42 protein-coding genes, 3 tRNA genes and 2 pseudogenes are annotated in these 55,546 nt (G+C 61.6%); 29 read left to right on the top strand and 18 right to left on the bottom strand.

Translation table 11 applies throughout. The features are described from left to right. The 5 genes and pseudogenes from AC3EA7_RS01135 to AC3EA7_RS01115 all read left to right on the top strand — a co-directional run. A pseudogene (locus tag AC3EA7_RS01135) lies at positions 1-2,065 on the top strand (hypothetical protein); the annotation flags it as partial. A gap of 565 nt (positions 2,066-2,630) precedes the next feature. Beyond that, a complete protein-coding gene (locus AC3EA7_RS01130) occupies positions 2,631-2,984 on the top strand; it encodes a type II toxin-antitoxin system Phd/YefM family antitoxin (protein ID WP_488612182.1) in 354 nt (117 codons plus the stop codon). After that, positions 2,971-3,360, top strand: coding sequence for a type II toxin-antitoxin system VapC family toxin (locus tag AC3EA7_RS01125; protein ID WP_488612181.1), 390 nt, complete (start codon positions 2,971-2,973; stop codon positions 3,358-3,360). The genes AC3EA7_RS01130 and AC3EA7_RS01125 overlap by 14 nt, the downstream gene beginning before the upstream one ends. A gap of 959 nt (positions 3,361-4,319) precedes the next feature. Continuing rightward, on the top strand, positions 4,320-4,784 hold the full coding sequence (locus AC3EA7_RS01120; protein WP_488612180.1) for a hypothetical protein: 465 nt from the start codon (positions 4,320-4,322) through the stop codon (positions 4,782-4,784). Between the two features lie 38 nt (positions 4,785-4,822). Beyond that, complete coding sequence (locus tag AC3EA7_RS01115; RefSeq protein ID WP_488612179.1) at positions 4,823-6,022, top strand: hypothetical protein; 1,200 nt, start codon at positions 4,823-4,825, stop codon at positions 6,020-6,022. A 233-nt stretch (positions 6,023-6,255) separates the two neighbouring features. On the opposite strand, the gene AC3EA7_RS01110 is transcribed toward AC3EA7_RS01115, so the two are convergent. The 3 genes from AC3EA7_RS01110 to fabZ form a co-directional block, all read right to left on the bottom strand. Next, positions 6,256-7,020 carry an SBBP repeat-containing protein gene (locus AC3EA7_RS01110; RefSeq protein WP_488612178.1) on the bottom strand — a complete coding sequence of 255 codons (765 nt, stop codon included), beginning with the start codon at positions 7,018-7,020 and terminating at the stop codon, positions 6,256-6,258. A 406-nt stretch (positions 7,021-7,426) separates the two neighbouring features. Further along, a tRNA-Leu gene (locus tag AC3EA7_RS01105) sits at positions 7,427-7,512 on the bottom strand. A gap of 273 nt (positions 7,513-7,785) precedes the next feature. Next, positions 7,786-8,217: a 3-hydroxyacyl-ACP dehydratase FabZ gene (gene fabZ / locus AC3EA7_RS01100; protein WP_488612177.1), complete on the bottom strand. Its 432-nt coding sequence runs from the start codon at positions 8,215-8,217 to the stop codon at positions 7,786-7,788. 161 nt (positions 8,218-8,378) lie between these two features. Here fabZ and AC3EA7_RS01095 point away from each other — a divergent pair, with 161 nt between their 5' ends. The 9 genes from AC3EA7_RS01095 (at position 8,379) to AC3EA7_RS01055 (ending at position 18,481) form a co-directional block, all read left to right on the top strand. Next, positions 8,379-9,572, top strand: coding sequence for a glycosyltransferase family 4 protein (locus AC3EA7_RS01095; protein ID WP_488612176.1), 1,194 nt, complete (start codon positions 8,379-8,381; stop codon positions 9,570-9,572). A gap of 296 nt (positions 9,573-9,868) precedes the next feature. Then, complete coding sequence (locus tag AC3EA7_RS01090; RefSeq protein WP_488612175.1) at positions 9,869-10,960, top strand: glycosyltransferase; 1,092 nt, start codon at positions 9,869-9,871, stop codon at positions 10,958-10,960. 212 nt (positions 10,961-11,172) lie between these two features. Further along, positions 11,173-12,069, top strand: a complete 897-nt coding sequence (locus AC3EA7_RS01085; RefSeq protein ID WP_488612174.1) for a sortase — start codon at positions 11,173-11,175, stop codon at positions 12,067-12,069. 214 nt (positions 12,070-12,283) lie between these two features. Continuing rightward, the gene (recA, locus tag AC3EA7_RS01080) at positions 12,284-13,345 is read left to right on the top strand and encodes a recombinase RecA (RefSeq protein ID WP_488612173.1); all 1,062 of its coding nucleotides are present in this window, start codon (positions 12,284-12,286) and stop codon (positions 13,343-13,345) included. A 6-nt stretch (positions 13,346-13,351) separates the two neighbouring features. Next, positions 13,352-14,035, top strand: a complete 684-nt coding sequence (locus AC3EA7_RS01075; protein WP_488612172.1) for a regulatory protein RecX — start codon at positions 13,352-13,354, stop codon at positions 14,033-14,035. 19 nt (positions 14,036-14,054) lie between these two features. Next, positions 14,055-14,717 (top strand): MBL fold metallo-hydrolase, encoded by a 663-nt coding sequence (locus AC3EA7_RS01070; protein ID WP_488612171.1) that lies wholly within the window; start codon positions 14,055-14,057, stop codon positions 14,715-14,717. Between the two features lie 214 nt (positions 14,718-14,931). Further along, positions 14,932-16,584 carry a CTP synthase gene (pyrG, locus tag AC3EA7_RS01065; protein WP_488612170.1) on the top strand — a complete coding sequence of 551 codons (1,653 nt, stop codon included), beginning with the start codon at positions 14,932-14,934 and terminating at the stop codon, positions 16,582-16,584. An 86-nt stretch (positions 16,585-16,670) separates the two neighbouring features. Next, the gene (locus AC3EA7_RS01060; protein WP_488612169.1) at positions 16,671-17,003 is read left to right on the top strand and encodes a YccF domain-containing protein; all 333 of its coding nucleotides are present in this window, start codon (positions 16,671-16,673) and stop codon (positions 17,001-17,003) included. Between the two features lie 566 nt (positions 17,004-17,569). Then, positions 17,570-18,481 carry a transglutaminase-like domain-containing protein gene (locus AC3EA7_RS01055; protein ID WP_488612168.1) on the top strand — a complete coding sequence of 304 codons (912 nt, stop codon included), beginning with the start codon at positions 17,570-17,572 and terminating at the stop codon, positions 18,479-18,481. Here the strand turns inward: AC3EA7_RS01055 and AC3EA7_RS01050 are convergent. After that, the gene (locus AC3EA7_RS01050; protein WP_488612167.1) at positions 18,444-21,176 is read right to left on the bottom strand and encodes a phosphoenolpyruvate carboxylase; all 2,733 of its coding nucleotides are present in this window, start codon (positions 21,174-21,176) and stop codon (positions 18,444-18,446) included. The genes AC3EA7_RS01055 and AC3EA7_RS01050 overlap by 38 nt on opposite strands. Beyond that, positions 21,173-22,787: pseudogene (gene malQ, locus AC3EA7_RS01045) on the bottom strand (4-alpha-glucanotransferase). The gene AC3EA7_RS01050 and the pseudogene malQ overlap by 4 nt, the downstream one beginning before the upstream one ends. Positions 22,788-22,966: 179 nt before the next feature. On the opposite strand from malQ, the gene AC3EA7_RS01040 reads away from it, so the two are divergent. From AC3EA7_RS01040 to AC3EA7_RS01015, 6 genes are all read left to right on the top strand, one after another. Next, positions 22,967-23,254, top strand: a complete 288-nt coding sequence (locus AC3EA7_RS01040; protein WP_488612166.1) for a hypothetical protein — start codon at positions 22,967-22,969, stop codon at positions 23,252-23,254. Between the two features lie 40 nt (positions 23,255-23,294). Next, entirely contained in the window at positions 23,295-25,175 is a 1,881-nt protein-coding gene (locus AC3EA7_RS01035) for a hypothetical protein (RefSeq protein ID WP_488612165.1), read from the top strand. A 99-nt stretch (positions 25,176-25,274) separates the two neighbouring features. Beyond that, complete coding sequence (locus AC3EA7_RS01030; protein WP_488612164.1) at positions 25,275-26,516, top strand: cysteine desulfurase-like protein; 1,242 nt, start codon at positions 25,275-25,277, stop codon at positions 26,514-26,516. Positions 26,517-26,670: 154 nt separating this feature from the next. Continuing rightward, a tRNA-Pro gene (locus AC3EA7_RS01025) sits at positions 26,671-26,747 on the top strand. Between the two features lie 362 nt (positions 26,748-27,109). Then, positions 27,110-28,159, top strand: coding sequence for a sigma-70 family RNA polymerase sigma factor (locus tag AC3EA7_RS01020; RefSeq protein ID WP_488612163.1), 1,050 nt, complete (start codon positions 27,110-27,112; stop codon positions 28,157-28,159). A gap of 214 nt (positions 28,160-28,373) precedes the next feature. After that, positions 28,374-30,032 carry an O-antigen ligase family protein gene (locus AC3EA7_RS01015; RefSeq protein ID WP_488612162.1) on the top strand — a complete coding sequence of 553 codons (1,659 nt, stop codon included), beginning with the start codon at positions 28,374-28,376 and terminating at the stop codon, positions 30,030-30,032. A 441-nt stretch (positions 30,033-30,473) separates the two neighbouring features. Here AC3EA7_RS01015 and AC3EA7_RS01010 read toward each other — a convergent pair whose 3' ends face one another. Further along, a complete protein-coding gene (locus tag AC3EA7_RS01010) occupies positions 30,474-30,686 on the bottom strand; it encodes a hypothetical protein (RefSeq protein WP_488612161.1) in 213 nt (70 codons plus the stop codon). A gap of 89 nt (positions 30,687-30,775) precedes the next feature. Beyond that, positions 30,776-32,773 (bottom strand): excinuclease ABC subunit UvrC, encoded by a 1,998-nt coding sequence (gene uvrC / locus AC3EA7_RS01005; RefSeq protein WP_488612160.1) that lies wholly within the window; start codon positions 32,771-32,773, stop codon positions 30,776-30,778. Between the two features lie 114 nt (positions 32,774-32,887). On the opposite strand from uvrC, the gene ilvD reads away from it, so the two are divergent. The 3 genes from ilvD to AC3EA7_RS00990 all read left to right on the top strand — a co-directional run bounded on the left by ilvD (position 32,888) and on the right by AC3EA7_RS00990 (position 37,964). Further along, on the top strand, positions 32,888-34,567 hold the full coding sequence (ilvD, locus tag AC3EA7_RS01000) for a dihydroxy-acid dehydratase (RefSeq protein WP_488612159.1): 1,680 nt from the start codon (positions 32,888-32,890) through the stop codon (positions 34,565-34,567). Between the two features lie 222 nt (positions 34,568-34,789). After that, a complete protein-coding gene (locus AC3EA7_RS00995) occupies positions 34,790-35,281 on the top strand; it encodes a WD40/YVTN/BNR-like repeat-containing protein (RefSeq protein ID WP_488612158.1) in 492 nt (163 codons plus the stop codon). Continuing rightward, complete coding sequence (locus tag AC3EA7_RS00990; RefSeq protein ID WP_488612157.1) at positions 35,214-37,964, top strand: exo-alpha-sialidase; 2,751 nt, start codon at positions 35,214-35,216, stop codon at positions 37,962-37,964. The genes AC3EA7_RS00995 and AC3EA7_RS00990 overlap by 68 nt, the downstream gene beginning before the upstream one ends. Positions 37,965-37,975: 11 nt before the next feature. Here the strand turns inward: AC3EA7_RS00990 and rpiA are convergent, their stop codons facing one another. Genes rpiA through AC3EA7_RS00975 form a run of 3 tightly spaced genes read right to left on the bottom strand, consistent with a single transcriptional unit; the run spans position 37,976 to position 39,651 of the window. After that, the gene (gene rpiA, locus AC3EA7_RS00985) at positions 37,976-38,671 is read right to left on the bottom strand and encodes a ribose-5-phosphate isomerase RpiA (RefSeq protein ID WP_488612156.1); all 696 of its coding nucleotides are present in this window, start codon (positions 38,669-38,671) and stop codon (positions 37,976-37,978) included. Between the two features lie 8 nt (positions 38,672-38,679). Next, entirely contained in the window at positions 38,680-39,054 is a 375-nt protein-coding gene (locus tag AC3EA7_RS00980; protein WP_488612155.1) for a cupredoxin domain-containing protein, read from the bottom strand. A 3-nt stretch (positions 39,055-39,057) separates the two neighbouring features. Then, the gene (locus AC3EA7_RS00975) at positions 39,058-39,651 is read right to left on the bottom strand and encodes an SCO family protein (protein WP_488612154.1); all 594 of its coding nucleotides are present in this window, start codon (positions 39,649-39,651) and stop codon (positions 39,058-39,060) included. A 516-nt stretch (positions 39,652-40,167) separates the two neighbouring features. On the opposite strand from AC3EA7_RS00975, the gene AC3EA7_RS00970 reads away from it, so the two are divergent. Beyond that, on the top strand, positions 40,168-40,542 hold the full coding sequence (locus AC3EA7_RS00970; RefSeq protein ID WP_488612153.1) for a 2Fe-2S iron-sulfur cluster-binding protein: 375 nt from the start codon (positions 40,168-40,170) through the stop codon (positions 40,540-40,542). Positions 40,543-40,662: 120 nt separating this feature from the next. On the opposite strand, the gene AC3EA7_RS00965 is transcribed toward AC3EA7_RS00970, so the two are convergent. From AC3EA7_RS00965 to AC3EA7_RS00955, 3 genes are all read right to left on the bottom strand, one after another. Next, on the bottom strand, positions 40,663-41,109 hold the full coding sequence (locus AC3EA7_RS00965; RefSeq protein WP_488612152.1) for a HEPN domain-containing protein: 447 nt from the start codon (positions 41,107-41,109) through the stop codon (positions 40,663-40,665). Next, entirely contained in the window at positions 41,109-41,597 is a 489-nt protein-coding gene (locus AC3EA7_RS00960) for a nucleotidyltransferase domain-containing protein (protein ID WP_488612151.1), read from the bottom strand. The genes AC3EA7_RS00965 and AC3EA7_RS00960 overlap by 1 nt, the downstream gene beginning before the upstream one ends. Before the next feature lie 75 nt (positions 41,598-41,672). Continuing rightward, on the bottom strand, positions 41,673-44,237 hold the full coding sequence (locus AC3EA7_RS00955) for a DEAD/DEAH box helicase (protein ID WP_488612150.1): 2,565 nt from the start codon (positions 44,235-44,237) through the stop codon (positions 41,673-41,675). A gap of 164 nt (positions 44,238-44,401) precedes the next feature. Between AC3EA7_RS00955 and AC3EA7_RS00950 the strand changes: the two genes are divergently transcribed. Together AC3EA7_RS00950 and AC3EA7_RS00945 are read left to right on the top strand one after the other, a co-directional pair. Continuing rightward, positions 44,402-45,199 carry a hypothetical protein gene (locus AC3EA7_RS00950; protein ID WP_488612149.1) on the top strand — a complete coding sequence of 266 codons (798 nt, stop codon included), beginning with the start codon at positions 44,402-44,404 and terminating at the stop codon, positions 45,197-45,199. Between the two features lie 85 nt (positions 45,200-45,284). After that, positions 45,285-45,941: a pyrimidine 5'-nucleotidase gene (locus AC3EA7_RS00945; protein ID WP_488612148.1), complete on the top strand. Its 657-nt coding sequence runs from the start codon at positions 45,285-45,287 to the stop codon at positions 45,939-45,941. A 45-nt stretch (positions 45,942-45,986) separates the two neighbouring features. Here the strand turns inward: AC3EA7_RS00945 and AC3EA7_RS00940 are convergent, their stop codons facing one another. Then, complete coding sequence (locus AC3EA7_RS00940) at positions 45,987-46,853, bottom strand: prohibitin family protein (RefSeq protein WP_488612147.1); 867 nt, start codon at positions 46,851-46,853, stop codon at positions 45,987-45,989. A 532-nt stretch (positions 46,854-47,385) separates the two neighbouring features. On the opposite strand from AC3EA7_RS00940, the gene AC3EA7_RS00935 reads away from it, so the two are divergent. After that, positions 47,386-49,107, top strand: coding sequence for a choice-of-anchor Q domain-containing protein (locus tag AC3EA7_RS00935; RefSeq protein ID WP_488612146.1), 1,722 nt, complete (start codon positions 47,386-47,388; stop codon positions 49,105-49,107). A gap of 14 nt (positions 49,108-49,121) precedes the next feature. Here AC3EA7_RS00935 and AC3EA7_RS00930 read toward each other — a convergent pair whose 3' ends face one another. Together AC3EA7_RS00930 and AC3EA7_RS00925 are read right to left on the bottom strand one after the other, a co-directional pair. Continuing rightward, complete coding sequence (locus tag AC3EA7_RS00930; protein ID WP_488612145.1) at positions 49,122-49,511, bottom strand: DUF3592 domain-containing protein; 390 nt, start codon at positions 49,509-49,511, stop codon at positions 49,122-49,124. Between the two features lie 15 nt (positions 49,512-49,526). Further along, on the bottom strand, positions 49,527-51,617 hold the full coding sequence (locus AC3EA7_RS00925) for a thioredoxin domain-containing protein (protein WP_488612144.1): 2,091 nt from the start codon (positions 51,615-51,617) through the stop codon (positions 49,527-49,529). Between the two features lie 194 nt (positions 51,618-51,811). Between AC3EA7_RS00925 and AC3EA7_RS00920 the strand changes: the two genes are divergently transcribed. Together AC3EA7_RS00920 and AC3EA7_RS00915 are read left to right on the top strand one after the other, a co-directional pair. Then, positions 51,812-52,291: a hypothetical protein gene (locus tag AC3EA7_RS00920; RefSeq protein ID WP_488612143.1), complete on the top strand. Its 480-nt coding sequence runs from the start codon at positions 51,812-51,814 to the stop codon at positions 52,289-52,291. A gap of 59 nt (positions 52,292-52,350) precedes the next feature. Next, positions 52,351-54,063 carry a proline--tRNA ligase gene (locus AC3EA7_RS00915; RefSeq protein WP_488612142.1) on the top strand — a complete coding sequence of 571 codons (1,713 nt, stop codon included), beginning with the start codon at positions 52,351-52,353 and terminating at the stop codon, positions 54,061-54,063. 223 nt (positions 54,064-54,286) lie between these two features. On the opposite strand, the gene AC3EA7_RS00910 is transcribed toward AC3EA7_RS00915, so the two are convergent. Beyond that, the gene (locus AC3EA7_RS00910) at positions 54,287-55,330 is read right to left on the bottom strand and encodes a methyltransferase domain-containing protein (protein WP_488612141.1); all 1,044 of its coding nucleotides are present in this window, start codon (positions 55,328-55,330) and stop codon (positions 54,287-54,289) included. 76 nt (positions 55,331-55,406) lie between these two features. Then, positions 55,407-55,481, bottom strand: a tRNA-Met gene (locus AC3EA7_RS00905). Between the last annotated feature and the right edge of the window lie 65 nt (positions 55,482-55,546).

Below are 55,546 nucleotides of genomic sequence, written 5' to 3'. Positions count from 1 at the left end.
GCGCGCCGCCGACGTGGCCCGGCAGGTCGGCTTTTTCCACTGGGAGCTGGAGTTTCCCCAGGTGTTTGGGGGCGTGGGGAGTGGGGAGATGGATGATGGAGGGCTGATGGACGTTGACCCCGACCCGCACCTTCCGCCGCCGGGCGAGCAGGCGGGCTTCGCACCCCCCGACCCGCACCCGCCGGGCGGTCCACTGCCGGGCGAACGCCGGGCGCCCGTCGCCCGCAATGACTCCCACCGCACAGGATTTGATGTCGTCCTCGGCAACCCGCCGTGGGAACGGATCAAGTTGCAGGAGCAGGAACACTTCGCTGACGTTCCCGCGATTGCGCGTGCCGCCAACAAAGCCGAACGCGAGCGGCTGATCAGGGCATGGCGCAACGGCGACGCCTGGCAGCGCGCCCGTATCGCCGCGTATGACGCTGCAAAGTATCGCGCCGACGCCGAGAGCCGCTTCATGCGCGCGTCGGGCCGCTTCCCGCTCACCGCCGTGGGTGATGTCAACACCTACGCCCTGTTCGCCGAACTGGCCCGCAGTCTGCTCGCGCCCGGCGGACGCGCGGGGATCATTGTGCCGACCGGCATCGCCACCGACGACAGCACCAAAGCCTTCTTCGGCGATCTCAACGAACGGCGTCAATTGATCAGCCTGTACGACTTCGAGAACCGTGAAGCGATCTTTCCCGGCGTCCACCGCAGCTACAAGTTCAGCCTGCTGACCATTGGCCGCGCCGAGGAACCGGCGCGCTTCGTCTTCTTCGCCACCAGGGTGAGCCACCTGGCCGATGAGCGGCGCGTCTTCACCCCCACCCCTGGCGACCTGGCGCTGATCAACCCCAACACCCGCACCGCACCGGTCTTTCGCACCCGCGCCGACGCCGACCTGACGAAGCGCCTCTACCGCCGCGCGCCGGTGCTGATCAACGAGCGCAGCGGCGAGAATCCGTGGGGCGTGTCGTTTCTGCGTATGTTCGACATGTCCAACGACAGCCGCCTCTTCCACACCGCGCCGGGGGCGGGGCTGCTGCCGTTGTACGAGGCGAAGCTGCTGCACCAGTTCACCCACCGCTGGGCGACGTATGGGGAGGCTTCCGCAGCGCCCCCCTCCCAACCTCCCTCCGCCGGGGGGAGGCGCCAGACGCTCAGCGATCCCGGCGCGCCGCTCGTTGCTGAGCCTGAGCAGACTCCCTCCCCCAGCGGGGGAGGGCTGGGGAGGGGGGGAGAGTCCGCCCGCGAACTCACCCCCGCCGAACTGGCCGACCCGACCGTGACGGTCACGCCGCGCTACTGGGTCGCCGCCGCCGAGGTCGAAGCGCGCCTCGCCGGACGCTGGCAGCGCCGGTGGCTCCTCGGCTTCCGCGACATCACCAACGCCACCAATGAGCGCACCGCGATCTTCAGCCTGCTCCCGCGCGTGGGGGTGGGGCACACAGCGCCACTGATCCTGTTTGCGGCAGAGGTCAATTCAGTTCACATCGCCTGTTTCCTGGCAACAGTCAACAGCCTGGTCTTTGATTTTGCCACACGCCAGAAAGTCGGTGGCACGCACCTGACCTACGCATATCTCAACCAACTCCCCGTCCTCCCTCCGTCAGCCTTCACCCCCGCCGACATCGCTTTCATCGTGCCGCGGGTGCTCGAACTGGTTTACACCGCGTGGGACATGCGGGCCTTTGCAGAAGACGTGCGGGAGGAGAGCGACGAGGCGCTGCGGGCCTTGATCGACGAGCGCTGGCAAGCCAACTACAAAGACACAGAGAGCACAAAGGACTGGCCGCATGAAGAATCCTCGTGTCCGTTGCGCCGTTGTGGTGAATACCAGCTCTCCCCCTTCATCTGGCATGAAGCGCGCCGCGCCGTCGCCCGCGCCGAGCTGGACGCGCGCATCGCGCGACTCTACGGGCTGACACGGGACGAGTTGCGCTACATCCTCGACCCGGCGGACATCTACGGACCCGACTTCCCCGGCGAGACGTTCCGGGTGCTGAAGGAGAAGGAGAGCCGGCAGTACGGCGAATACCGCACGCGGCGGCTGGTGCTCGAAGCGTGGGATCGGGAGGCGTAGGGAGTAGGGAATGGGGAATGGGGAGTAGGGGCAACCCTTGTGGTTGCCCCGCGCCACGCCCCACGCCCCACACCCGCGTCACCCCGCCCCGCGCCACCGCCGGGACGCCCCACGCACCCGCCCCGCGCCATCTGCCACGTGGTTCCGCGCCATCTGCCGCGTGGTCCCGCCCCACCCGCCGCGTGGTCCCGCCCCGCACCACCCCGCCCGGCGACTAAAGTCGCGGGCTCCGGGTGCGAAGCCCGCCTGCGCGGGCTGGATGTGGCAATACCGGATTATGTTCTCAAATCTTGATCTCTTCAGCCCACAAATCGACGGGTTTCGCTCCAGATCACGACTGCACCCCCTCCATCCCTGCCTCGCGCCTCACACCTCTCACCTCACACCTCTCACCTCTCACCTCTCACCTCACACCTCACACCTCTCACCTCTCACCTCTCACCTCTCACCTCTCACCTCTCACCTCTCACCCAAAGGCGTAAAGGCGCAGCGATGCCCGCTCCCCATTCCCCATTCCCTGGTGTACAATATCCTTACAGGTCATAATGACCAGAAAGGGGGTCGTGTGGAGACCATCAATGTTGCCGACGCAAAGGAACGCCTGTCTGAGTTGCTTTCCCGCGTAACGGCCGGCGAGCGTTTTTTGATCCAGCGCCGTGAACGTCCGGTGGCGGTACTAATCGCCGCCGATGAGCTTGAACGGCTGGAACGCAATGCGCGCGTGGCGCAGCGGCTGGCGGCGGCGCTGGGACAGGACGAACAACTCCTGGAAGCGATCGAGCAGGGTGCGGTTCATCCGGCGATGGCCGCCTTCGGTCTCTGGCGCGATGATCCCGACACCGCCAATCTCGTTGAGCGCCTCGCGGCAAACCGCGCAAGCCAGCCAAACCGTCCAGACCGGAACGATGAAGATTCTTGACAGCGACCATTGGATTGCGCTGTTGCGCGGCGCTCTCGACCTGCGTAGGCGGGTTGCCGCCGGTGAGGAACTGGCGATTACTGCAATCAGTGTCGGGGAGTTGGTATACGGCGCTGAACGCTCCGCCCGTCCGGCTGAGAAGCTATTGCAAATTGACATCCTGCTGGCAACCATCACTGTCGTGGCATACGACGAAGAAGCTGCGCACCGCTTCGGGAGGCTGAAAATGGCTCTGGAGCGCCGTGGCGAACGGCTGGCGGATGCTGATCTGCAGATTACTGCAATCGCGTTGACCCGGGGCGTGCCGCTGGTGACTCATAATGGACGTCACTTCGAGCGCGTGCCTGGCCTCGTCCTGGAAGACTGGCTGGTTTAGAACTCCGGCGGTCAGAATCGCCCGGTTCCGCAATCCGGTCTATCGTCGCGGGACGCCCCTGTGGTTGCCCCGCACCACCCCCACGCCAACGTCGGGGCAACCCCCCGTGGTTGCCCCGCGTCACGCCAATGTAGGGGCAACCCTTGTGGTTGCCCCACCCTCGTGGTTGCCCGCGTCACGCCAATGTAGGGGCAACCCTCGTGGTTGCCCCACCCTCGTGGTTGCCCGCGTCACGCCAATGTAGGGGCAACCCTCGTGGTTGCCCCACCCTTGTGGTTGCCCCGCGTCACGCCAATGTAGGGGCAACCCTCGTGGTTGCCCCACCCTTGTGGTTGCCCTGCGTCACGCCAGGTGGGGCAACCCTTGTGGTTGCCCCACCCCACGCCAGCGTAGGGACAACCCTTGTGGTTGCCCCATCCTCGTGGTTGCCCCACCCTCGTGGTTCAAGCAGGTGACATCAGGTAAGTGTTCACGGTTGGGGTAAACGATGCCGCCGGTCGCACAAAAAGCGGACTCAGGGGCAGCCCCTGAAAAGGAGAAGCGGCGGCGGAATGGCCTCAGCAAGCGCCAGCGCACAGCGCCCCGCTGCCCCAGGGCGCAACGAGCGACGGGCTGCAACTGCGCGCCAGCGGGCTACAGCGCCCCGCCGCCCTAGGGCGCAACACATAACGCCTGCGCTCCCAGAAAGAGCGTGAACAGTTACGACGTCAGAGCGCAGCATACGCCGCGTGGCGCTGTCGTCACCAACCCAAGCGCCCACGTGTACGACGTTCATGCGCACACGTAAACGGAGTGTAACCGCCGGTTGCTGAAGCGTTTCGCTGCTTGCTCTCAGGAATATCTGTACTGCGGGGAAGTTCGGCGCGAGCGAGGCGGCAGCCGGACGCTTCTGCAATCGATCGCACCAGCAGGCTGCACCTCTCCGTGGGCGGTCCCCAGCCGTAAATGTTGAAACGGAATTGACCAATGGACGACTTTGTCGGGCGCGCCTGGGTATTCGATGCGCTGACGCACTGGCTGGCTGCACCTGCTGGCGGACGCTGGTTTCTGCTCCAGGGGGTCCTGGCAGCGGTAAAACCGCCATTGCCAACCGGCTGGTCCAGTTCAGTGAGGGTGTAGTTGCTGCCGACTCCTGGCCGCTGTTGGGACCGCGGGCGCTGGCATGTTCCTATTTCTGCCGGGCAGGCAATGATATCACCCTCAACCTGCTGCGTTTCGTCGAAGCGCTCTCCACGGCGCTGGCGCAGCGATATGCGCCATTTGCCGCGGCGCTGCTCAACCTTCAGCAGCGTGAACCGCGCATCACGATCACCCAGACGGTCGGCATGGTGGCAGCCGGCGGCGTGGTGTATGGCGTCAACCAGGTCATCATTACCGATCTTCCCGCGCGACACGCCTTCGATCGGCGGTCCGGCGTCCGTTAGAGCAGCTTTGCGCGCCGGGCTTCGCCGAAACCATCCTGTTGCTCGTCGATTCGCTCGATGAGGCGCTCACCTATCGCGGCGAGACTATTGCGGAATTGATCCACGAGACAACCGATGACCCCGCTGAGTTGCCGGCGCAGGTGCGGCTGATTCTGACCAGTCGCCCCGAGGTGGAGATTGCACACTGGTTTGGAGCGCCGACGCTTGATCTGAATGCCGATCAGCCGCCAGGCGTGGATGATGTGCTTGAATATGCGCTGCACCGCTTCCGGCGTGGCCTGGCATGGGTCGTGGCTCAGACGCGCGAGGACCCGGACTGGCATCGGAAGTACGTCGTTCGTGCAGTTGCGCTCGTCGCGCTCGATGACTACCCCAGTTACCGCGAGATGGCGCTGGGCTGGCTGGCAGCTGCAGCGCTCACCAGCGACCAGGACGAGCAGGCTGATCTGGCATTGCGAACCATCCTGGAGACGTCGATCGACCAGATCGAACTGGCGTTTTCCGGCAATCTGGCAGCCGTGACTCTGGCTCAGCGCGCTGCGCTGCAGAGCCGCACCTTTACCAGTGCTGAGCTGCTGCAGGAACTCCGTCCTGTTGTACTGCCCGCAGTTGCAAATCGCGGCTTATCGTGGCTGGACCCGGGCACGAGGTTGGTACGCAGCGATCCCTGGGCGCACGAGATTCGCCTGCGCATGGCTGCCGCTATCGCACTGCACAGCCAGAATCGCACCAGTGAGGCAGCACAGATCCTGTACGAAGCGCTGATACTGCCGTACCAGGAGACCTATGCCGGTTATCGCGCACCAGCATGTCTTTCCGTCGCCTGTATGTTCATGGCGCTTGGCGATGCGGCTGGCGCTGCAATGGCGATCACCGAAGCGCGCGCTTCGGCGCAGGCGATGCTGGATGGTGTGCTGAGCGCTGAACGATTGGCGCTCGTCGACGCCACGCAGGCATGGCTTGATACAACCGACAGTCATTCGCAGGCGGACATTGACAACGAGTTGCGGCGCATCCCGGCGCTGAGCGATGCGGCGCGCGGGTTGCGGCTGGAATACCTGGCGGCACGGCACGCTGGCGATCAGGATGCGCAGCACCGCCTGGCGCTCGCAGCAATCAGCGATCTCACGGTTGCCGATACGATACTCGCCTGGCTGGCACGCCTGGCGGCGCAACGGGGCGACCTCCGGGGAGCGCGGCTGGAGAGCATGGTAGACGGTGTTCGCATTGCCAGCTAAGGGACGCCCGTCCGCGCAGGCGTTCAGACGCGCCGCCGCCCGGTTGGAGCCTGGCTGAAGCAAGACCCTGACCGCTATTGCTGAAACGCCGGGCGTAGACGACTCGACCGCGTTTAGGGACTGATAACGTCTGCGCTGAGCGCACGAAGCCCCGCTAACGCGGGGCAGGCTGGGCACGCATCCACGCCGGGGCAAGGGCGCGGCAGCGCTCTTCGTGCAATCAGCCCGATGGTTCAGCGGTAGATTGCCGCCTGACTGTTCATGCCTGCCCTCCTTTTCTGCAAGATGCCACGAGACGCGCCAGCGTCCTCTAGCATTGTAACGAACGCCGCATCAAACTCCTCACGACACAGCAACGGTACGGTAAGCAGCCAGCCAACAGAGCAATACGCTTCGTTCGGTTCTGCTCGTCGCCGGAATGAGCACAAGGTGACATAGCGCCACGTGCGCCCATCAGGATCAAGTTTGGCGACGAAAGCGTCGCCATCGCCCTCCGCGAAGGCCAGGGTCTTATCGCGTATGAACGGCGCGCCAGCATAAGCAGGTTGGGCTGCAGCGACCGTCGGCAGGTCGTTCGAGTTCGTTCGCCCGGTGATATAGGTCGCACCGCGCGCGTCGACTGCAATGTCGTACGCGCTCTCTTCACCGGAGCCCACGAGATATGTGAGAAACACCATCCGCCGGCCGTCGGGACTCAGCTTGGCGACAAACACATCTCTCCCTGTGAATGGCGCACCATCAGGGCGCGGTCTGTCCTCAACCTCGCCAGCAATGTACAGGCTGAAGTCGGCGCCTACGGCGAGGGCGTAGGGCTGCATTTCGGGGTATCCGCTGAGGAAGAGACTATATTCCAGCGCAGGCGACGGCGGCTGTGGGGTTGGAGCGCCTGTATTCTCATCTTCGTCAGCGGAGAGCGGCGTGGCCGCCGCCAGCATCAGCGCAGCCAGGATGAGCCGCAGGAGATGAGCCTGGAGAGCTGTCTCCGCTGCTGCTCCCATCGGTCATCCGGCGAGTTCTAGCGCTCCCCCTGTTCCCGACGAGCAAATCCTGGTCTCGCGGCAGCATCTCGAGCGACTCCAGCGTCACATACGCCTCGGCTACGAACGCTTCCCGACCCGCCATCTACGCCAGTCACTCCTGATCATCGAGCATATGCTCGCGCGCCGATCGACGTGAGCCATCAGAACGCCCCGTCTCCTCTTGCTCACTTCAAGGTGGTGCGGTGATGAAACTCGACGCTGTAAGGAATTTCCGAGAGATGCATCCGCCAAGACGCAGCAAATGGCGGTACACAGCCATGGACGGCGGCAGACAATCCGACTTTGGCTCCATGATTGGCTACATGAAACGCCTTCGGGCCGATCCGAATGATCAACCCGAAGGCGTCTTAAGGCGTTCTGATGCTGGTGCCGGAGACGGGACTCGAACCCGTACGGGGTTGCCCCCATCGGTTTTTAAGACCGAAGCGTCTGCCATTCCGCCACTCCGGCGTTGTGTTCATGATCTATCTTAACACACGCAGGCAAGGGGTTTCAACTCTGGGAAGGGGTTAAGGGTTAGGGGTTACCTGCAACCTTCGCACCTTCGCACCTGCAACCTTCGCACCTTCGCACCTTCGCATCTTCAACCCGCAACCGTCACGCTTCCTCCCTTCAAACGTGCGGCGTGCAACAGTTCCACCCTCCGCCCTTCCACCTTCAACCTGTAACCTTCCCACGTGCAACGTCTCCACCTTCAACCTGTAACCTTCCCACGTGCAACGTTCAACGTTCAACGTTCAACGCAAACATCAACTCCCCCTCACATACCACCTGCCCGTTCACGGTCGCAACCCCCGTCCCCTTGCCGATGCCGCGCCGCATTTTGTCGAACCGTACCTCTAGCCGCAGGGTGTCGCCCGGGTAGACCGGTCTGCGGAAGCGCACCCCGTCGATCCCGGCAAAGAACGCGATCTTCCCCCGGTTCTCTGGCAGGCTCAACGCCGCCACCGCGCCGGTCTGCGCCAGCGCCTCAACAATCAACACCCCTGGCATGATCGGATGATCGGGGAAATGTCCCTGAAAGAATGGCTCGTTGATCGTTACCAGTTTTTCGCCTACCGCGCGCTGCCCCGGCTCGAGTTCGAGAATGCGGTCGATCAACAGGAAGGGGTAACGGTGCGGAATGATCGCCATGATCTCCTGAATGTTCAGCATATGCGGCGCCCTTTCAGCCTGCACAACCGTTGCAACCAGCCGCAGTATACCAGAAGCAGCACGATCGGAAGCAGTGTTATGCATAACGGGCAGATGTTCCCCACTCCTTCTTCCCTGTTCCCCACTCCCCACTGCCTACTCCCCACTCATCACTGTGTATAATGCACAACCGGAACGATCGCGTTATTCGCAGCGGCAACAAGGCAACCATGCACCTCGCCATCAATGGCATGTTCTGGTCCCAACCGACCGTCGGCAGCGGGCAGTACCTGCGCATGCTGGTGCATGCCCTGCCCGCCGTTGCGCCCGATGTCCGGCTGACGTTGCTGTTGCCGGCGTATCGCACGGAGGCGGAACCGCTTCCACATGAGGTTCAGGCGGTATGGGTGCGCACACCGTTCGACGGGCGCAGCGAGAACCTGGCGAAGGTCTGGTTCGAGCAGGTCGCCGTCCCGCTTGCGGCGGCGCGCCTGCACGCCGATCTGTTCCACGTCCCCTATTTCGCGCCGCCGCTCGCTTCGCCGCTGCCAATGGTCGTCACAATACTCGACATCATTCCGCTCCTGCTCCCGAAGTACCGCGGCAGCGCGGCGGTTCGTCTCTACATGCGCCTGGTAGCGCGCGCCGCGCGGCGCGCGACGCGGATCATCGCCATTTCGCAGCACAGCGCCAATGACATCGTTCGTCATCTTGGCTGCCGCGCGGCGCGCGTGACGGTGATCCCGCTTGCGGCTGGCACGCAGTTCCGTCCATATGACCGCGCATGCGCCGAAGGAGAAGTCGCAGCGCGCTATGGCGTGACGACGCCGTTCGTCTACTATGTCGGCGGGCTGGATGCGCGTAAGAATCTGGCGATGCTCGTGCAGGCATTTGCGCGGATGCGGCGCGCCGGGGGACCACCCGCCACCCTCGTGATCGCCGGACGCGCGTCCGGCAATGACCCGCGCATGTTCCCCGACCTGAACGCGATCATTGCATCCGCTGGTGCAGATTCGTTCGTGAAACGCATCGACGTGCCCTACGAGGACGCACCGCTGCTCTATTCCGCCGCCACGGTGTTCGCCTTCCCGTCACGCTACGAAGGGTTCGGGCTGCCGCCGCTCGAAGCCATGGCATGCGGTGCGCCGGTCATCGTCGCCGACGCAACCAGCCTGCCCGAGGTCGTCGGTGATGCGGCACTGCGCGTTCCGCCGGACGATATTCGTGGCTGGACTGCGGCGCTCTGGCGCACGCTGGCGGACGACGCCCTGCGCGCCGATCTGTCCCGCCGCGGTCTGGAGCGCGCAACCTGCTTCCGCCCTGAACGTCTCGCGCGCGAAACGCTGGCTGTGTATGAACGCGCCCTGAACTCATAGGGTGAGAATGTTGCTCAAAAAGGGTGAAGCAAATGCGCGAAGACACAAAGAGATCTGGCATTTCTTGCAAGACTTTGCGCCTTTGCGCCTTCGCGTCCGCCTGATTTGACAGGACTTACGCGGCAGCGTGGCGCTCCCGCTGAAGGTGGCACGGTGCAGCGGCAATGCCGCCGCACCGTGCCACAGAAGACAGGTACCGCTCTGCCGCAGGCAAAACGAGCTGTCCCGCGGATCGTCGATGAGGCGACCGCGCAACTCCTGTTATTTGAGAAACGCTGCAGAGAATGCGCATCCTGATGCTTTCCAAAGCGCTGGTCAACGGCGCTTACCAGAAGAAGTGCGAAGAACTGGCGGCGCTGCCGGATGTCGAACTGATCGTCGCCGTGCCGCCTGCCTGGCGTGAACCGCGCGTCGGCGTCATTCCGCTCGAACGGCGCTTTACCCGCGGCTACCGCCTCGTCACGCTCCCGATTGCGTTCAACGGTCGCCATCACCTCCACTTCTACCCGACGTTCAGCAGGCTGGTGCGCCAGGTGCGCCCCGATATTCTGCACGCCGACGAGGAGTCGTTCAACCTGGCGACCTTTCTGGCGCTGCACGCCGGGGTGCAGTACGGCGCGCGCTGCTGCTTCTACAACTACGCCAACATCGACCGTTTCTACCCGCCGCCCTTCAACCTCTTCGAACGCTACGCCTTTCGCCACGCTTCGCACGCTTTCGCGTGCAGCGCCGAAGCGGCGGCGATTATGCGCCGCCACGGGTACGCAGGACCGCTCACCATCATGCCGCAGTTCGGCGTCGATCCCGACCTCTACGCCCCGGCACAGCGCGACCGCAATACGTCCATGATGGTCGTCGGTTACATCGGGCGTCTGGTGCCGGAGAAGGGAGTGCTCGACCTGGTAGAAGCCGTGGCGCGGCTGCCAGAGACGGTGCGCCTGCGGCTGATCGGCGACGGCGCGCTGCGCCCGGTCATTGAAGCGCAGGTTGCCGCGCTGGGCATCGGCAGGCGCGTCGAACTCCACTCCAGCATGCCTTCGACCCGCGTTCCTGAGGAACTGCGCCGCCTCGACGCGCTTGTGCTGCCATCACACACGACGCGCACCTGGAAGGAACAGTTTGGGCGCATCCTGGTCGAAGCCATGAGCTGCGCGGTTCCGGTGGTCGGCGCCTCATCGGCTGCCATTCCCGATGTCATCGGCGACGCCGGGATTATCTACCCCGAAGGCGACATCGCCGCGCTCGCAGCGGCATTGCGGCGGCTGGCAGAAGACCCGGCGCTGCGCGACAACCTCGGGCGGCGTGGACGGGATCGTGTGCTGGCGCAGTTCACACAGGCAGCGATCGCCCGACAGTATCATCGCGCCTACCGTTCGATGCTGAATTGAGATCCACAACTCGGACAGGTGCGTTATACTAAAGGGAAACAATGACGCGCCGCCGATGCAATCCGTGAGAGAGCGGCATCATTACGAGAGAAGCGACATAGCCCGCGCCGTCACCCGCCGGGCGCGCGTGGGGTAAGACATAGCCCGCGCAGGCGGGCGTCGCACATCGGAGCCCGCGCCGTCACCCGCCGGGCGAGCGTTTCGATAACATCATGAAACACATCATCCGCAACAACCGTATCAACCTCCCGACATCGCCGAAGACTCAAGGCATGTTGATATTCCAGCGCAAGCCCGGTCGTACCGGAGCGCCGGCGACATTCCGCGAAAAACTCTACTGGACGTTAGGCAACCTGCTCATGCTGATCGGCGCCATCCTGCTGGCGTATGTCGGCGGAGTCTACGCCCAGGCCGACTTCAACCGTTACGCCGCACGCGGCGATACTGACGTCCCTCCGCCTGCACCCGTCGCGGCGCCGCGCGATCCCGGCGCTGAACCGGCGCCGTTCGTCGCACCGCTCCCCTTCATCGCGTCGCGCCTCAACACCGCCGAAGGACAACTCATCAGCGATGTGCCGAATATTGTCAGGTCTGCCGTTCCGTCACAGATTTCACGCATCATCATCCCGAGCATCGGCGTCGACTCGAAAGTCGTCGAAGTCGGCTGGGAAACCCAGGAACAGAACGGCCAGCAGGTCGCGGTGTGGCAGGTCGCCGAATACGCCGTGGGACACCATCGCGGATCCGCCAACCCTGGCGAAGGGAGCAACATCGTGCTTGCCGGTCACGTCGGCGGATACGGCAAAGTGTTCAAAGACCTGATCAACGTTAAGGAAGGCGACCCGATTATCCTGTTTGCTGGCGGACAGCAGCGTCTCTACATGGTGCGTGAGCAGATTCTGGTGCACGAAGAAGGGGTCTCGCCCGAACAGCAGGCGATGAACGCGCTCTACATCGCCCCGACGAGCGAAGAGATGGTGACCCTTGTAACCTGCTGGCCCGACCGCGGACCGGACAAATTCAAGTACCGCATCATCGTGCGCGCCACCCCCTATGGCGCCGACACCGACACACCGGCCACCAACGCCGGCGGCTGGACGGTGCGCTGATGTGCGCTCACACAACCGTTTTCGGCACAGAATCGCCCACGGAATGAAACTTTGGGAATGGATGAGCCGAACCAAATAGCCCACTTGTGCGAAAAGAACCTTCGTGCTATAATGCACCGCATAGTGCGCAACGCCGCTTTGACAGCGCAGGCGCGATCAGGTAGAGTCGTAAGGAGAAGCACGAGTGAGCACATCAAATGGAGGAGCGCAAATCATGGCTCTCTCTCCGGAGAAAGAAAAGGCTCTGGCGGCGGCTATGAGCCAGATCGACCGCAAGTACGGCAAGGGTTCGATCATGCGGATGGGCGAAGCCAGTTCCAAGCTGGCGATCGAAGTCATTCCCACCGGATCGATTGCGCTCGACATTGCGCTTGGCGTCGGCGGCGTGCCGCGCGGTCGCGTTGTTGAAATCTACGGGCCCGAGTCCAGCGGGAAAACGACGCTGGCGCAGCACATCATCGCCGAAGCGCAGAAGATGGGCGGCATCGCTGCGTTCATCGACGCCGAGCATGCGTTCGATCCGGTGTACGCCGCGCGCTGCGGCGTCGATGTCGATAATCTGCTCGTCTCCCAGCCGGATTACGGCGAGCAGGCGCTCGAAATCTGCGAGACGCTGGTGCGCTCGAACGCTGTGGACGTTGTGGTGGTCGACTCAGTCGCTGCGCTTGTGCCGCGCGCCGAGATCGAAGGCGACATGGGCGATTCGCTCCCCGGCTTGCAGGCGCGCCTGATGAGCCAGGCGCTGCGCAAACTCTCCGGCGCCATCAGCAAGTCGCGCGTCGTCGTCATTTTCCTCAACCAGTTGCGTTTGAAGATCGGCGTCATGTTCGGCTCGCCGGAAACGACAACCGGCGGGCAGGCGCTAAAATTCTACGCCTCGGTGCGCATGGATATCCGCCGCATCGAGACGCTCAAGAACGGCCAGGAGACGATCGGCAGCCGCACGCGGGTCAAGGTGGTGAAGAATAAGGTCGCGCCTCCCTTCCGCCAGGCGGAGTTCGACATTATGCACAACGAGGGCATCTCGCGTGCAGGCAACATCCTTGATGTCGGCGTTGAACTCGATATTATCCGCAAGAGCGGCGCATGGTTCTACCTCGGCGAGGATCGCCTCGGGCAGGGGCGCGAGAATGCCAAGCAGTTTCTGAACGAAAATCCAGCGCTGGCGGACGAGGTCGAGCGCCTGATCCGCGCTCACGCCATGGCTGCCCCGATCTCGATTGCAGCCTCCAAAGCCGACGACGCTGGAGAAGACTCGGGTTTGTTCGAGGAATAACCTTCCATGCCGGAAGGAACCATCACTGCGCTGCGCGCCCAGGAACACGATGCGCAGCGCGTCAATCTCTATATCGACCATACGTTTGCGCTTGGTGTTAGCCTCGCAACGGTTGCACGCGAACGGCTGTATGTCGGCATGCACCTGGACGCTGCGACCTATGCTCGCATCGAGGCGGCAGAAAGCGTCGAGCGCGCGGTGCAGATCGCAGTGCGCGCCATTGAGTCCCGCCCACGCTCGGTCGCCGAGATCCGCGACCGCCTGCAACGCAAAGGTTTTGCGCCTGAGACTATCGACGCCGCCGTTGAACGGCTGCATACCGGTGGCTTGCTCGATGATGCCGCCTTTGCGCGTTTCTGGATCGAGAACCGGCAGACGTGCCGACCACGCGGGCGCCACGCGCTCGCCGATGAATTGCGGCGTAAGGGGGTGGACGCTGAACTCGTCGCCAGCACACTGGACGCAGCGCTGACCGATGAGGAAGCCGTGCGCGCCGACACGCTGGCGCGCGCAGCAGTGCGGCGCTACATCGCTGCCGCTGATTACCAGACATTCCTGCGCCGGCTCGGCGGCTACCTGCAACGCCGCGGTTTTAGCGCCGAAACCATCCTTCCGATTGTCGAACGCCTCTGGCACGAACGCGGCGGCGACCCGGAAGCCGTTGATCGATCGCTCCTCGCGGAGCAGTAACTCGAATCAGAGCATACCTATGGCCGACATTCAATATCTGGGGCATTCATGCTTCCGCCTGCGCGGACGCGACGGCATCGTTCTTACCGATCCATATGACCGGTCGGTCGGACGTGATCTCGGTCGCCCGACAGCACATATCGTGACCGTCAGCCACCACCATCCCGATCATGACAACGTCGCCGCCGTGCGCCCGGTGCGCGACCGCGTCGTGGTGATCGACGGGCCGGGCGAATACGAGGTCGGCGGCATTTTGATCACCGGTGTGCGTACCTTCCACGATAAGCAGAAAGGCGCCGAACGCGGACGAAATACCGTCTACGTCATCCACCTCGATGACATCGTCTTTTGCCACCTCGGCGACCTGGCGCACGAACTGAGCGCCCAGCAACTCGAAGAGATCGGCAGCGTGGACGTGCTGTTCGTGCCGGTCGGCGGCGGCGAAACGATTGGACCGGCGGAGGCGGCATCGGTGATCAGTCAGATTGAGCCGCGCGTCGTGATCCCGATGCACTACGCAATCGAAGGGCAATCCGCCATGAATCTGGCGCCGCTCGACAAATTCCTCCACGAACTGGGCATCAAGGAGTATGCTCCAGACGAACGGCTGACGCTCAACGCAGGTAATCTTCCAGGAGAAGGTGAACAGACTCGCATCGTCGTCATGCGACCTGCTGTTTGAACAACGGATATTGTGCTATAATACGCAGAGTATGGTCAAGATACCGGGAATGTACAGGCAAACGCTCTGGTCTCAACGGTGTACAGGGTCGCCGATGAGATACGAGCCTCTCGAGGGGAAGGCAGCACTGCCTTCCCCTCAATCTATTTCCCCCATGATCACCGTTGTATAAACCGGAACGCAGATAGAGTGCACAGTTGGGAGCAACAGATCCATGGCAAAGTATATTTTCGTGACCGGCGGCGTTGCTTCATCCGTTGGCAAAGGCATTACGGTTGCGTCGATCGGGCGCTTGCTCAAGGCGCGCGGGTTGCGCGTCTCGGTGCAGAAACTTGACCCTTACATCAATGTCGATCCAGGAACGATGTCGCCCTACCAGCACGGCGAAGTGTTCGTCACCGAAGATGGCGCTGAAACCGACCTCGACCTCGGGCACTACGAGCGATTCATCGATGTGAATCTGACCCGCCTCAGTAATGTGACGACTGGCCAGATCTACTCGGCGGTCATTCAGAAGGAACGCCGGGGGGATTACCTGGGCGGCACGATTCAGGTGATTCCCCACATCACCAACGAGATCAAGTCGCGTATTGCCGCCGTTGCACGTCAGACCGGAGCGGATGTGGTGATCGTCGAGATCGGCGGAACGGTGGGCGACATCGAAGGGTTGCCGTTCCTGGAGGCCATCCGCCAGATGCGCAAGGATGTCGGGCGCGACAATGTGCTCTACATTCACGTCACCCTGCTGCCGCACATCGGCGCAACCGGAGAAGTCAAAACCAAACCGACGCAACACTCGGTTATGGAATTGCGGCGCGTCGGCATTACGGCGGATGTGATTGTGTGCCGTTCCGACTATCCGATCGCCGATGAGATCCGCGACAAGATCGCGCTCTTCGCCGATGTCGATATCGAAGCCGTGGTGCCGCTCCATACTGTCGAGACAATCTACGAAGTGCCGCTGGTGCTCGAAGAAACCGGTCTCGGCAACTACCTGACGTTACGCCTGGGGCTTGGCGCGCACGAGCCGAACCTCGACGACTGGCGCGATTTGGTGGCGCGCATCAAGGCGCCCAAGCGCAAACTCACCATCGCACTGGTTGGTAAATATGTCGAACTCCACGATGCGTATATCAGCGTCGTCGAAGCACTCCGGCACGCCGGGGTCCACCAGGGGGTCGATGTCGATATCCGCTGGATCTCATCCGAGCAGATCGAAGAGGAAGGATGCGAACCGCTCCTCCACGATGTCTATGGCATCGTCGTGCCTGGCGGCTTCGGCGACCGCGGCATTGAAGGGAAGATTGCAGCCGCCGGATATGCGCGCGAGCATAGCGTGCCGTACCTGGGCCTCTGCCTGGGGATGCAGGTGGCAACCATCTCGTTCGCGCGGCACGTCATCGGACCGGAGAGTAGAGCCAACAGCACCGAGTTCGACCTGCACACGCCGCATCCGGTCATCGACTTTATGCCGGATCAACTCGATATTACCGATAAGGGCGGTACGATGCGCCTCGGCGGGTATCCGTGCCGCTTGCTCCCTGGCACCCGCGCTCACGCTGCGTATGGCGCCGATCAGGTGGTCGAACGACATCGCCACCGCTTCGAGTTCAACAACAAGTATCGCCGCCTGTTCGAATCGGCAGGACTGGTCATCAGCGGGCAGTCACCCGACGGTCGCCTGGTCGAGATCATCGAACTGCGCGATCATCCGTGGTATGTCGGCGTCCAGTTTCACCCGGAGTTTCAGTCACGCCCCGACCGGCCGCATCCCCTGTTCCGCGACTTCATCGCCGCCGCCGCCCAGACGTTCCGCGAAGGCGATCAGCGCCCGCTGCCGCTCGAACAAAATGGAGTTGAATATTGACTTTTTCAGACGCGCTTTCAGGGCGCTGCGCTGCAACATCGCTCCAAAGTCTGCGTATTACTATCAGACGAGAAAGGAGAGAAACGATGCAGAATCAACCGGTTATCATCGAACAGCGCAGCGGTCCCAATCTGCTGATCCGCGCGCTGTATTTCATTGTCTTTGGGTTGTGGTTCAGCAGCATCTGGGCTGCCGTGGCATGGGTGCTGTGCGTCACAATCATTGGTTTACCGCTGGGTCTATGGATGCTCAATCGGCTGCCGCAGGTCGTCACGCTGGCGCCGCAACGCAATGATCTGGTGCTCGCCAACGGTCGCGCCTACTACGCCGATGTGCCACAGCGACCGTTTCTCCTGCGCGCCGTCTGGTTCGTGTTCGTCGGCTGGTGGCTGAGCGCGCTGTGGCTGACGCTCGCCTAGGCATTGTGCGCGTCTGTCATCGGTATGGTCGTCGCCTTCTGGATGTTCGACCGTGTGCCAGCGATCATCACCCTGGCGCGACGCTGATCGACAACCTGGTGGGTCTGCATATAGGGACGCCCCTCTCGCAGAGGTAGGTTTTGCCAGTAATTCCTCGCGCCAATTCGTCCTCTTTTGTGCATCAAATGCCGCAAATCCCCCTCTCCAGCCTTGCTGGAGAGGGGGCGGGGGGTGAGGAAGAAAAAGGCGTCAGGATGCGACCAACATCTATCGCACTACAAAACTCTACACGTGTGCGGGAGCGCCCCTGGCATTGAAGTCCTCCCGGTTTTCTCTGCGCCCTCTGTGTCTCTGTGGTTAATGAACGCACATACGGCGTTGTTCAACGTGCAACGTTCCCCCTCCGCCCTCTGTGCCTCTGTGGTTGAGACCGGAAGGCGGTCGGGAGACTTGCGCCTTCTCTCCCAAGGTAGAGGATGGACAACGGAACGCCCCCTGCCGTTGCGCAGTGCGTCATGGCGCGGTATAGTAGAAAAGGAACTGTGATCGTTCACAGGGAGACAATTATGATCCACATCCATTCCACCTCTGTCGCAACACTCTACGCGCAGGCCGGTCCTCTCACCGACCTGTCGATGTATCGAACTCACCTTGCCTGCCTCCCTACGACCATCGCCGATCTCTGCCGGGTCATTCAGGGAGTGCTGACTCATGTGTTCTGGGGAGGAGCAGACGCCACACCGCTCGATAATGAGCGCAGACGCGCCTTGTCTGAACGATCCGCCGCTGCAAAACTGGCGGCTATCCTGTCGTCAGACGACCGACCGCTCACCATCGCGCGTCCGCCGGAGCGACGCCTTCCAGCAACATCACGCGACTACAGCGTGCTTCTGGTGGCGCTGCTTCGACATCACGGCATTCCAGCGCGATCACGGTGCGGCTTTGTCACCTATCTGGCGCCGCAGCGCTACGAAGATCACTGGCTGGTCGAATACTGGGATGTCGATGAGGATCGCTGGGTGCTGGTCGATCCACAAATGGACGAGGTGCAGCGGGCAGCGCTCAACGTCTCATTCGACCCGCTCGACGTGCCGCGGACTCGCTTCTTGAGCAGCGGCGCAGCCTGGCAGCGCTGTCGGTCGGGAGCGCTCGACCCCACGCTCGTTGGACACCTCGAAGATCGGGGCATGCATGCCATCCGCTGCACCTTGATCCGCGATCTGGCAGCGCTCAACCGCGTCGAAATGCAACCGTGGGGCCGTTGGGGTCTCATGCTGCCGCCGGATGAGATGGTGAGCGATGCGGACATGGCGCTGCTCGATGCTGTGGCGCATACGACTGTCGGCGCTGTGGCAACCCTTTCGGCAGATGCGGTCGAGGCGCTCTACGCCTCGGATCCCCGTCTTCGCCCGCCCCAGGCATGGCTGGTCGCTCCGGACATCACCCGGTGGCGCGCAAGCCAGCCGCAATTGCATTGATCAACAGCAGGAGCAGGCGAAGTTGCTCTTCGTCTGCTTCCGGGTCGAGATGACGCACCGTGCGCCAGGAACGCAGCCGCGCGATCTGTTCACGGTGCAACGAATACAACCCTTCGCGTCGGAGTTCGAGCTGGCGGGCGATGTATGGGCGTTTCTCCTCGAGACGTCCGCCGTAGACCGCTTCGAGCATCGTGCGGGTGCGCGCAAACTCGTCAAGAATAGCATCGAGGATGACCGTCCGAGTAACGGGATCGTGCACCAGATCGGCGTATGCCCGCATGATATGCTCATCGGCATTCATCACACTTGTTGCCGCATTTCCCAGCAGGTAGTGCAACGGCGCCCATTCGCGCATTTCGGCACAGAGAGCGTCGAAAAGCGCCGGATCCTCCGCCTGCACCATCGCCAGCCCACTGCCGATGCCATACCAGCCCGGCAGATAAAAGCGCGCCTGGTTCCAGCTGAATACCCACGGGATGGCGCGCAGGTCGGCGAGAGATTGTGCACCCGTGCGTCGCGCCGGACGCGAACCGATCCGGCTCGCCTCGATTGCGTCGATCGGCGTCGCTTCCCGAAAGAACGGAATGAAGCGCTCGTGATCGACCAGCGCGCGGTACGCCTGCTGGCTGTGCCTGGCAAGCAGATCGAGCGCGATGGACAGATGATGAGGGTGGGGCCGGGGAGGGCGAAGGGTGGCGCCGGTGACGCCTGCCAGCAACAGTTCGAAGTTGTAGACCGCGCTGATACGATTGGCGTATTTCTGCGCAATGGTTTCACCCTGCTCGGTCATGCGCAGGTCGCCGGCCAGCGCTTCGACCGGCAATGCTCGGATGAAGCGTCCCGTCGGTCCCGCGCCACGGCTTAGCGTTCCGCCGCGCCCGTGGAAGAAACGGATGCGCACCCCCGCCGCTCGTCCTTCGGCGGCAAGCGCCTGCTGCGCTCGCTGCAACGCCCACAGGCTTGCACCGATGCCGCCATCCTTGTTGCTGTCGCTATACCCGATCATCACCTGCTGCACCCGTTCGTCGACACCGCACGTCTGCCGTTGCCACTCCAGGCTGCGCCGGACGATCGGATGCGCCAGGTAGTCGCGCAGAATCGCCGGGCTGCGCTCCAGATCGTCGATCGTCTCGAAGAGCGGCACAACCGGCAACGGGCAGACGGGACCTTCCGGCGTGCTGATGATCAGCCCGGTTTCGCGCGCAAAAAGGAAGACAACCAGTAGATCGGACAGATTGCGCGTCATGCTGACGATCAGCGCCCCCAACCCATCGGCGCCATAGGCGTGAATGTGTTCGACCAGGACCCGATAGCAACTCAGTACCGCCTCAGCTTCCGGTCCAACCGGCATCCCCATTCTGGTGAAGGGACGCGGCGACTCCAGTTCCGCCTCGATCAGCGCCAGGCGTCGGGCTTCGTCCCACGAAGGATAATCGCTTCCATCAATGCCGGCTGCTGTAAGGAGTTGCGCGAGCGCTCGATCATGAAACGCACTGTTCTGCCGGATGTCGAGCGCCGCCAGATGAAAGCCAAAGGTGCGCACGCTCCGAATAAGCGGTCGCACATCAGATCGCGCCAATTGTGTTGCGCTCACGGCAACCAGCGCCTCATCGAGAATGCGCAGGTCGGCGATGAGTTCGGCAGCGCGGGTGTAGCGACCAGGGGCAGGCGCTCCGGCAGGTTCCGGGAGACGCGCCAGCATAAGGTTGACCATCTGGCGCCAGGGTTCGTTTGGGTTGCGATCCAGAGCGTGCTGCCCGGCTTCTCCCAGCAGATCGGCGTAGTGGTGCAACGCACTGATCAGGAAATCAGGCGGAGTCTGGAGCAGGTTGGACAGACTCAGGCGCTGTGCCAGCACAATCAACTGCGCACGCAGCAGGTCGAGTGCGTTCGAGCGCAACTCCAGCAGCGCCATGCGGGTCACATCGGCGGTCACGAGCGGATGCCCATCGCGATCGCCACCAACCCACGTGCCAAAGGTGATGACCGGCAGCGAGTCGGGATCGTCCAGCAAAGCCGGATTGTTGCCGACCGCCTGCCATATCTGGCGCAGTCGCTGATCATGGTATGCCAGCGCTTCAGGGAAGACATTGCGAAGATAGTGAATAGCGTTGCATAACTCCGAGGCGACGTCGGGCCGCCGGAGAAAGATGTCGCCGGTGCGCCAGAGGCGTTCCAGAATAGCGCGCACATCGTCGGCGATGCCCTGCCGTTCGAGCGGCGTCCACATCTGGTTCTCGGCTTTGACCAGTTGCAGGTAGAGTTCACGGTAGTGCGCCAGCACGGTTGCGCGTTTGGCTTCGGTGGGATGCGCCGTCAGGACGAGTTCGACTCGAATGCGCGGCAGCGCTGCGGCAATCTGGGCATCGCTCAATCCTGCGTTGCGCAACTGCACGAGGATCTGCCCCCAGAGACCACGCAACGCGGCAGGTCCTTCAACCGTTTCAGCAACGCGACGCGTTTGCGCCTCAGCGTTCTCTTCGACCAGGTTGAGCAGCTGAAAGGCAATCGCATATGCCTGCGGGGCGCGTTCGGGCAACTGCACCAGGCAGGACGGATGCCCCGTCCAGGGCAATAGTGCATGAATATCGGCGGCGCCCGCAGCATCCAGCACCTCATAGAAACGATCCAGCAGCCAGCGCAGATCGCGTTCGATGCGCGCCTGCGTCGGAATGTCACCCAGACTCATGCTCATATGCTTAACACCTCCCACGACTGACACCGGGGGTTGGCTGAGTCGGTCGAAGCCGACAGCCAATGCCCATATGCTGAAGACCTGCCGCCACTCATTGCCTGCTCAAGGCAATCCTGATAAACCACCGTCAGATCGCGCAGACGCGCGGCAAGACGTTGATCGAGCGCTCCCGATGGCATACGCCAGGTCCAGTTGTGCGACCCCAGGGTGCCGGGCGGGTTCATCCGCGCCTCGCTCCCGAGACCCAGCAGGTCCTGAACCGTCGTCATCGCCGTGTGAGCGACCGACATCCAGGCGGTGCGGATGAATGCCCAGGCGATGTCATCGGCGCTGCCGCAGAGATAGCGCAATGCATCACGACGCTCGGCATCAGTCGAACTGTTCGTGAACCAGCCAACCAGCGTATCGTTGTCGTCGGCGCCGGTGTAGACGACGCAGGTGTGCGGGTAGTTGTGGGGGAAGAAACGATCCCCTTCGCAGCGGTTGAAGGCAAACTGGAGAATGCGCATTCCCGGAAACCCAAACTGCGCCATGAGCGCATCGAGTCCGGCGCGCGACTCGGTCGTGAAATCGCCCAGGTCCTCGGCGATGATCGCCACCTCGCCGAGCGCCGCCGCGACTGCCGTAAACAGATCGGCGCGCGGACCATCGACCCACCGACCGTTGATCGCAGTCGTCGCCTGCCGGGATTTCCCAGTAGTTGTAGAACCCGCGGAAATGGTCAATGCGCACGACATCGGCGAGCGTGAATGCAGCACGGAAGCGGTCGATCCACCAGCGATACCCATCGGCAGCCATCACATCCCACCGATAGAGCGGGTGCCCCCAGAGTTGCCCCGTCTCACTGAAATAATTGAGCGGCACGCCGGAGACCACGGTTGGGCGCAGGTTCGCATCGAAGTGGAACAGGTGCGGATTCGCCCAGACATCGGCGCTGTCGAGCGCGACGAAGATCGGCACATCGCCGATGATCCGGATGCCGCGATTGCTGGCATAGCGCCGCAGTTCCCGCCACTGGACGAAGAACATCCACTGAAAGTATTTGTGCGCCTCAATCGTATCGGCAAGCCCGGCGCGCGCCCGCGCCAGCGCGTCCGGCTCACGCGCCGCAAGCGCCGGAGACCACTCTGTCCAGGCGCGCATGCCGTGCGTCTGTTTCAGCGCCATGAAGAGCGCCGCATCATCGAGCCAGGCTGCCTGCTCTTCACAGAATCGCTCGAATGGCGCACGATCGGCGGTCGGCAACATCTGAAAGCGCCGGAAGGCGCGATCCAGCAGCACCGACTTCCAGGCAATGACCGGACCAAAATCGACCCGCTCATCAGACAATGCCGGGCAATCGGCAAGATCGTCAGGGGTCAGATGTCCGGCAGCAAGCAGACGATCAGGACTGATAAGCAATGGATTGCCAGCAAATGCCGAAGTTCTCTGGTAGGGCGAGTCGGCATATCCGGTCGGGCTGAGCGGCAGAACCTGCCAGTACGTTTGACCGGCAGCCGCCAGAAAATCAACGAAGCGGTACGCTTCATCCCCCAGATCGCCGATGCCGTATGGTCCGGGGAGCGATGCCGGGTGCAGGATCAACCCGCTGCGTCGTGGAAATGGGGTCATAGGCGATTCGTTGATAAATGGTTCCTGTTTTGATTCAACATTGCAATCATTCCCGTCTTGATAGACATCACTGGTCTGGATTACAGTACATTGGCTGTTCTCACCTGATATATCAGGCTGAACTGCGGACAAGTCGCCACTAACCCGGCAGACAATGCTTACGAAGGAAGGAGGAATCTGTGCTTCGACTCTTCGCCTCTCGCGCATCCGAATTATACACCATTATACACCGGATTGCGCAATCCCATCCACACACAGTGCTTACAACCGGTCTCGTGGTCATTGCCTTGATCCTGGCGATTGCAGGCGCAACATCAGTGCGCGCCGTGTACACCAGCCCGATCAGTGGACCGGTGACGATGTCTCCTTCATCAGAGGCAGGCGCTGCGACGCCATACCCCTCGACGATCGACGTCAGCGGGTTGAGCGGTTCGATTGTGAGCGTCGTGGTGCGACTGAGATCTTGACATTGTTCTGGTCGGTCCGTCCGGTCAGGCGGTCATGCTTATGTCCGATGTCGGCGGCGCGACCCCGATAACCAACGTAAATCTCGTCTTTAGCGCGAGCGCGACAGCCAACCTTCCCGATGCCGGTCCAATCACCAGCGGAACCTATCGACCGACGAACGTCGGTGGAAACGACCCGATGCCTTCCCACCTGAATCTGCCTGCAGGACCGTATGGAACGGCGCTGTCGGTGTACAATCTGGCAAATCCCAACGGCATCTGGCGCCTGTACATTGCCGAAGATGACAGCGGTTCGAGTGGTTCGCTGACGTCCTGGCAACTCGAGATTGTGACGATCGACCTTCAGGCAACGCTTACTTCTGTTCCATCATCGGTGAACGCCGGTGATCCGCTGAACTACACCATCACGGTAACCAATACAGGCACCGATCCGGTGGCGAATGTCACCCTGACCAGCGCCATTCCTGCCAACACCGCCTTCAGTCTGGTGATGCCGCCTGCCGGCTGGACCTGCCCTCCGCCGGCGGCTGGCGCGTCGACGTTCAGTTGCACGGCTGCTTCCGTTGCAGTTGGCAGCGCAACCTTCACTGTGCAATTGAATGTCGATCCGGCAACTGCGCCGGGCACGACATTGCCGCTCTCTACAACCATTTCATCCGCCACACCCGAAGCCAATACGGAGAATAATACGTCTTCCGCTACGGTTACTGTCACCACTTCAGCAAATCTGGAGGTTGTGTCGCTGACGGCGCCCGCCAGCGTCAATGCCGGTGAGAACGTCGAGTCCGTCACAACGGTGCGCAACAATGGTCCCAGTTTTGCCGCCAATGCCAGCGTATCGCTGCCGCTGGACACAGATACGACATTCGTGGCGCTGACATCGCCCGACGGCTGGAACTGCACTACTCCCAACGTCGGCGAGACCGGCACAGTGACATGCACCATCGCAACCTTTACCCTGACCAGTGTGGAATTCCGCCTGACGGTGCGGGTGAAACCCGACGTCGCTCCGGGGACGACAGTTGACAGCACAGCAACCGTTGCATCAGAGACCACCGATCCGAATACCGCCAATAATACCAGACAGGCGACCACAAACATTACCACTCTCGCCGATCTGGCGCTGACCGTCTCGGATGAGCCTGATCCGGTCAGCGCCGGCGCCCAACTAAGCTACACGATTGTCGCCACGAACAACGGGCCGAGCAACGCCAGCGTCGTCACGTTGACGACCTCTATTCCCACCAATACCACCTTCGTCTCGCTTGCCGCGCCGGATGGATGGAACTGCACGACGCCAGGCGTCGGCGACATCGGTGCAATCACGTGCACCAGGCCCAGTTTCGGCCTTGGTAATGCAACTTTTACCCTGCGCGTCCGGGTCAAGCAGGGCACGCCTGTCGGCACGACCCTGTCGTTGAACGCGAACATTGCCAGTGCAACGTCCGACCCGAATACGACCAACAACCCCGCCAGCAGCACGACGACGGTCACAGTGAATGCCGATCTGAGCGTGCGCATCAGCGCCGACAAACCGAGCATTCGCCCTGGAGAGACCCTGACCTACACAGTCGAAGCCAACAACAGCGGACCCGAATTTGCCAATGACGTCACGCTCACCATGGCAGTGCCGAATGGTACGGCTTTTGTGTCGCTGACCAGACCGCCGGGGTGGGACTGCACCACGCCGGCGGTCGGCGCAACCGGACCGATCACCTGCACCACTGCTGCGCTCGACGTGGCGACCGATACGTTTGTCCTCACGGTCACAGCCAATGCTGCGTCAGAGGATGCAACGATCACGAACACCGCCACTATCGCTTCACCTGTCACCGACGGAGATCCGGGCAACAACACGGCGACGGCATCGACCGCGCTCTGGGCGAAACTGCGCGTCTATCTTCCGTTGATATCCCGGTGAGAGGAGGCGCATATCGGAATAAGAGGCCGCCTGAGCGACGCTCAGGCGGCTTCTCTATGCTACTATAGACTGCATTCGGCAACCTGAAAGGAGAATGGCATGAGCGCCCTCGATCTGACCTGGATCCGTGCTCAGTTTCCTGCCCTGGCGCAGGAGATGAACGGTACTCCTGTCGTGTTTTTCGACGGTCCCGGAGGAACGCAGGTTCCTCAGCGAGTGATCGATGCAATGGTTGAGTATCTGACCTTTCATAACTCAAATACGCACGGCGCTTTTGCAACCAGCCGCCAGACCGATGCCATCATCGATGCAGCCCGCGTCGCAATGGCTGACTTCCTGGGATGCGATGCTGATGAGGTAGTCTTTGGTCCGAATATGACCACGCTGACCTTTGCGATCAGCCGGGCATTCGGGCGCGAGATCCGACCCGGTGACGAGATTGTGGTCACCCGCCTGGATCACGATGCGAACGTAGCGCCCTGGCAGGCGCTCGAAGAACGCGGTGCGATCATTCGGATGGTCGATATCGATGGAGAGGATTGCACCCTCGATATGGCGGACATGGCGCGCGCGATCAGTCCTCGAACAAAACTGGTAGCCGTCGGATATGCGTCGAATGCGGTCGGTACCATCAACGACGTGGCAACCATCACGCGCATGGCGCACGATGTCGGCGCGCTGGTGTACATCGATGCCGTGCACTATGCGCCCCATGGTCCAATTGATGTGCGCGCGCTCGACTGTGATTTTCTGGCGTGCTCGCCGTACAAGTTTTTCGCACCGCATATGGGGGCGCTCTATGGCAAGCGTGAGCGCCTGGCGCACTTGCATCCCTACAAGGTGCGTCCCTCCGCCGATGTCGTTCCCGACCGCTGGGAAACCGGCACCAAAAATCACGAAGGTCTGGCAGGGATCACCGCGGCAATCGACTATCTGGCAGAACTGGGGCGACGTGTGGCGCCGGCGGCGACACGGCGAGCAGCGCTGGTGCAGGCGATGGAAGCCATTCAGACGTATGAACGGGGTCTTTCGCAGAAATTGATCGCTGGCCTGCTCGCTATTCCGGAATTGACCTTCTACGGCATCAGCGATCCGGCGCGCCTCGCCACACGCACCCCGACCGTCGCGGTGCGTGTGGCGAGGCGCACCCCGCGCGAACTCGCTAAGAGCCTTGGGGAACGCGGCATTTTCTGCTGGGACGGCAACTACTATGCGATCAACCTGACCGAGCGCCTGGGCGTCGAAGCGGACGGCGGCATGCTGCGGATCGGGCTGGTACACTACAATACTGCCGAGGAGATCGACCAGTTGCTGGAGGCGTTGCAGGAGATCAGGAGTTAGGGGTTAGGGATTAGGGATTAGAGAATGGGTTCTCGGTTCCCGGTTCTCGGTTCTCAGTTCTCAGTTCTCGGTTCTCAGTTCTCGGTTCTCGGTTCTCAGTTCTCGGACAATTTGACAAACCCTGGTGTCTTGCGTATGATTCATATGGTTCCCACGGGGCGTGGCGCAGTCTGGTAGCGCACAGCGTTTGGGACGCTGGGGTCGTGGGTTCGAATCCCTCCGCCCCGACCATAGGTTGCAGAACTTTCTTCGTGTCAGCCCGCACCAGCGGGATATGTCAGTTTACTCCAAAACTGCATCCAACTGACGTTTTCCATCGTATAATACAACGAATAAGAAGATTGCGCCCCAGCGAGCCGGGGCTGCATTAATGTGTTCTTTATCTTTTTGATTATTGACAAGGCAAGCGCCCTGAGTGTATGATTATGTCGGGTTCTTGTCTTCAAGAGCCTGGTGGGTTTGTCGCCCCCTTACATGAGCAACAGCGCTCGACCAGGCTCGTTGAGCGCGCCTGAGACAGGATACGAAGAGGGCGCGGCTCCTCCCGGCATAGTGGGGGAGCCGCGCTATGTCTCTCTAGATGGAGTTGCGCCATGAGCCGAATGATGCCGGAACGACATTCGTGGGATGAACTCGATGAGCGCCGCGCAATCGTCAATGAAGACGATGTGGCGCCTGTGACAGATATTGAAGATATTGCAACCGAGAATCTGGAGGAAACGCTGGAGTCGAATTCGACCCTCGATTCGATCCAGCACTACCTGCAGGAGATCGGCCGTGTTCCACTGCTGACGGCTGCGGAGGAGATCGAGCTTGCCGAGCGCATGGAGCGCGGCGCTGCCGCTGAACGTCGCCTGGCGTCGGCGGAAGATCTCAGCCCGCAGTTGCGTCAGGCGCTGCTCGCCGATGTGGCCGCCGGTCAGGAAGCGCGCCGCCATCTGATCCAGGCGAACCTGCGTTTGGTGGTGAGCATTGCTAAAAAGTATGTTGGCCGGGGGCTTTCGCTGCTCGACCTGATCCAGGAAGGGAATATCGGCCTGATGCGCGCCGTTGAGAAGTTCGACTACCACAAGGGCAATCGCTTCTCGACGTATGCAACCTGGTGGATCCGCCAGGCAGTGACCCGCGCTATCGCCGAGCAGGGACGCACTATCCGCCTGCCGGTGCATATGAGCGAATCGGTCGGGCAGGTCAAGCGCGCTGCTGATCGCCTGGCGCAGGCGCTGGAGCGGCAGCCGACGCCTGAGGAGATTGCAACTGCACTCGGGCAGCCGACCGAGCGGATTGAGCGCGTGCTCGAGGCGTCGCGCCGTCCGGTATCACTTGAGACGCCGGTTGGTGAGGATGGCGAGCATACCCTCGGCGATTTCTTGCAGGATAGCGAGTTGCCCACGCCGGTTGAGGCGGCGTCGCAGCAGTTGCTGCGGCGCGATCTTGCCGCTGCACTTGATCGCCTGAACGAGCGCGAACGGCGGATCATCGATCTGCGCTATGGGCTGGTGGACGGCCAGCGCCGCACGCTCGAGGAGGTCGGGCGGGTGCTGGGGATGACCCGCGAGCGCGCGCGCCAGATCGAGGCGGAAGCACTGCGGCGCCTGCGCGCACCCGATGTGGGACTGCACCTGCGCGACTACCTGGAGTAGAACGTGGTCTTCCTTCACCCCCTCTTCTGCACCTCAGAAGAGGGGGTTTTTTCGTGTCGGCGCGTGCGGAGGGAGAGAAGCGGATGGATCACATCCCTCCAGTATCGAACAAATGCAGATTGAGAATGATACTTTTCTTATCTGTGCCGGCGCTTTCGTCATCGCTTTGTTGACCGGATGCCGTAGTATAGCGTGGCAACATATGCGCGCTGAAATGGTCATAAACTCTATGCTGCATCGCATACCCTTTGTACGACCGCTGATGCTGTTCGTTGTCGGCGGTGTACTGGGAACGTTCGTTTCCTACGACCCCGTTGTGAGCCTGGCGTGGCTCTTTCCCATGATAATGGGAGTGATCGTCTACCTTGGCATTGTGGCCGTTCTGCGCCACCGATTGATGATCGTCGCCATGGTTCTGGCGTGCTGGAGCATTGGGTACAGCGTCTTGCTGGCGACGCAGTATCGGCATCTGGGGTTCGATGAGAAACTGGGGCTTGCCGCCTGGCTTGGGCGGCTGCTCAGTGCGCCGTTGCCAGATATGACGCCGGTATTCATTGATGCCAATGCCGCGGGATCGTTCCTGGCGCCGGCGATACCGCTCATCGTCGGGCTGGCATGGACCGCGCGCGGCGCATATCGCGCGGCGTGGGGCGTTGCCGCCGCCGCCGTCGCCTTTGGTTTGTTGCTTACTTCTTCGCGCGGCGCATTCGTTGCGCTGGCGGCGGCAAGCCTGCTCTGGCGCCTGGTGCGCGTGCAGGTGGACGCGCATCGATCCGGCGCCTGTCTGCCGCGTTTCGACCGGCGGAACACCATCGTTGCGGGTGCAACTCTTGCCGGCGTAATCGCCGGTATCCTCCTGCTGGTCCGACATCCATTGGCGCAGGACGCCTTCGCTTCGGCGCTGCTGCGCGCCGAGGATCGGCTGGCGGTCTATCGCAACAGCCTGTTTCTGGCGCTCGATTTTCCGTTCAGCGGCATCGGGCCGGGAGCGGTGTTCGGGCAGATGTATTCGCGCTTTCAGTTGCTCATCATTCCCACCTACATCGGCTATGCGCACAATCTGTTCCTCGGCGTCTGGCTGGCGCAGGGCATCATCGGTCTGATCGGCTTCCTCTGGTTGTTGATCGCTGCGCTGCGCCGCATTGCAGCGACGCTTTGCACACAGTCGCCGCTCGTGCAGGGCGCAACGATCGGCTGCGTTGTCCTCCTGCTCCACGGGCTGACCGACGCACCGCAGTATGATACATCCTGGGCAACGATGATCCTGGCGTTCGCTCTCTTCGGCATCGCCGCTACCGCTGTCTGGCGTCCAATTGACGCACCGTTGCAGACTGCCGACCACACGCCTCAACGCTATGCCCGGCGATCTCTGGCAATCGCTGTGACGGGCATCGTTGCGTTGACGATGAGTGCGTCGCACCTTGCGGCTGCGGGAGCGGGCAATGTCTCTGCATGGTTTCAGGCGCGCGCGATGCTTACTGAAGGGCTGGCGCAGGAGGAGCGCACCACACTGATGCATGAGTCGGTCGTCTGGGTCAACCATGGGCTGCGGATGGCGCCGGACTCGCCGCTGATCCAGAAGCGGCTGGGCATGCTGGCGCTTGATCGAGGCGACTATCCGCGCGCGATCAATTCCCTCGAGCGCGCACAATCATTGCTTGCCGATGATCAGGCGGTAGGCAAGACGCTGGGCATGGCGTATGTGTGGAACGGCGATCCCGACCATGGCGCCGAAATCCTGGCGCATCTCGACTATGCCGATGAGGTGCGCGAAGAACTGGGCGTCTGGGTGTATGCCTGGCAGGAACGTGGGCGCGACGACCTTGCCGCCTATGCGCAACGCGCCGCGCAGGCAATGGCGGCAATTCACTGAGATCTCGAACACGTTCACGATTACGATGAATCTCTCAGAGGGTTGACAATCGTGAGTTGGTTGGCAACCATCAGCCCTTCCTGCATATCCTCGGGTAAAGGATAGTCGCCCCTGCCGCGAGTGCGCTAGACAGGATCAAACTATCCCAGTACGAAACCCGGTACACAGTGCGGAGATCGGAAGCGTGCAAAAGAATAGCGCGGCTATGCTCAATAATCAGATATTTGCGATAGAACGAGCGTATCAACTTGCGAATATCCGACTCAGTGGCTTGAAATTTGCGCAGCAGGTTGACGGCGACTTCATTGATGACTTGCGTACTCAAGACAATCTGTGACGTGCCACGAACGAGCACTCTGGCTCGATGCGCTTTCTGGATGTCCTGAACTGAAGGCATACAGCCAGATATTTGTGTCAATAAATACCAGAGAGGAGGACCTGCTACCGGCGCTCATAGATTTCATCTCGCTTCAACGGTGTGAACGAATCACTGTGATAGGGATGATCGAGGAGAAACTCCACCATATCCTCCTCATCCTCGTCCTCGTTGATGAGAATAATGATGCGCACACGACCCGTGACGAGATGACGATATTCCTCCGGCAGCTTGATAGTGCCATGCTCGACGCGAGTTTGGAACTCAATGACGCTCATATGTCACCTTCTGCCTCAGACAATGCAACGATGCCCGCTTACAAACAAGTGTAGCACGATTCAGGCGCCAGGGCCAATTCGCCGCAACCCTACAACAGGCTCTTCAACTCCTCAGCCGCCTTGCGCGTCATGCCCGGTACGGCGGCGATTTCGTCAACGGTTGCGTTGCGAATGCCGTCGAGTGAGCCAAAGCGTTTGAGCAGCAACTGGCGCCGCTTCGGACCGATGCCGGGGATCTCTTCCAGGCGCGACGCGGTCGCCGATTTGCTGCGCAGTTTGCGGTGATAATCTTTCGCAAAACGGTCGGCTTCTTCGTCAATCCGCCGGATGAGACGCAACGCGGCGCTATCGCGCTCGAGAACGATGAGATCGCTCGCGCCGGGGATCAGCAGATCGAAGCGGTCACGGTTCGGACCTTTGACGACTCCAACGACCGGAATATGCTCGAAGCGCAGGTCGCGCAGCACGTGCAATGCGCCATTCACCTGGCCGATGCCGCCGTCGATCAGGACGAGGTCGGGCAGTTCCGCCCATGTCTCCTGACGTTCGAGGTCGGCCTGTAATCCCGGCGCATCGGTCTTGTCCCCCTCCTCCTGCTCTACGACATCGGTCTGACCGTTGACCACGCGCTTGTCCGCCGGGTGTTCCTCTTCGCCGATGACCATGGCAGCGCGCCGGAAGCGCCGCCGCAGCACTTCCTGGATCGAGGCGACATCGTTTGCGCCTTCGACGGTTTTGATCCTGAACTTGCGGTAGCGGCTCTTTTTTGGTTCGCCATGCTCGAAGACCACCATCGCCCCCACCGAATGGCTTCCCTGGGTATTGGAAACATCGAAACATTCGATGCGCGTCGGCAGCGCGCTCAGGCCAAGCAGATCGCGCACCTCGGTCAACCCCGCCACCGCGCGTTGCTCGCTGTTGAGCCATTGCAGACGGAGTTCGTCGAGTTTCTGGCGGGCATTCTGTTCCGCAAGTTCGACGAGACGGCGCCTTTCGCCGCGCTGCGGCGTGTGCAAAGTAATCTTGCGCCCTGCTTTTTGCGCCAGCCACTGCTCAATGACTGCCAGATCGTCGAGCGGTATGGGCAGCAGCAACGTCGCCGGAAGTTCGGCGGCTGCGTCATAGAATTGCGTCAGGAACGAGGCGAGCAGGTCTTCGCTGCGCTCCCCTTCGGCATTCTGCAGTGGGAACGACTCGGCGCTGATCAATTTTCCAGCACGAATGCACAAGACCTGGACGACCGCCATTCCCTCCTCACGCGCCAGTCCGATGACGTCCTGGTCGGCGTCGTCATGGCGCAGGACCTGCTGCCGCTGGCTGATCAGTTCGATGTCGCGGATGCTGTCGCGCAACCGCGCGGCGCGCTCGAAGTCGAGCCGTTCCGCCGCCTCTTCCATCTGGCGACGCAATGTTTTCACCACCAGGTCGCTCTTCCCTTCAAGAAAACGGCAGACCGACTCGACTGTGGTGCGATACTCGTCCTGATTGACCAGACCCGGCACGCACGGACCCAGGCAACGCTTGATGTCGTAGTACAGGCATGGTTTGCCGAGCCGCCGGTGACGGTTGAACTTATCGTCGGGGCAGCGCGACGGCGGACGAAAGGCGAACAACCGATTGAGCTGATCGAGGGTGCGGTAGACAGCGCCGGCGCTGGAGTATGGTCCGAAGTAGCGCGCCCCCGCTTCCCAGCGCGGGTTGCGCGTCGCAAAAATACGGGGCCACGGCTCGTTCAGCGTCACCTTGATATACGGGTAACTCTTGTCGTCCTTCAGCATCACATTGAAGCGCGGACGGTGCTGCTTGATGAGGGTCATTTCGAGCAGCAGCGCTTCGAGTTCGGTGGATGTCACAATCACCTGAAAATCGGCGATCTGCGCCGCAAGACGCGCTGTTTTGCCGTAGAAATCACCGGTGTGGTTGAAATAGGAGCGCATGCGGTCACGCAGCCGTTTGCTCTTGCCGATGTAGATGATCTTCCCCTGGGCATTCTTCCAGAGGTAGACGCCAGGCGCGAGCGGCACGGCGCGCAACCGTTCTTCAAAGGCGACAGGATCAGCAATGGCCGTATGAGTGAGGTCGGGCATGGCTCTATTATACCATTTCCCAACATGACGAATCGCCCCAAAAAAAGTGGTACAATCGCAGATACACCTCGAACGTCTTTCAGAATAACCGTACTATGACGGAAGGACGGAGCCATGTCCAGCGACCTCAAACGTCACAGTCGCACGATTACCGATGGGCGCACCCGCGCCGGGGCGCGCGCGATGCTCAAGGCGATCGGATTTACCGACGAGGACCTGGCAAAGCCGATCATTGGCATTGCCAATACCTGGATCGAGACGATGCCGTGCAACATCAACCTGCGCGCGCTGGCGGCGCGAGTCAAGGAAGGTGTGCGGGCAGCAGGCGGCACGCCGATGGAGTTCAACACCGTTGCCATCGCCGATGGCGTCACCATGGGCACCGAAGGAATGAAGGCGTCGCTGATCAGCCGCGACCTGATCGCCGACTCGATCGAACTGATGGGACGCGGCTACATGTTCGACGCGATTATTGCGCTCGTGGCGTGCGACAAGACGATCCCCGGCGCTGCGATGGGGTTGACGCGCCTGAACGTCCCCGGGTTCCTGCTCTACGGCGGCTCGATCGCTCCCGGTCACTGGCGCGGCAAAGAGATTACGATTCAGCATGTGTACGAAGCGATTGGCGCGGTCGCTGCGGGCAAGATGACCGATGAGGAATTGAAGGAGATCGAGGACGCGGCGTGCCCCGGTCCCGGCGCGTGCGGCGGCCAGTATACCGCCAATACCATGGCAACGATTATGGAGATCATCGGGCTGTCCCCGATCGGCACGGCAGCAGTGCCCGCCGCCGACCCGCGCAAGGATTCGGTTGGCTACCGCGCGGGCCAGTTGATCATGGATGTGCTTCAGCGTGACCTGAAGCCGCGCGATATTCTGACGCGCGCTGCGTTCGAGAATGCGATCGCCAGCGTGGCGTTGACTGGCGGTTCGACCAATGCGGTGCTCCACCTGCTGGCGCTGGCGCGCGAGGCGGGCGTGCCGCTGACGCTCGACGACTTCGACACGATCAGCCGCCGCACCCCCCTCTGCTGCGACCTGATGCCGAGCGGCAAGTATTCTGCTATTCATGTCGATCAGGCGGGCGGCATCCAGGTAATCGCGAAACGGCTCGTCGATGGCGGCTTTGCCCACGGTGATGCGATCACCGTCACCGGGCGCACGCTGGCGGAAGAGGCCGCAGATGCTGTGGAAACGCCAGGTCAGGACGTAATCCGCCCGCTCGACAATCCGATCAAGCCAACTGGCGGGTTGCTGGTGCTGCGCGGCAACCTGGCGCCCGAAGGGTCGGTCGTCAAACTGTTCGGCTACGAACGCACCTACCATCGCGGTCCGGCGCGGGTCTTCGACAGCGAAGAGGCGGCGATGGCGGCAATCGTCGGCGGCGAAATCCGGCCGGATGACATTGTTGTGATCCGCTACGAGGGTCCGCGCGGCGGTCCAGGCATGCGCGAGATGCTCGGCGTGACCTCGGCGATTGTCGGCGCCGGTCTTGGCCAGTCGGTGTCGCTCATCACCGACGGGCGCTTCAGCGGTGCGACGCGCGGGGTGATGATCGGGCACGTGGCGCCGGAAGCGGCGCGCGGCGGTCCGCTTGCGATTGTGCGGGAGGGGGACGAGATCGAGATCAACCTGGACGAGCGCCGCGTCGATCTGGTACTTTCGGAAGAGGAGATCGCCGACCGGTTGCTTGCCTGGCAACCGCCGGCGCCACGCTTCGAGTGGGGCGTGATGGCGCGCTATAGCGCGCTGGTGTCGTCGGCGGCGGAAGGCGCAGTGCTGGTGACGCCGTAGTTTGTGGACGGAAACGCTACGGAATTGCTTAGAAAGGCTGACGCAAAGGCGCGAAGACGCAAAGGGCGTCATTGACTGCGAGGCTTTGCGCCTCTGCGTCTTCGCGTCCATCTTTTGAGAAATGTTGTAAGCTCGTTGGAGCGGGTCTCGACTCGTTTCAACAAGGATCCTCTTCATCTCGTTAGGGCCAGTCTCAGACTCGCCCTAACAAGGAGTCTCTTCATGGCTTTCCCCACCGATTTCACCGGTTTGCTCGAATGGCGCTGCATCGGGCCGTTCCGCGGCGGGCGGGTGGTCGCCGTCGCGGGAGATCCGCGCGACATTGGAACCTTTTATTTCGGCGCGTGCGCTGGCGGGGTCTGGAAAACGGTCGATGGCGGCATGTACTGGGAGTGCGTCTCCGACGGCTTCTTCAACACTGCTGCCATTGGCGCGCTTGCCGTTTCCGACTCCGATCCCAATGTCATCTACGCCGGAACTGGCGAGACGACGATCCGGATCGACGTGTCGCACGGCGATGGGGTCTACAAAAGCACTGACGCCGGTAAAACCTGGGCGCACGTTGGTCTGGCGGATACGCGCTTCATCGGCAAAATCCGCATTCATCCGCACAACCCGGATATCGTCTGGGTTGCGGCGCTCGGGCATGCGTTCGGTCCGAACGACGAACGGGGGGGGCTTCAAGAGCGTCGATGGCGGGGCGACGTGGCGTAAGGTGCTGTTCAAAAGCAACAAGGCTGGCGCCGTCGATCTCTCGCTCGATCCAAGCAACCCGCGCATTCTGTACGCCGCCGTGTGGGAAGCGTACCGCAGTTTCTGGCAGATCTCGTCCGGCGGACCCGACAGCAGCCTGTGGATGAGCCGCGACGGCGGCGAGACCTGGATCGACATCACCGATCGTCCGGGCTTGCCAAAAGGGTTGAAGGGCAAGATGGCGGTCGCCGCCTCACCGGCGCAATCCGGGCGCGTCTGGGCATTGATTGAACATGCGAAGGAAGGCGGTCTCTACCGCTCCGACACCTACGGCGACATGTGGGAGAAGGTTTCCGACAATCAGAACCTGATCTCGCGCGCCTGGTACTACATGCACCTGACGCCCGATCCGCTCGACGCCGACACCATCTGGGTCAATAACCTCAGCCTGTGGAAATCGACCGATGGCGGTCACACGTTTGTGGAGGTTGCCACGCCCCACGGCGACAACCATGATCTCTGGATCGATCCGCGCGACAACCGGCGCATGATCCAGGGGAATGACGGCGGCGCATGCGTGTCGTTCAACGGCGGCGCTTCCTGGTCGAGCATCCACAATCAGCCGACGGCGCAGTTCTACCATCTTGCAGTGGACAACCGGAAACCGTATGTCGTTTACGGCACACAGCAGGATAACACGAGCATTGCCGTGCCAAGTCGCAGCCGGCACGGCGGCATTCTGTGGGGCGACTGCTGGATCGCCGGGACGGGGGAGAGCGGCTATATCGCCGTGCGCCCCGATAACCCGGACATCGTCTATGTCGGCGCCATCGGATCGTCGCCTGGCGGCGGCAACTGTTTGCAGCGCTACGATCACAGCGTCCGGCAGATTCGCCTGATCACCACCTGGCCCGAATATATGGGCGGGTACGGCGCAATTGATCACACATACCGGTTTGCCTGGACCTACCCGATTGTCATTTCGCCGCACGACCCGAACACGCTCTACATCGGCGGGAACATGATCTTCCGCACCACCGACGAAGGGCAGACCTGGGAGGCGATCAGCCCCGACCTGACGCGCGCCGACCCGGCGACGCTGCAACCGACCGGCGGACCGATCAACCACGACTCGATCGGCGCCGAGGTGTACGCGACCGTGTTCGCCTTCATCGAGTCGCCGCACGAACGCGGCGTCTTCTGGGCAGGCTCCGACGATGGCTTGATCCACCTCTCACGCGACGGCGGCGCAACCTGGCAGAATGTCACTCCGCCCGATTTGCCGGAGTGGACGCTGATCAGTTGCATCGAGCCGTCCCCCTTTGACCCGGCGACGGTGTATGTTGCGGCGACGCGCTACAAACTCGACGACTACCAGCCCTACCTGTACAAAACGACCGACTATGGCGCGACCTGGCAGCAGATCACTATGGGCATCCCGGCGAACGACTTCACCTGCGTCATCCGCACCGATCCGGTGCGTCGCGGGTTGCTGTTTGCGGGCACAGAGACCGGGCTGTACCTCTCTTTCGACGATGGTGCATCGTGGACGCGCTTCATGCTGAACCTGCCGGTGGCACCGGTCCACGATCTTCTGATCAAAGACAGCGACCTGATCGCCGGCACGCACGGTCGCTCGATCTGGATCCTCGACGACATCACGCCGCTGCGGGCAATGCAGGCGGAGATTACCGAAGCGCCCGTGCACCTGTTCACGCCGCGCACTGCCGAGCGCCTCCTGCCCGGCATCGACTGGACCGGCAACAATCCCGGCAAGGAATACCTGACGGTCACCGGCGGCGCGTTTGTCAACGAGAAGCAGCCCGACGGAACGATGAAACGGCGCTACCTCGATGTCGGGCAGAACCCGCCGCACGGGGTCATTGTGACATACCATCTGAAAGAGACGCCGGCTGAGCCGATCACGCTGAGTTTCTACGACTCGCAGGGCAATCTGGTGCGGCGTTTCCGCAGCAAACCGCCGGAGAGCGCCGAAGCGCCAGCAGAAGGCGAGAAGAAGGACGACAAAGAGCCGAAAATCCCGGCACACGCGGGATGGAACCGCTTTGTCTGGGATATGCGCCACGCGCCAGCGCCCCGGATCGAGGGGAAAGATCCGCCAGCCGAGATGGTCATCGAAGGTCCGTTCGTCACGCCTGGGACCTTCCGCGTCGCGTTGCAGGCTGGCGACGTCGAAGTGACGCAGGAATTGGTCATCGTCCGGGACCCGCAATCCACCGCGACACAGGACGATCTGGAAGCGCAGCACGACCTGGCGATGCGCATTCATCAGATGATGGGCGCGACCGTGCAGACGATCAACCGCATGCGCGACCTGTGCGCCCAACTCGACAGTTGGGCGAAGCGCGCTGAAGCGCTGCCCGGCGGCGCCCCGATTGCAGCCCAGGCAAAGGCGCTACGGGAGAAGGTTCTGGAGATCGAGAAACAGCTTCTGGTTCCCGATCTGCGCCCCGGCTGGGCAGACAGCCTCAACCAGGGGGTGCGGTTGCTGGAAAAACTGATCAACCTGACGCTGGTGGTTCAACTCGGCGACTATCGTCCAACCGATGCGGCGGAAGCGGCGTTCCGCGATCTTTCAGCGCGGATCAATGCGCAGAGAGCGCATTTCGACGCCCTGCTCGAGAGTGATCTCCCGGCGCTGAATGCGGCAATTGCAGAGCGGGGATTTGGGGCGGTGACGTAGCGATCAGTCTTTCAATGTCCGTCCGCAGAGATCTCCACGACCCCATCCGGTCCGGCGATCACCGCCAGCGACGCCATGCCGAGGAACAACCCGTGCGCCACCACCCCCGGAATGGCGCAGATTGCGGCTGCAAGCGCTTCTGGATCGTCAATGATACCGAAGTGACTGTCGAGAATCAGATTGCCTTCATCCGTCACGAACGGCGCACCAGTGTGGTCGCGGCGCAGCACCGGCTCGGCGCCGAGCGCTGCCAGCCGCTGCATACAGAGCGGCATCCCGAATGCCACCACCTCGACAGGAAGCGGTGAGCGCTCCCCCAAACGTTCGACACGCTTGCTGAAACTTGCCATGACAATGAAGCGTTGTGCCGACGCAGCAACAATCTTTTCGCGCAGCATCGCCCCGCCCAATCCTTTGATCAATCGCAGCTGCGGGTCGATTTCATCGGCGCCATCCAGCGCCAGGTCGAGGGATGGATGCTGTTCGAGCGTCGTTAGCGGGATGCCCAGTTTGCGCGCCAGCGCCGCAGTCTGCTCCGACGTCGGCACACCGACAATCCGGTGCAGGCGGCCCTCAGCCAGACGCGCTGCAAGATCGCGCAGCATGCAGGAGGCGGTCGAGCCGGTGCCCAGACCAATCGCCATGCCGTTTTCAACATAGTCGAGCGCGCGTTCCGCAGCGCGCTGACGGTAGAGATGGTCGTCCACGTTGTCTCCTACTCCCGCGATACCACAATGCGAAGGCGCTGCGATTGGTGGAGCGTGCAGATCAGTTCATAGACGCCAGGATTGTAGTAGCGCTGCTCGAACTGCTGACCCGGATCGATTTTGAAAGGTCCCACCTGAATCGACTGCACATCCTCATTGCGAATGACGAGTGTATCTTTGCCCTGAAGCGACAGTTCGATGGTTTGCGGCAGGATTTCGAGCGGTTCGCCCGCAGCGAGGCGCGCCACGCTGCCCGGCGGAACTGTGAAGACGAGATAGCGTTCGGCGCTGCGCCGCTGGTTCTCGTACCAGATGCCCGAACCCGCAACACCAACTGCCACGAGCGCCAGGATCACCAGCGCCACGCGATGGAACGATCCCATGACTCACGCGCCTCCACGCCGCACCAGGTAGCGTAGATCACTGACAATATCATCGACCGGCATCCCATGCGTGAAGAGCAAACGCCAGCGCCCGGCAGCGTCGATCACATAAATGAACGTCGAGTGGTCGATAGTGTAGCCAAGCGCCGAGTCGGGCAGGTCGCGCCGCATGTAGGTCACGCCGTAGTCCTGGACAATCGGCGCGAGTTCCGTTTCGCTGCCGCGCACCCCGATGAACGTCGGGTCAAACGCGGTGACATACCGCTTGAGGCGTTCGGGTGTGTCGCGGTCCGGGTCGAGCGACACGAAGATGCCCTGCACCTTCTCGGCATCAGCGCCCAATTTGCGGCGCGCCGCCGCCATGTCGGAAAGCGCAGCCGGACACATATCGGGGCAGTTGGTGAAACCAAAAAACAGGATGACCACCTTGCCGCGGTGATCGCTCAGATGAAACGGCCTGCCATCGAAGTCGGTCAGGGTAAAATCAGGGGCCTCTTTGGGGGGATCAAGCGTTACGCCACGAAACTCATAACTGCTGCACGCGCTGACAATCGCCGCGAGCGCGAGCAGCAGCACTATTCGAAGACCACGCAGCATAGTTGTCCTTTCGGAACGCTGAACTTCCAGCGTTGAACAGTATCTTTCGCAACCGCCTGTATAGTATACCACAGAGATGCGGCGGATGGCATCGTTTGCCATAGGGGTCCGGGCATGATAATCAGACGGGTCACGAATGCGGTTAGCGTCCTGTTGGCGCTGTGCATGCCCAAACCTGGCGAGCCAGATTACGGAAGGGCGGTCGAATCCCGGCGCGCGCGACGTGGGAGAAGGCGACAAGCCAGCTCGCGTCAGGGCGGGTCAAGAGGAACGCGAGCGATACCGGCGCAGCGAGAGGCAAGCCAGCTACCGTAAGGGCGGGTCTGAGACCCGCCCTTACGGTGTCCAAGATCAGGAGAACAGGTCGGGCAGCAATGCATGCGTCGCTTGCGGTCAACTCATGACGGCGCCCTTTGCCAGGACTCCACCTGGCGCACGGTTTCCGGTCTGCTACATGTCGTGTATCATGGTCGGGTATTCGCAGGCTTTCTGAAACATCTGGAGGATGGAGCACACATGCCGAAGATCACAGTTGCGGGTAAAACGGCTGAATGGAGCGCAGACAAGCGGTTGGTGAACGCCATCGAGGATATGGGCATCAATATCGGGCACCGGTGCGGCGGTCAGGCGCGCTGCACGACGTGCCGGGTCACGTTTGTTTCAGGCGAACCCGATACCATGACCACAGCCGAATATCAAAAACTGAGCGAGCGTGGTCTGCTCGGTCAATACCGCCTCTCGTGCCAGATCCTCTGCACCCACGATATGGAAGTCGAGCCGGAGATGACGCTAGAGAACCAGGAAAACTGGAGCGACACCGGTCCACGCCCGGCGGACACGGTCGAACCGGCGGCGGAGTGGTTCCCTAAATCGACGTTTGGGGCATCCTGATGTAGGTGAGGGCGAAGGGTGACGGTCGCATAGATGTGCGCTGCCAGCGACTCAGGTTATGTGTGGGGGCGCCGCGATGTGATCGTCACCAACAGATCGCATTTTGGATGATACAGAGACTCACTCCGCTTCGTCACTCGCCTTTTGCGCCCCGCTGAGAATTGCCTCCGCCAACGCCACGCTCTCTTCAGCCAGGACGAGCGCCTGGGCAGCGTCGTCTTCGTCGAACAGATCCCAGGGTGTCCGCCCGCTGGTCTCATCGCCATAATCTGTTTGAACGTGGACATCGAACCCCAATTCCTCAGCGCATTCAGCCAGGCGCTGAACACGAGCGACGTGTTCGGGAGAAAAATGACCTGCTGCCAGCGCTTCGCGCAGCAAAGGCGCGGGGTTGTGGGTGCGCCCAAGAGGAGCGAGCAACGCAAGGACCGCTTTCGCAGCGTTTTCGACCGCCAGTTGTGCATTGTCCACTGCTGAACGCCAGCGTTGAAGCTGAACATCCTGGCGACTTTCAGCGAGAAAGCCCCGCGCAAGGTTGAGACGGTAATGAGCGTGACCAGAAGACATTACGATGTCTCCTCCCATCCCAACAACCAATACAGACCAGGCGGTTGCTCCCACTGCCAGACCAGATCGCGTCCTCGTCGCTCTCGCCGCAGCCCTTTGCGCTGGATCAACCGCTGCACCGCCTGCAGCCTCGTCTGCATATATCCCTGCGGATCGTACAGAATGCGACCATCGAGCGCAATATCAAGGTAGAGGGGAGGCAGTGTCGCCTCGAACTCAGCCGGAGTCTTTGCCAGTATCGATGTTCTACCACGCCATGCAGGAGGCAGCATGCGTTTCAGCAGCCGGTAACGTTCCAGCAGACGCTCAGGAAGGTTTCGGGCGATAATGAGCACGTCCCAGTCGCTTGCCTCATCTGCTTCGTTCCGGGCGCGAGAGCCAAACAGGACAACTGAAATCAGGTCGTCGTCCAGCGCTTTTTCGAGCGCAGCGACAACCTCGCCAGGCGCAGCACGATCGAGGGCGGGCAACTCTGAAGCGACGCTCATGTTCCAATAAACCTTTCAGATAGCTGCCGTTCTTGAATAGTAGCACACTTTTGAGCAAGTCTGGGACAACCAATGTTATCGTTGCAGGGCATTCGCTTCTGCTTCGATCATCGCCAGCGCCGCTCTGCTGGCATCATCGCTGATGGACGTGCGCCCGGTTGCAATCCGGTAGCGCAGCGCCACCAGCACGGCAGTGCGGCGCACCCCCGGCGGCTCGCTGCGCGCGCGCGCCAGTTGTCGTTGTAGATCTTCAATCAATGCCGCGCCGGTCGCATTTTTATCAAAAGCACCGGGCAGCGGCGGCGTATGCCCGGTCAACAGCGCCGCCAGCGTCGCCGCGCCAATCTTCGATAGATGCTGATTGGCGTTCCCGCACTTCGGCGACTGAATGCACGCCGGGCATCCCTCACTGCACGGACAGTCGATCAGTAACCGCCAGGTCTGCTCCCACCATTGCGCCGCCTGCTCATACCCGACTTCGGCGATCCCCACGCCTCCCGGCACACTGTCGTACACAAAGATCGTTGCAGCGCCGGTGTCGGGATGCGCATCGGTTGACAGCCCGCCAATGTCGGCGCGGTCGCACTGCGCGAAGAGCGGCAGCAACCCGATAGCCGCGTGCTCCATCGCGTGCAACGCATCGAGCGCATCGTCGCACACCTGCGCAACCTGGCGGCAGATGGGGTCGGGGATTGTCCACCAGACCGCGATCGTGCGGAATGTCTGCGGCGGCATGGTCAGATCATACTCTCCGATCACCTCGTCGGTGTAGTGCCGCTTGCGTTTATAGCCGACAACCTGGCGCGTCACGTCAACCACTCCCAGCGCGAGGGTCGCCGGTCCGACCTGGCGCTGCTGGCGCACCTGCTGCACGGCAATGGAGGTTTCGTCGATGGTCCGGGTATAGTATTCGACCCGCGCGCACCGCGCCAGCGCCTGCCGGGATGTCAATTCTGCAACGACATACGTATCGCCCTGATGCATGTAGACAGCGCCGGGAAAGACCTCGAACGGCGCACGGGTGGCGGCGATCTGCTCGATCCGGCGCCCCGAGTCGCTATCGATCAGGTCGATCGGATCACCGTCGGCGCTGCGGATGTTCACGTGTGCGGCAGGGCGGGCAGCGCCTGCATACGCTGCGCGACCGTCTGGCAGCGCCGTCACTTCGCCGCGTCGCAGCAACCAGTCGCGCAATCGGGCGAACGTTGCGCCGAACCAGATCTCATCGGCGTCGTGCAGCGGCAGTTCGGCAGCGGCACAACGCAACTGATCACGCAGAATGTACGGGTTATCCAGCGCGACACGGGCATGTTCATGCGGACGGCTGAAAAACTCCGCCGGATGCCGCATATAAAACTGGTCGAGCGGGTTGTCTTGCGCCACGAGCGCTGCCAGGCTCTTCCCCTGGGAACGTCCGGCGCGCCCCGCCTGCTGCCAGGCGCTGGCGATCGTCCCCGGAAAACCGCCGATCACGACCGCATCGACGCCGCCGATGTCAACCCCCAATTCAAGGGCATTGGTTGAGACCAGCCCGCGCAGGTCGCCACAGGCAAACGCCTGCTCCAGGCGCCGACGATCTTCGACCGTGTATCCGGCGCGATACGCAGCGATCTGTTCGGTCCACAGCGTTGACGACCGTTCTCCAGGAGCGCCGTTTTCCAGCGTCTCGCGCGCATAGCGCAGCACCAGTTCCGCGCCGCGCCGGGTGCGCGTAAACGCCAGCGTCTTGACGCCGGCGCGCACCAGAGTCGCCAGGAGATTCGCCGTTTCGGCGTTTGTGCTGCGCCGTTGGCCGTTTTCCGGCAGCAGGGTGCGCATCCACGCCGGCACGCGCTGATTGTCGATCACCGGCGGATTCCAAAACAGGAAGGCGCGCTCTCCCTGGGGCGCGCCATCATCATCAATCACCTGCACCTCATCACCGACGAGCGCTGCCAGATGGTGCTGTGGATTGGCGCTGGTCGCCGAGCAGCAGATAAACTGCGGCGCACTGCCATAGTAAGCGCACAATCGCCGTAGCCGCCGCATGATCAGTGCGACATGCGTGCCAAACACGCCGCGATACGTATGCGCCTCATCGAGCACCACATAGCGCAACCGCGCCAGAATCCCCTGCCAGCGCGCATGATCGGGCAGCAACGTGCGATGGAGCAGATCAGGATTCGACAGGATAATGTGCGCCCTGGCGCGCACTCGGTCGCGTGCAGCGCGCGGCGTATCGCCATCGAGGGTCGCCGCCGTCACTGTTGGACCGCCGGCCGCTTTGAGCGCATCAAGGAGCGCATTCAGCGCACGCAACTGGTCGGCGGCGAGCGCCTTGGTAGGAAAGAGAAACAGCGCACGTGCAGCGAGATCGGACAGCGCCGCTTCAATCGTCGGCAACTGGTAGCAGAGAGTTTTCCCCGAAGCCGTCGCCGTCACGATGCCGATGTGATGACCGGCGCGAGCAGCCTCGAGCGCAGCTGCCTGATGCGTGTAGAGGCGGGAAATCCCGCGCGCAGCGAGCGCAGCGGCGAGCGGCGGCGGCAGCGGCGCGGATGGTTCAGCATAGCGCGCGGCGCGCGCAGGCAAACGTTCAACGTGTGCAATCTGGTTGTTGTAACCGCGCGCGCCGCGCAGGAGTGCGACAAAGTCGGTCATAGCGTAATGATCGCATGAAGGAGAACGCATGTCAAATCCAGGCAGTACGATGCCCATTCGTGCGATAGCGGATCGTAATCAGCCTCATGCGCGTTTGCGTTGGTTATCATCGGGTCTTAACATACCATCAACGCATAACTTAATATTTCCATTCAGGCAAAGCCATGATGCTTCTACCACGTTCTGCACCCATCAATGATCGAGAGGTCGCTATGAGCCGCGTCTGCCCTCGACCGTGCCCGTTCGTGCAGCGCCACCGCTACAATCTGATCCGACTCCGCGATCACCTTGCCGAAGGTCACCGATGCGCCGACGCCTGGATAGCGCTGGCGCACCTGGTGCGCGAACCCTGGCAGCGCCTGGACTGCCTGGAGCGCGCATCCGCCATTGATCCTGACGACCAGAACCTGCGTATTGCTTACCTGGAGCACTATGTCGTGCTGCACCCGGAGGACGCGCTAGCGGCTGAGGAATGGCGGGAGGCGAAGGCGCGCCGCGTGCTGGAACACTACAAACCGCGCATCTTCCGTCATCAAGACGCCTCACAACCAATCGGCGTCATCCTGCGTGCGCTCCGCGCCATCAACGATGCCGATCTTGAAGTGGCGCTGGAAGAGCAGGACCGACTCCGCCGCCTGGGAAAACCAATATTCCTGGGTCATCTCCTCGTTCTGCGCGGCAAGACGGCGCCAGAGGCGCTGGCGCGCGCGCTGACGCTGCAAAGCCGCCTCCGCGCTGCCAGTGGTGCGGCGCCGCGAACCCTGAGCGAGTATCTGATTGCACAAGGGCACATCGATCCCAACCAACTGGAACACGCTCTGCTCGAACAGATCCGGCTCCGCGCTTCCGGGAAACACGAACCGCTTGGCGCGATTCTGCTACGCCACGGCGCAGTCGATGCCACGGTCCTGCAACGCGCCTTTCAGCAGCATATGCACGATGCGATGACGGCGTTTGTGTAATGAAGCGCCGGGTCTGCGCTGACGACTCGTTGCCAGAAAAACTGGTATACTACGAATGTGGCAGTATCCTGAACAGGACAACGCAATGACGCTCGCTGCAATTCTGTTCGACCTCGACGGCACACTCTATTCGCGCTCTGCCGGCATTCAGCATGCTCTCGACGAGCGCATGAACACATACGTGCAGCGAGTCACCGGATGCCCCCCCGACGAGGCGCCTGCACTGCGCCACTCCTGGTTCATTCGCTATGGAACAACGCTCGCCGGCTTACAGCGAGAATATCACATCGACGTCGAAGACTACCTGCGCGTCATTCACGACATTCGGCTGGACACGTTTCTGACGCGCGACAGCGAACTCGATGCGCTGCTCGATCAGATCGATCTTCGACGCGCGATTTTCACCAATTCACCTGCCGAGCATGCCGCGCGGGTGCTGCGTACACTCGGTGTTGCGCAGCACTTCCCGCTCATCTTCGATATTCGCTTCTTCGAGTTCCAGCCGAAACCGAACCGAATCGCCTACACCCGCGCCCTCGATGCGCTCGGCGTCGCTGCCGGCGATACCTTGCTGATCGAAGATACGCCACAGAACCTTCCCCCAGCGCGTGAACTCGGCATGCGCACCATCCTGATCGACGAACAGAGCAGGCTCAGTCCCGATGGCATCGTCGACTGTGTGGCGCCCGACATTCGCGCCGCGCTGCGTGTGGTGCTGAACGGGGGCGTTGGACGGATTTGAACGAATCCCGTAGGGGGCAGGTCTGAGACCTGCCCCCTACTGCCCCTACGGTGATGCTGCGGGTTCGGCCGCTGGCGCGGGCGCCGGCTCTTCGGCTGGCGCGCGCTGCGGCGCCGGCGCCCGGTCGCCGAGCACGTCGCTCGCCGGAATGTTCAACATCGGCAGAAGGCTATTCTCGCCGCCGACGAAGCGCGGCATGACGCCATCCCACCGCTCGATGAAGCGCAGTTGCAGCAGTTCCGCCGAAATGACCTCGCGCTGTAGACGCAACGCTTCCGCTTCGGCGCGCGCGATTTCCAGCCGCGCCTTTGCTTCGGCTTCCGCTCGTGCAACCTGCTGCTGCGCCTCGATGCGCGCCCGCTCTAGTTCACGCGCCGCGCGCAACGCATCCTGCTCGGCGACCTGCTTCGCTTCGATGGCGCGCGCGAATTCGGGGCTGAAGTTGAAATCGGTGATCGACACGCTCTCGACAATCACACCGCGCGGCGTCAACCGCTCGCTCAAGCCGCGCTGGATCAGATCCGACACCTCTGGACGGCGGGTGATCAACTCTTCCGCAGTAAAGCGCGCCGTTGCCGCCTTGATCGACTCCTGGATCGCCGGATCGACGACCCGCCGCTCATAATCGACGCCAATCTCGCGCACCAGCCGGTCCACCTGACCAGAATCGGGGCGATAGTTGATGACCACCTGTGTTGTCACCGTCTGCAAGTCACGCGATGCAGCGCTCGAGTTCGACTCGTACCGCTGGGTGCGCACCTCGACCACCGTCACGGATGTGATGAACGGCATGCGGAAATGCAACCCTTCTTCGAGCACGCCGGTGATTTCACCAAACGTCTTCAGTACGCCGCGTGTCCCGGCCTCAATCGTCGTGACCGCGTTGCTAACGAGAAAAATAGCAACAATCACGACTAAACTCAGGATAACCAACGCAGAGACCGACCTTCCCCGTGCATCGGGATTCTGAAACGCTCTTCCTTCCTGTCCCTGGCTCATCGCAAACCTCTTTCTAAGTACTCACACTCGCGTCTTATCTCATATGACACCAAAGCCCGGAGAGAAACCCTCCAGGCTTCTATCCACAGCATCACTGCGCTCTGTTACAGTATACCCAATTTTGATGCTGCGTGGATGGAAATAATGAGCAATTGCCAGACGATACTGAGATAACCCCGTAATCAAAATATCTTCCCTCTTACTACGACACTCGCATATAGTGCATATCGCAAACAGGAAACAGCGCGAGCAACCGAAGCGTAACACGGCTGCATCCGTGCTGTCACCCCTGGGAGCGCAGGCGTCTCGCCTGCATCAATCGTGCACCCCGAGAGCGCAGGCGTCTCGCCTGCATCGGTGTCCGAGGGCAATGCCCGCGCTCCCAGAAGAAGCGTGAACCGTGTACTCAGACCCTGACAATACGATCACTCACAGGAGAAGAGCCATGCGCATACTGCTGATCACAACCTTGCTCATCGTCACACTCCTTCCACCCACGCCAGTACACGCCGCCGGCGTCGTCGGCGATGGGACGCCGGGAAGTTGCACCCGCGATGCGTTGGCGGCAGCCCTGGCAAGCGGCGGCGAGATCCGTTTCAACTGCGGCAGCGCGCCGGTGACGATTCCGGTCACAGCGACGCTCGACATCCGCACAGCGGCAATTATCGATGGCGGCGGTCTCGTGACCCTCGACGGGCAGGGAACCACCCGTATTATGTATGTCAATAAACTCAGCGCCGGTACGAAACTGACGCTCCGAAACATGACGCTGACGAATGGAAAATCGAGCGGGTTCGAGCCATCGTTCGGCGGCTGCATCTATTCCCGTCACAGCGTTGTCGAGATCGACAACGTCGTGTTCAGCGACTGTCGGGCAGGGAATGGCGCTGCACTCTATGTGTATGGCGGCGCGCTAACGATTGATCGGAGCGCATTCGACCGTAATCAGGCGAGTGATGGCGGCGCCATCTATGCGCTTCAGGGCGGGCGCATCATTGCGCGCAGTTCGTCGTTTACCGCCAATACCGCCACCGGCGACGGCGGCGCACTGTTTATGGACAATTCGCCCCTCAAAGTTTCCAACTCGCGCTTCGAAAGGAATCAGGCGCAGGGAACGCAACAACGACCGAATGCCGGTCTTGGAGGAGCAATATACGGCAATAACCCCGGCGCCACCATGGCGATTACTGGCAGCCAGTTCCACGAAAACCGCGCCAAATTGCAGGGCGGTGCAGTGTTCGCCGATTACAATGCGCCCCTCACCATCACAAACAGCAGTTTCAGCAACAATCGATCAGACTCGCAAGGCGGAGCAGTCGGAACCTGGAAAACGCAGGCGTCACTGTCGGTCTGCACTTTTACCGGCAACTCCTCCGGCGGCGGCGGCGCGATTTTGAGCGGCGAAGCCACGACCATGTCCGTCAACCGTAGCGTTTTCACCCAAAACATTGCCGGACGTGATGGCGGCGCACTCTACAATTACACCGGACCGCTGACGGTCAACGACTCACACTTCGACGCTAACCGCGCCGGAACGGACGGCAGAGGCGACACCCGTGGCGGCGCCATCGTTAATTACCGTGCGCCGATGACGATCAACTCCAGCTCGTTCACCGGCAATAGTGTCGAGGGAAGCAACGGGTTCGGCGGCGCAATCGGCAATGCCGGCAGCGCGACCATCATCAACAGCACCCTGTACGACAACTCAGCAGAATATGGCGGAGCCATCTACGGCCTCCGCGACACACGCATAGTCAATACGACTATTGTGCGCAACCGGGGGACGAACGGCGCGAACCTGAATTGGGAACAAACCACCACGATGACGCTCAAAAATACGCTGATTGTGCACAGCGGCGGCGGACGCAGTTGCCGTCGCGCCGTGTCAACCAACGAAGGCGGCAATATGCAGGAAGGCGACACCAACTGCTTCCCCGGTCAACCGGCGGCATCTCTGGGGCTGAGCGCTCCTGCGATGCACGGAGGACCAACACTCACTATCGCGCTGCCTCCTGGCAGCCCGGCCATCGACGCCGGACGCGACTGTCCGCCTTTCGATCAACGCGGGTTCCCGCGCGTCGGCGCATGCGACAGCGGGTCCTTCGAGTTCGGCAGCGCAGCGCCAGATCTGCGCGAAGCGGCATTTCTGCCATTCGTCTCACGCTGAGGCAACAGCACCTTTCACTCGCGCTGCTTCTCCGCTTCGCCCGCCTGCGCCGCACGCGACTGATCGACGGCAGCCTTCGTTGTGCTGATATGGGAACGTTTTGCCGAATACATCACCTGGAAGGCGTCTCCTTCCTGCAGACGATCGTACTCTGAGGGGAAGACCGCTTCATTTTTCTGATAGGTCTTTCCCGAAGCATCACGATACTCATAGACCAGCCGATGCCGATTGCCCAGGCTGGCTAAGCTTCGATACTTGCGCACAACCAGCGCGTCTGTCTCCACGCCATCCGCCAGGATTTCCTGGAAGTGATACATGCGCTGAATGAAGCCAAATGCCATTAATCCGACAATGATGAGAGGAAGGGCGCAAAACAGGAGAATGAACAGCACTTCGCCACGCATCGCATGTTCCTTTCATCATTGTTGCAACTGCGCCGCCAGATCCGCAGGCGTGGTCACTGGCAACTGGCAGGCATAGTTCTGGCACACATAGGCCGTCGCCTTGCCGTCGATCGGTCCGCGCCCCGCGAGCAACGGCGACGGAATGCGCGGCGGGTTCTCACCAGGGCGCGCCAGCACGATCACCCGGTTCGGCAGAAACGGTTTCAACGCGACCGCCGCCAGCGCGCGCGTATCATCGGACTCTGGATCGCCAATCAACACAATTTCGCGCGGCTGGCTCAATGCAAATTCGGCAGCCGCCAGGTAGCGCCCAAAACCGGTCGGATAACGCTCCATAAAGGGAACCATTGCACCGAGTACGGTCAGCGCCCGCTTGCGATAGCGCGGCTCATCGAAGATCAGCGCCAGCCGCAGGAGCAGATCGGCAGCAGCCGAACCGCCGCTCGGCGTCGCATTATCGCCCGTGTCCCGCGGACGAATGACCAGTTGTTCGTGATGCGACCCGGTATCGTAGAACCCACCAATGCTGTCATCCCAGAAGCGCTCCAGCAGCGCATCCGCCAGTGCACGCGCTTCCAGCAGCCAGCGTGAATCGAACGTCGCCTCATACAGCGCCAGCAATCCATCCGCCAGCAGCGCATAGTCCTCCAGGAACGCAGGGGTCGGATTGGCGACGCCTTGACGCCAGGAACGCAGCAGTTCACCATCGGTGCGGCGCAATTCACGCAGAATGAACTCTGCGCAACGCACTGCCGCCGTTCGATACTCCTCACGATCCAATACAACTGAACCAAGCGCAAACGCGCGCAGTGCCATCCCATTCCAGGCAGTCAACACTTTATCATCGAGAGCCGGCTTTGGACGATGCTGACGCACCTCGAACAGCGCCCGGCGACCACGTTCGGCGATGGCTTCCACGCGCTCGACCGGCATGCCCATCACGCGCGCCGCTTCTGCGGAGGAACGTCGCACATGGAGAATATTCTTGCCCTCAAAATTGCCACGCTCCGTCACCCCATACAGCGCCGCAAAAACAGTTGCATCCGCACCGAGCGCCTCCCGGATCTCGGCAGGCGTCCAGACGAAAAACGCTCCCTCATGCTTGTGCGTTGCATCCGGTGTCGGCAGTGAGTCGGCGTCCTGCGTGCTGAAGAACCCGCCGTCTGGATGCTGCATCTCGCGCAGCATATACTCCAGCGTTTCCCCGGCGATGCGGCGATAGAATGTGTTGCCGGTCGCCTGAAACGCCTCCAGATACACCCGCGCCAGCAGCGCATTGTCGTACAGCATTTTCTCGAAGTGTGGCACGAGCCATTGCGCATCGACGCTGTACCGGTGGAAACCGCCACCAATCTGATCGTACATGCCGCCTTCCGCCATTGCCCGCAGCGTCTTCTCCAGCATCTCCATCCCTCTGCCAGTGCGCACTGCATAGCGGAGCAAGAACTCCAGCGTCATCGGCTGCGGAAACTTGGGCGCATCTCCAAAACCGCCATGTGCCGGGTCGAACGACCGCTGCAAACCCACGAATGCAGCATCAAGCACCGCAGGCGTGAGCATGCCGCCAGGCATCTGCATGCTGGCTGCTGCCCGCATCCGATCAACCAGATCACGCCCACGCGCCAGCAGGTTATCGCGGCGGGTCGCATATGCCTCGGCGACCGAGCGCAGGACACGTCGGAACGATGGCATCTGCCAGCGATCTTTGGGTGGAAAGTAGGTTCCTGCAAAGAACGGCGCGCCATCAGGCGTCAGAAAGACCGTCATCGGCCACCCGCCGCTGCCGGTCAACGCCTGCACTGCCGTCATATAAATAGAGTCGACATCCGGCCGCTCCTCACGATCGACTTTCACATTGACGAAATACTGGTTCATCAACGCGGCAGTCTCGTCGTCCTCGAACGACTCGTGCTCCATCACGTGGCACCAGTGGCACGCCGCATATCCTACACTGAGCAGAATGGGCTTATCCTCCGCCTTTGCGCGCGCAAACGCCTCCTCACCCCACGGATGCCAGTCAACCGGGTTATACGCATGCTGCAACAGGTATGGACTCGTCTCGTTGATCAGGCGATTCGGACGCCTGGTTCGCTCACTATTCGCCATGCTCGCTCACTCCCTCACACCAACGACTGTCAGAAACTCATACCGGTCTCAAGTCTACCACAACTTCACGCAAATCCACAGGTTCTGTCACACCATTGTCAACTCCACAGCGCCGATCCCCCGTGCTATACTCAACCTGTCACCTGGGAAGATCGGAAATGTGCGTATCCGTATGTTCCCGGAGGAGGAAAGCAATGCAATCGCTCGAAACCTGGCTTGGTGCGCGTGGTTATATACTGGCGCAAACGCTCGACCGGCAACGCGACGTGATTTGTGAGCAGGTCACGCGCAAACTGGCGACCAGCTACCCCGATCTCTGTCCCAACCTGCCGGCGGAAGACCCCGAACTCTCACAGCAAATGATGTTCCAGCAAACACCACATCGTTTCCACACCATGCTGCTGGCGGCGCTCCGCTTTGGAACGCTGGCGATCATTGAGCGAGAATATCGCTGGCTCTGGGGGATTGTGCAGCGTTTTGGCGTCGAGCGTTCTCACTTACTGCAACAGGTGCAGTGGTACTTCGAAGCCGCAAAGTCATGCGCTTCGCTTTCGCTCGAAGATCGCGCCTGGCTCAGCGTGCTCGAATCAGCCATTGAACAGATCATTGTGAACGTGACCGCCACCCCGCGGCAACAACCATCTTATCCTCGTATGGTTGCACATCCAGTGTGATCAGGGTGGTTTTCGCAGCGAAAGCCTCATAAGCATTCCCCTAGAAAGGCCACACATATATGCGCATGTCATCGCTGTTCGGGCGTACCCTGCGCGAAACGCCCGCCGATATCGAGCATCCGTCATTGCGCCTGATGATACGCGCAGGGCTGGCTCGCCTTTCCGCAGGCGCCATGGTGTTCCTGACCATCGGTGCGCGCGCCATGCACCGCCTCGAGACGATTGTGCGCGAGGAACTGATAGGCATCGGCGCGCAAGAAATCCACCTGCCGCACTTCCGGACGACCTCCTCTCCAGATCGCGCACCGAACGGTCCTTTACCCGACTCTTCAACCCTGCACTGTACGGATCAATTCGGGCGATCCCTGATATTCGCTCCTACGGACGCAACCATCATCGCCAGCCTTGCCGCCGGCGAGATTGCCTCATATCGTCAACTGCCTGCGCTGTTGTATCACATACACCCTGTCTATTGCGGAAACAGCCGCTCATCGTGGTTGCGAGAAAGCGTCGCGCTCACCGTTTACGCACTCAGCAGCAGCGCCGCTGAATTGGAAGAGACGGGCGCTCGAGTGCATAGCGCCTTCGAGCGCCTATTCCGCCGCTGCGACATTCACCTCATATCGGCGGAAGCAGGCGCCAGTGAAGAAAGCGGTGGCGCCGCACGCGCATATATCGCCATCTCGAAGTATGGCGATACCGATGTCATCATGTGCGATTCATGCGGCTATGCTGCCGTTCAGGAAGCGGCACGGACGACAATCGGCAACGCGACCACAGCATCAATGGCAGGAGATGAAACGGATCCGGCGGAAGAAATCGCCACCCCGAACTGCACCACCATTGCCGATCTGGCACGTTTTTGCGGCATCCCCGAGTCGGCGACCGCCAAAGCGGTTTTCTTCAATTCGCCCGAACGCGGGCTGATCTTCGCGGTTATCCGCGGCGATCGCGACATCAATCCACGGAAACTCTGCATCGCCGCAGGCGTCTCGACCCTCACGCCAGCGCATCCCGAAGAGATCAATGCAATCGGCGCAGTTGCCGGATACGCCTCACCGGTCGGGTTACAGAGGCGCACGTCCGACCGGCTCCTCATCGTCGCCGATCCATCGGTGACAACCGGATCACCGCTGATCGCGGGCGCCAACCGTCACGGCTACCACCTGCGCAACGTCGTATACGGGCGCGACTGGCGCGCCGACCTTGTGGCAGACATTGCCCTCGTGTGTGCTGGAGATCCCTGCCCCCACTGCGGTAATTCTCTCCTGCAAACAACCGGACTCACTAACGGCGGCATCATGCGCTACGACACTCGTACCTTCGGAGCGACATTTCTTGATCGAGAAGGGATCACACGCTCGATTGCGATCGCCTCTTTCAGAATCGATCTCGAACGAATGCTCCTGACGGCTATTGAACAGCATTGCGATCAGTCAGGAATCGTCTGGACGCCAGAAACGGCGCCCTTCGACATTCATCTGATCCGTCTCGGCAAACACGACGCAACTCGCCAATCCGCCGACGCGCTCTATGAAGAACTCATGGCGGCGGGGATCGCCGTTCTGTACGATGACCGCGATGACACTGCCGGCGTCAAGTTCAACGACGCCGACCTCATTGGCTTGCCGCTCCGCCTGGTCATCGGCGATCGCTTTCTATCTGACGGCCTGGTGGAAATCAAACAACGCGCAACTGGCGTCATAACCAAAACACCACGACACGAGATTGTCACGGAAGTGCAGAAAGTGCGGGCGCCGCCGGGCGAATGATGAGTATAAGAACCAAGAACCAATACCAGGTGACGGTCAGTCAGACAAGATGGTCGCGCGCCTGGTTCGCAAGGCGTAACGAACCACAACATGCGCGGTCAGTCGTGGACGCAGACCGCGCCCTGGCATCAGCAGCCCCGGAGGGGCTTTCATGTCCTCAGCGAGGGCTTCAGCCCGCAGCGCCCCGCGCAGTATTACACGAATGACCGCGTATTCGTATCAGCTATACAGCCGGCGCCGTTGTACGCAAAGCCAAGTAGACACGCGGCGTCATCCCGCCGGTTCGCACCCGCACGACATTCATGAGCATCCAGAGACCGGCATATTGATCGAACACCCGTTCGATCAGGCGCACCTCGTGGGTCAGCAGACACATCCTGGCGCCGGGCGCCGCCACCCGCGCAGCTTCGGTGATCAGGCGGGGATAGAGCGTTTCGTTATCACGATGTGAACCGATCAACTGGCCAAACGGCAGATCGGCGCAGAGCACATCAACAGAGCCGGTCTCAAGAGACAACGATGTAGCGTCCCACTGCTCAAGTCGCACTGCTTTTGCGAACCCTGCCGCCTCCAGATTGCGTTGCGCACACCGCAGCGCCTCCTGATCCAGATCGCAACCAATTGCTCGCCGCGCCGGGGCGAGGAACAACCGCTCGATCAAGAGCGTTCCAGAGCCACAGGCAAGATTGAGCACGCAATCAGTCGCAGCGGGTTGTGTCATTCGCATCATGGCAGACGCAAGCGTCGCATTGAGCGATCCGGGCCAGTTGCACACCCGCCATTCACGGGTTGCGAGAGGGCGCGGCGACAATCGCACGAGCACCTCCCAGCCATGATGTGATGCCGCGCGACGCAGGCGAATCAGGAGATCACCCCCATCCGACGCCGCAGTCAGACCTGTATGATGCGCGAGGGTCTCTCTAAGCCGGGTCAGAACCGACGAGTCTTCGCCGGCTGCGCTCAGTCGCAGCGTGTGATACTGTTCAGGCCGACCCAGAGAACGCACCATATCCAGTGTTCTGAGCAAGCGCGTGAAGTGTTGATGCCCCAGTAATGCGCGCGGGCGCGGCACATCAAAGGTGACGACCAGATACGCTGCCAAAACGGAGCGCAACCGGAGCAGTGATCGCAGTTCACCGGCATACAACATCCGTATTCTGGCCGGGTGCAGTACCGCCGAGGAGCAGAGGCGACCGAAGCGTTCGCGTATCTCATCGAGCGCATATGTCTCCAAGCCTTCAAGCACATCACATTCAATATCGAACATAAGCGACATTTCTGACGGTAGAAATAAAAAAGTACAGGCGTGTACAATAAAGTACACGCCTGTACTATCCGGTATGTGGTAGCGGCGGGTGGATTCGAACCACCGACCTTCGGGTTATGAGCCCGACGAGCTGCCACTGCTCCACGCCGCGTTGATTCGGCGCACGGACCTACTCTCCCGGCGGGCGTCCCGCCAGTACCATCGGCGCTGCCGCGT

This window comes from Roseiflexus sp., from assembly GCF_057785375.1.
This window is presented reverse-complemented; position numbering and strand designations above follow the sequence as displayed.

What these genes read in the sequence shown, in the direction of transcription:
- AC3EA7_RS01125 (WP_488612181.1), top strand. Translation starts at nt 2,971, where the DNA reads ATGAAGATTCTTGACAGCGACCATTGGATTGCGCTGTTGCGCGGCGCT.
- AC3EA7_RS01110 (WP_488612178.1), bottom strand. Translation starts at nt 7,020, where the DNA reads ATGGGAGCAGCAGCGGAGACAGCTCTCCAGGCTCATCTCCTGCGGCTC.
- fabZ (WP_488612177.1), bottom strand. Translation starts at nt 8,217, where the DNA reads ATGCTGAACATTCAGGAGATCATGGCGATCATTCCGCACCGTTACCCC.
- AC3EA7_RS01095 (WP_488612176.1), top strand. Translation starts at nt 8,379, where the DNA reads ATGCACAACCGGAACGATCGCGTTATTCGCAGCGGCAACAAGGCAACC.
- AC3EA7_RS01090 (WP_488612175.1), top strand. Translation starts at nt 9,869, where the DNA reads ATGCTTTCCAAAGCGCTGGTCAACGGCGCTTACCAGAAGAAGTGCGAA.
- AC3EA7_RS01085 (WP_488612174.1), top strand. Translation starts at nt 11,173, where the DNA reads ATGAAACACATCATCCGCAACAACCGTATCAACCTCCCGACATCGCCG.
- recA (WP_488612173.1), top strand. Translation starts at nt 12,284, where the DNA reads ATGGCTCTCTCTCCGGAGAAAGAAAAGGCTCTGGCGGCGGCTATGAGC.
- AC3EA7_RS01075 (WP_488612172.1), top strand. Translation starts at nt 13,352, where the DNA reads ATGCCGGAAGGAACCATCACTGCGCTGCGCGCCCAGGAACACGATGCG.
- AC3EA7_RS01070 (WP_488612171.1), top strand. Translation starts at nt 14,055, where the DNA reads ATGGCCGACATTCAATATCTGGGGCATTCATGCTTCCGCCTGCGCGGA.
- pyrG (WP_488612170.1), top strand. Translation starts at nt 14,932, where the DNA reads ATGGCAAAGTATATTTTCGTGACCGGCGGCGTTGCTTCATCCGTTGGC.
- AC3EA7_RS01060 (WP_488612169.1), top strand. Translation starts at nt 16,671, where the DNA reads ATGCAGAATCAACCGGTTATCATCGAACAGCGCAGCGGTCCCAATCTG.
- AC3EA7_RS01055 (WP_488612168.1), top strand. Translation starts at nt 17,570, where the DNA reads ATGATCCACATCCATTCCACCTCTGTCGCAACACTCTACGCGCAGGCC.
- AC3EA7_RS01050 (WP_488612167.1), bottom strand. Translation starts at nt 21,176, where the DNA reads ATGAGCATGAGTCTGGGTGACATTCCGACGCAGGCGCGCATCGAACGC.
- AC3EA7_RS01035 (WP_488612165.1), top strand. Translation starts at nt 23,295, where the DNA reads ATGTCCGATGTCGGCGGCGCGACCCCGATAACCAACGTAAATCTCGTC.
- AC3EA7_RS01030 (WP_488612164.1), top strand. Translation starts at nt 25,275, where the DNA reads ATGAGCGCCCTCGATCTGACCTGGATCCGTGCTCAGTTTCCTGCCCTG.
- AC3EA7_RS01020 (WP_488612163.1), top strand. Translation starts at nt 27,110, where the DNA reads ATGAGCCGAATGATGCCGGAACGACATTCGTGGGATGAACTCGATGAG.
- AC3EA7_RS01015 (WP_488612162.1), top strand. Translation starts at nt 28,374, where the DNA reads ATGGTCATAAACTCTATGCTGCATCGCATACCCTTTGTACGACCGCTG.
- AC3EA7_RS01010 (WP_488612161.1), bottom strand. Translation starts at nt 30,686, where the DNA reads ATGAGCGTCATTGAGTTCCAAACTCGCGTCGAGCATGGCACTATCAAG.
- uvrC (WP_488612160.1), bottom strand. Translation starts at nt 32,773, where the DNA reads ATGCCCGACCTCACTCATACGGCCATTGCTGATCCTGTCGCCTTTGAA.
- ilvD (WP_488612159.1), top strand. Translation starts at nt 32,888, where the DNA reads ATGTCCAGCGACCTCAAACGTCACAGTCGCACGATTACCGATGGGCGC.
- AC3EA7_RS00995 (WP_488612158.1), top strand. Translation starts at nt 34,790, where the DNA reads ATGGCTTTCCCCACCGATTTCACCGGTTTGCTCGAATGGCGCTGCATC.
- AC3EA7_RS00990 (WP_488612157.1), top strand. Translation starts at nt 35,214, where the DNA reads ATGCGTTCGGTCCGAACGACGAACGGGGGGGGCTTCAAGAGCGTCGAT.
- AC3EA7_RS00980 (WP_488612155.1), bottom strand. Translation starts at nt 39,054, where the DNA reads ATGGGATCGTTCCATCGCGTGGCGCTGGTGATCCTGGCGCTCGTGGCA.
- AC3EA7_RS00975 (WP_488612154.1), bottom strand. Translation starts at nt 39,651, where the DNA reads ATGCTGCGTGGTCTTCGAATAGTGCTGCTGCTCGCGCTCGCGGCGATT.
- AC3EA7_RS00970 (WP_488612153.1), top strand. Translation starts at nt 40,168, where the DNA reads ATGCCGAAGATCACAGTTGCGGGTAAAACGGCTGAATGGAGCGCAGAC.
- AC3EA7_RS00965 (WP_488612152.1), bottom strand. Translation starts at nt 41,109, where the DNA reads ATGTCTTCTGGTCACGCTCATTACCGTCTCAACCTTGCGCGGGGCTTT.
- AC3EA7_RS00960 (WP_488612151.1), bottom strand. Translation starts at nt 41,597, where the DNA reads ATGAGCGTCGCTTCAGAGTTGCCCGCCCTCGATCGTGCTGCGCCTGGC.
- AC3EA7_RS00955 (WP_488612150.1), bottom strand. Translation starts at nt 44,237, where the DNA reads ATGACCGACTTTGTCGCACTCCTGCGCGGCGCGCGCGGTTACAACAAC.
- AC3EA7_RS00950 (WP_488612149.1), top strand. Translation starts at nt 44,402, where the DNA reads ATGATGCTTCTACCACGTTCTGCACCCATCAATGATCGAGAGGTCGCT.
- AC3EA7_RS00945 (WP_488612148.1), top strand. Translation starts at nt 45,285, where the DNA reads ATGACGCTCGCTGCAATTCTGTTCGACCTCGACGGCACACTCTATTCG.
- AC3EA7_RS00935 (WP_488612146.1), top strand. Translation starts at nt 47,386, where the DNA reads ATGCGCATACTGCTGATCACAACCTTGCTCATCGTCACACTCCTTCCA.
- AC3EA7_RS00930 (WP_488612145.1), bottom strand. Translation starts at nt 49,511, where the DNA reads ATGCGTGGCGAAGTGCTGTTCATTCTCCTGTTTTGCGCCCTTCCTCTC.
- AC3EA7_RS00925 (WP_488612144.1), bottom strand. Translation starts at nt 51,617, where the DNA reads ATGGCGAATAGTGAGCGAACCAGGCGTCCGAATCGCCTGATCAACGAG.
- AC3EA7_RS00920 (WP_488612143.1), top strand. Translation starts at nt 51,812, where the DNA reads ATGCAATCGCTCGAAACCTGGCTTGGTGCGCGTGGTTATATACTGGCG.
- AC3EA7_RS00915 (WP_488612142.1), top strand. Translation starts at nt 52,351, where the DNA reads ATGCGCATGTCATCGCTGTTCGGGCGTACCCTGCGCGAAACGCCCGCC.
- AC3EA7_RS00910 (WP_488612141.1), bottom strand. Translation starts at nt 55,330, where the DNA reads ATGTTCGATATTGAATGTGATGTGCTTGAAGGCTTGGAGACATATGCG.